The following is a 57,671-nucleotide window of genomic DNA, read 5'->3' as shown; positions in this document are numbered from 1 at the left end:
TGCGCCACTACCAGAAAATACACAAGGAGTTCGTTTGGGCTAACCGCCTGAGCTACGGGCATTCTTTCGGTCCGGCGCCTAAGCGGTATCTGTTGGGTGGGGTGAACAACTGGATTGGAGCTTCTGAAGACAGCATCATTTTCGACCTGAACCAACCGCCTTCAGATTTCTTCTACCTTGACTTTGCCACGCCCATGCGCGGGTTCAACTATAACGCCCGGAGCGGTAGCCGGTACGTGCTGTGGAATTCAGAACTGCGCCTGCCGCTGTTCCAGTACTTGTCAGAAGGTCCTATCAACTCGGGCTTCTTCCGGAATCTGCAGTTTATTGGTTTCTTTGATGCCGGTACTGCCTATAACAGCGGGAATCCGTTCAGTGAAGACAATTCAGTGAACACGCAGCCCGTGCCAAAACCGCCGTTTGAGGTAATTGTGCGCAACTTCCGGAACCCGTTCATGTACGGCTATGGCTTTGGGGCCCGCACCACTCTGTTAGGTGTTTACGGTAGGTTTGACATGGCCTGGGGCGAGAAAGACCTGCGGCGCGAAGGACCTAAGTTCTACTTCTCCATGGGGTATGACTTTTAATCGTCTTCTTGAATGGCGTAGCGTTTAGAGCCTCTTTTTCTGAAATTAACCCTAAACCAGCGCGGGCTCCTTTCACAGAAGGAGCCCGCGCTGGTTTTTTTATAGTAAGAGGAAAGACAGTTCGCATAAACCATTTAAAGAAACCCTCCCATTCTCTCACAAGATGCGTTTAGCGGCCGTTTTTCTGAAAACTGGCATAAAACAGCAGCGCCTCCTTAGGTTAAGGAGGCGCTGCTGTTTTATAGATCAGGGACCTTATTGTAAAAGGAAAGCGATGAACTTATGCCTGTACGGTCGCCTGTAAAAGGGCTTCAAACATAAGACGGCCGTCTGTGTTGTTCAACTCTGGGTCAACGGCGCGCTCTGGGTGAGGCATCATGCCAAACACGTTTTTGTTTTTGTTAGTAATGCCCGCAATGTTGAGCACACTGCCGTTGCAGTTGCAGATCTCATTCACTTCGCCGTTGGCATCGCAGTAGCGGAACATGATCTGGCCGTTGTCTTCCAGTTGCTTCAGGGTGTCCTGGTCAGCGTAGAAGCGTCCCTCGCCGTGCGCAATCGGAATTTTGTAGGCTTTGCCGGGCTCTAGCAGGGTGGTAGGCAAAATATCTGTGTTCTCTGGCGTGATGTACACGTTCTGGCAAATGAACTGCTGGCTGGTGTTGCGCAGCAAGGCTCCGGGTAGAAGGCCAGCCTCGGTCAAGATCTGGAAACCGTTGCAGATGCCCCACACATATCCGCCGGCGTTGGCAAACTTCACCACTTCCTGCATAATGGGCGAGAACCGGGCAATAGCGCCCGAGCGCAGATAATCTCCGTAAGAGAAACCTCCTGGCAGCACTATGAAATCACAGTTCTGCAAATCATGGTCTTTGTGCCATAGGCGTACAACTTCCTGCTGCGTGGTTAGTTGCAGAGCATCAATGACATCTTGGTCACAGTTGGACCCCGGGAAAACGACAACTCCAAATTTCATATCCCAAAGATATAGAAAATACCTAACCTACACAGTTTTCTCAGGCACAGAAACTCGTAGAAAGGCAGAATTGACGCAGAGTGGAGCTTTTTTCCTAAATTTACTTTTTATCACTTTACGTGCCATTGTATGTTACTATCCATGACAGGGTTTGGGTCTGCCAGCCTGGAGACCGATGCTTACACCGTTAACATTGAGCTGAAATCGCTTAACTCCAAATCCATGGACTTGAGCGTGCGGGTGCCGCGCAGCCTTTCAGACAAGGAGTTGGAAATCCGGAACACGGTGAGCAAGAGCTTGGTGAGGGGCAAAATAAACCTGTCTATTGAGGTAAGTAAAAATAAATCTGGGGCTACCCGCAGCCGCATCAATACAGAGTTGCTTTCCCAATACTACCAGGAACTGGAAACCGCCGCCAAAGCCTTGGGAGCGCAGTCGCCAGATCTGTTCAGGCTGGCCCTGCACATGCCAGACGTGCTGCAGACAGAGGCCGCCGAAGAAGTCAAGTCTGAAGACGTGGCCTGGGAGCAGGTGCAGCCGTTGCTGCTGGAAGCCATCCAGAACTTCAACACCTTTCGGGCCGACGAAGGCAAAGCCCTCACCACCGAGATTGTTTCGTATATAGACCGCATCAGAATCCTGCTGGCCGAGGTGGACAAACATGACCCTACGCGGGTAGAGCAGATCAGGCAGCGCATTCAGGGGCACCTGGCCGAGATCAGTTCCTCGGAGTCTTTCAACCAGAACCGCTTTGAGCAGGAAATGATCTATTACATTGAGAAACTGGATATTGCCGAAGAAAAAGTGCGTTTGGTCAACCACCTGCATTATTTCACAGAGACCGTCTATTTACCTGAACCAACTGGTAAGAAATTGGCGTTCATCTCGCAGGAAATAGGTCGTGAGATCAACACCATAGGTTCCAAAGCCAATGATGCCACCATCCAGCGGTTGGTGGTGGAAATGAAGGAAGAGCTGGAGAAAATCAAAGAGCAGCTGAACAACATCTTGTAGCAGATGCTGGTTTGGGCCTAATTCCTGAAAAACACCCCCTAAACGTGCAGAAACATGGCTCAAACCATACGTGTTGTTCTTTTTCTTTTTATCCTGAGCCTAAATGTAGCCGTGGCGCAAACTCGGGTTTGTGCTACCATGCAGCACGTGGAGCAGCTGGGGAAAACAAAGCCCAACCTGAGGGCGCAGTTGCAGCAACAGGCCCGCGTAGGAGGTTTTAAAAAACAGAATGAAAGAAGAGCGCTGGGCGGTGTGATCACCATACCCGTGGTGGTGCATGTGGTCTATGGAAATGCGGCCCAGAATATCTCGTTGGCCCAGATCCAGTCGCAGATAGCTGTCCTGAACAAAGACTTCCGGCGGCTGAACGCCGATGCCAACAGAACCCCAGACCTGTTCAAAGACGTAGCCGCCGACGCTGAAATTGAGTTCAAGCTGGCCCAGCGCACTCCAGACGGGGAGCCCACCACCGGCATTACCCGCACCAAAACCAGCGTGGCAGATTTCAAGGTAGATGATGCCATGAAGTACAGCGCCTATGGCGGGAAAGATGCCTGGGATACAGAACAGTACCTGAACATCTGGGTAGTGCGGCTTTCAGAGGAGGTAAACGAAGATGCGGTATTGGGTTACGCCCAATTCCCCAACATAGGATCGCCAGAAACCGACGGTGTGGTCATTGACTATCGGTATTTCGGGACTACCGGCACCGCGGTGGCACCTTTCAACTTGGGCCGCACCACAACCCATGAGGTAGGGCACTGGCTCAATCTCTTCCATATTTGGGGCGATGAGGAGTGCGGAGATGATCAAGTAGCCGATACTCCTACCCAGAAAGAAGAAAACACCGGCTGCCCCAGCTTCCCCAAAGCCAGTTGCAACAACACCAGTGATATGTTCATGAACTACATGGACTACACCAATGATGCCTGCATGAACCTGTTCACCATAGGACAGAAAGATGTGATGCAACAGGCGCTTACCCAATACCGCCCCGGTATATTATCTTCATTGGGGGCTACGGCGCCGGTGGTGCCAGATCTGGAGGCGGCTCTGGTAGAGGTGGTTTCGCCACGGGCGGTACTCTGTGAAACGTCGCTTTCGCCGCAGGTAGTGGTGCGCAACAGAGGCAGCCAAACCCTTACCTCTTTGCAGATAAGGTACCAGCTAGACAATGCGCCGGCCCAGACGTATGCCTGGACCGGTTCTATTGACTCCTTCCAGAACGGCACTATTTCCATTCCGGCCCTTCCGGTAGCATTGGGCCAACATACCATCCGCTTTTCCATTATCTCCAGAAACAACAGTACCACAGACGCCAACGCCGCCAATGATGTGATTTCGGCCGCTTTTCAGGTACAAATAAATGCCCTGCCGCTGCAAGAGGGATTTGAAGGAACTGTGTTCCCGCCAAGTGGCTGGACAATCAACAACCCAGGACAAGATTTAACCTGGGCCCGCACCACCATGGCGGCTAAAATCGGAAAAGCCTCGGCGTTTATGCGCAACAGTGAATACCCAGTTAATGGGCAGGTAGATGAATTGGTGCTGCCGCCTCTGGACTTAAGCTCCCGTACTTCGCCAAAACTTACGTTCCAGTTGGCGTATGCGCTCATCTCAGAGCAAGGATTCTCAGACACGCTGGAAGTTTGGGTTTCTACCAACTGTGGGGAGACGTACCAGCGCCTTTACCAAAAGTATGACAAGGCTTTGACCACGGCTACACCTTACTTTACCGAAGATGAGTTTGTGCCCACCGCTGCCCAATGGCGCTTGGAAACCATTGATTTGTCTGCCTATGCCTCGGCTAAAACAGCGCTCATCAAATTCCGGCACGTCACTGACTTTGAGAACAACCTCTACTTAGACGATGTGAAGGTAGACGGTACACCTTTGGGGGCCGCAGAGGAACTGGCGCAGCAAGCGGTAAAAGTAACACCAAATCCAACTACCGGAGTGGTGGTGATCACTTCGCGGGAGGCGGCTGTTTCCAGTATTCAGGTTTGTACGGCTCTGGGGCAGATCTTACAGGAGGAAATAGTTACCAGGCAAGCCAAAGGGCAGCCTCTAGAGCTTACCCTCCAGGGCAGAGCCAGCGGACTGTACATCATTAAACTGAATACAGACAAAGGAGTGGTTGTCCGGCGGGTGCTGCTGGTGCGGTAAAGGCTATATAATGTTTTAAGATGAATTGCGTTTAGGGGCTCTTTTTCGGGAAAGAGGCTCTAAACGCAATTTTGTTTTACCGGCTACAGCGTCATCACAAACGCCTGAATAAGCGCCATGACTTCTTTGAACTTGGTGAGCGGTAAGGTATCGGGCTTATCCTGCGGGTGATGGTACTCTGTGGTGGTACCGCCCAATGTGTAGAAGAAAAAAGACGGAACACCCTGCTCAGAGAAGAAGTAATGATCTGAATTGGCGGCTTTGCCCCGGCTTTTAAGCTGAGGAAGAAATTTGTGCTGCTGATTCAACTGCTGCAGGATGGAGAACTGTTTGGGGAACACACTTCCGTTTACCACCATCAGTCCTTCCTCGCCGGTGCTCATCAGGTCCAGGTTCAGCAGGAATTTGATGTTCGCCAGCGGGAAAAGCGGATGCTCTGTATAATAACGGGATCCTACCAAACCGGCTTCTTCCCCGGCAAAGGCCATAAAAACGATGGAGTAGTCAGGCGTATTCTGGGGTTGGGCATACCAACGGGCTAGTTCCAGAAGCATGGCGGTGCCGCTGGCGTTGTCATGGGCTCCCGGGAAATAAAGATCTTTGCCCTGGTGCCCCAGGTGGTCATAATGCGCGGTAACCACTACAAAAGAATCAGGTTTTACTTTGCCTGGAAGGTAGCCAATGAGGTTCTGGCTTCGGTACCCGGGCTCCAGACGGGCGTCTACGGCAAATTTTATCTTTTTGGCTTTGGCAGGCCAGGCTTTCTCCAGTATTTCCAGCACCGGGAACGGCAACTGCTCCCTGCCTATAGTGCCCATCAGCTTTGGCCCCGGGTTCCGCACCAGTACGGCAGCCACGCTCCTGAGCTGCGGCTGAAAAGGCTCAGGCAGGGCCAGTAATTCCCTGAAGTGGCGTTGGTGCACTACCAGCACTTTATTCCGGAGGTTATTGGTCAGGAACTGTTGGGCTACGTCTATGTCTTTGAGAATAAGGGTATCAATGTCATAGACTTTGCCTTCGCCGGCCCCGGCTCCGGTACTGCCATGCGCCATAAAATCAACGCCCGGCACCAATGCTTTCCCGTCTATCTCCAGCTGAAGGCGGTTGTCTAGGATGTTGACCGGGAGAGTGAAGTTCTGCCGGTAATTGGGGGTAAAGGAGCGCAGACCAATGGCCGCGTACTGGCTTTGCAGGTAATTGGCGGCCAGGCTATCGCCTTTGAAGGCGTAACCTCTGCCATGCAGCGCGGGAGCAGCTAAGTCTGTAATAGTTTGCCTGACCCGGGCCATGTCCTGTGCCTGGGCGGTGAGGTTGCATAAAAGAAGGAGGAAGGAGAAGAGAGGAAGCCGTTTTTGCATGTGTGCGTTTAGAGCCTGTTTTTCTGAAATTAGCCTAAAACCGGCGGAAAAACAAAACCCAAACAACCAGGCCCAAGAGACAGCCAATGGTGTTGCTGAGGGCATCTACGGGGTCTGCGGCCCTGCCCAGCCCCATAGCGCCTTGCAGCACCTCCACTAGCACACCATACAGCACTACCGCCAGAAAAGAACCGGCTACCAGACCCTTGGTCAGTTGAACGGCAGGATCACGCTTAAAACTAAGGAGAAGGAGAAACAGCTGGCCCCCGAAGAGCACGGCGTGGACCAATGAATCAAAGGTGAGGAAGTCCCATTGGGGAGCGGGAGGAAGGGCTTGGGCAGGCAGTAATGTTCCCAGCAGGATAAATACTGCCCACCCCAGCGCCAGTGCATAATAGGAAAAGCGCACTAAAGATATGTTATGCGCCTACCAGTTCGCGGTAAGCATCGGCTGAAAGAAGTTCAGCTACTTCAGCTTGGTTAGAGATAGACATTCTGATCATCCAGCCATCGCCGTAAGGGTCAGAGTTCACCAGCTCAGGGCTGCCGTCCAACTTCTCGTTCACCTCCAGTACCTGGCCAGACAATGGGCTAAACAGGTCAGAAACAGTTTTCACGGCTTCTACGGTACCAAATACTTCTTCTTTAGCTACGTCTTTGTCTAAGGTGTCAATGTCTACATACACAATGTCACCTAATTCACGCTGTGCGAAATCAGTGATGCCTACATACGCTACATCGCCTTCAATCCGGATCCACTCGTGGTCTTTGGTGTATTTCAGCTCCTCAGGGAAGTTCATAAGTGTTTATTTAAGTTTGGTTCAAAATTACATTCTTTTTGGTTCGCACCGCAAGCCTTAGTCAGATAAACTGAACCGCAGCTGAATGCCGCCCTCGGTGACTGTGTTCCGGAACGCGTTGGCCACTTTAGGCTCATTGATGTTCTGCGTGAAGTAGAACTGTAGGTTCAGGCGCTGGCTCACCACGTAGTCAATGGTAGGCCGTATCTGCACCTGTAGCGCCCCGGCGGTGGAAAGGTTGTTCTGGTACTCGTTTCCGTCTGCGTCTACGGCAATGGTCCGCTGAATGGTTTCATTGTCTCTGATGGTGAAGTCCAGACGCATGGTCAATTCGTTTTCCAGGGTGCGCTTGCCGCCTATCTTGAACGGAAGCTTGAAGTTGGTGGCGCTGTAGCCAATGCCCACCACCACGTCTTTGATGCCGTTCTCCGTTACCTGCGCGTTGGTCATGTTCAGCAAAAGGTTCCGCTGGGTTTTGTACTCCACCCGGCCGGTGATCTGGCCTTTGGTCCGGAAATTAATGCCAATCAGCGGTGACATGCTTTCTGTGATAGATACCTGGCCAATGATGTAATACGGGATTACCTCACCTTGCTCATTGGCTCTGTCTGGGAAGCCGGAGGGGGCAAAGCTATAGTCCAGCGCGGTACTGAAGTTAGCCACCGTATAAGTAGACTGGTAAGCGTGGTTCAGGGTAAACGAACTGAAATACTGCTGAAAGAACGGCAGCGTAGACAAACCGTTGTACACCACGTTCCAGTTAGGCAGCGGAATGGCGTCAAACGGTTTGGTAGGCTTGGCTTTGAATCTATTCACGTCTTTGCCCTGGTAGGCATGCAGGAACGAAGGAATCAAGACATCCTGAGAATTCAAGCCGTAGAGGCCCGGTCCCGGATTAGCGGCGTTCAGGCGGCTGGCAATGGCTGCCCGGTTCCGGATGAAGTTCTCAAATGCTTCTGAGGCATTGCCAGATCCAGATTCAAACAGCGTCCCGATAGAGATGAACGAAACCCGGTATGACCCGGTCGTGAATGGATTCTGGCGTTGCACCACCAATGCGGAGTCGCGGCGGTAGTACACCTCATCTATCTCAGACTTGTTCATGACCCCGTCTAAGGTAATGATGAAGTTTCTGAACGGTTCAATGGTGGCGCGGGCCGTGAGGTTCACAGATTTCAATGAACTCAGCGGCGTGTTCAGGTACTGGCTGCTGTCTGTGTACCAGCCTTCGCGGTTGGCCCGGTTGAATAGTTCATCCAGCTCATACTGCTTGCCCAGCACAAAGTCCAGCCCCGGCGCTCCAAAGCCATCGGCTAACCCAAAGTTTCTAGCCGTTGGCAGGAAGCCTGGCAGTAACGTTCCTTCGGTGCGGGCATAGGTAAAATTCACAGACCGCGCTGACATCAAGGCCCGCAGGATACCTTTCATGACCTTGTTCTCCCGCTGTTGCGTGGTGTCTGCCGCCGCAGTTTGCCCTGGCCGCACCGATTGCTGCCGTATGCCCGGGTTAGGAGACGCTTCATTGGCGGCCTTCAGGAACTTGACCTTGTTGTAGAGACGTACCAAATCCAACTTACCGCTAACGCTGGTTTCTGTGCTGTTCTCAATGGTATTCCCCAACTGCAAGGTGTCATTTCTGCTAAGCGCCGTAGAAGCCGAAGTCCAGGTGAAGCCAGCTTGGTAGCGGGCGTCGCCGGAGACCCAGTCCGTCAGTGGGAACTTGTCTAGCGGCAGGCGGTAGGTGAGCGCAATCAGCTGGTTAAAGTTGGTGTTGCGGCCAAACCGTTTCAGGTTATGCCAGATCTCCTCATTCTTCCAGCGCAGGGTATCTATCTCCTCATTAATGCGGCCGTCTGGTTCATCTACCACTGCCCGGTTGGTGGCGGTGTAGTCAAGCGTCAAGCTCTTAGTAAGATCCCACTTCACATCATAAATCCGGTTAAAGAAGAACGCTTTCTGGAACGTGGGCATGAACCCGGCCGTGTCTGGTAAACTATACGGCGAGGTACGGCCCTGCAGGAATGTTTCATTGTACCGGCGGTCTAAGTCAGCTCTAATAGAGATCCGGCTAGGCATCAGGGTGAAGTTGAACTCCCGCAGCCACCGCAGGTACGGCGACTGGAATGCTTTCGCTTCTGCAAACGGAGTATAACTCTTAGGGGCGTTGTTGAAGTTATAGGCAATAGATCCGTTGTAAGTTTTGGAAAAATTCCGGTCTGTAGAGATATCTGTGTGCAGCACCTCTGTGTAAGCATAGGAGAAGGAAAGGTTCTCTATGTCATACAGACGGCTTTTAGCCTCTGGGTCTGTCTTCTCTTTCCTGACGTTGAGCAAGTTGATGCTCTTGGTCGTAGTCTGACTGACAACTTCCTTGCGGTAATTTTCCCGCTCATTGCCCTCGTCAAACTTCTGCAGCGATAGGTCTAACTCTGTATCACGGTCCAGCGGGTCAAAGCGAGGTTCGCTAATGGTGGTTCCATACTGCACCGAAACCGGTACCACTAAGCCTAATTTGGAAGGCAACAGTTTCTCGGCGGCCACGTTGGCGGTGATGTCAAACTGACCAGTAGTTTCACGGGCTCGTTGGGCTGCCCGTTGCTGAATACCACCAAAGCCTACGGTGGTGTAAGAACCGGTGGCGGTAATGTTGGCGAAGTCAGCTAATTTCACGTTGGCTCTGGCGGTGGCGGCCCAACCGGCGGTACGGTCAAAGTCAGACACCCGCAGTTCATTCACCCATAGACAAACTGACTGTGAGGACTTGTCTTGGGAAGCCGGATTCTCCAGACCAATCATGAGGCTTTGCACATCACTGAAGTCTGGGTTACCTACCACTCTAAATACCTTGCCGTCTTCCCTGGTTTCTGCAAATACCTGGTTCATAGGGAAGCCTGCCTGGTTTCTTCTGGATTTCAGCTTGATAAATTCCTCAAAGGCGATGTCAATAAAGTTCTGCTCATTCCAGATCTGGTAAGGGTCCCGACTTCCCTGCGGGGTTATCTTGAGCGGGATAGAATACTCATAGTAGTTCTGCGTGAAGTCTGTACCAATTCTAACGAAGGCATTTACTTCATTGTCTTGGGTGCCGGTTGGGCTCTGGGCGTGCACATACATTTTCAGGCGCTTGTAGATGAGCATGTCTTGTGACACGTTCTTGTACACGGCCTTGCTGAAAGAGTCCCTCAGGTTCTCCACACACAGCTGCAAAGACTGCTCGTTCTGCCGGCGGTTGTTCGCCGATGAATAATCGCGCTGTCTTTCTACTCCGGGTGGCACCACGTAAGGAATGGTACCCGCGTCTACCTCTCCGTTTTCCTCTATGCTAACCGTAGAAACGTTGAACGCTGAGGCATCAGAATCACAATCTCCCACGCAAGGTGCGCCGTTGGCTAGAATGGCATTGTAGGTACGCCACTGGTTAGACACAAACTGCATCTGCACCATACGGACTACTACTGGCTGGGCAAACTGAGTCATATACATCCGCATGAACCGGATGGATTTAAAGCCCTGCATGTTGTTCACGTTGCCCGTTGGCTTGCGGACCGGTATCCTGAACTGAAACCAACGCACACGGTTTCCGCCGGCGTCTACAGAATCAACCCGGTCTACAATGTAGTTATCGCCTACGTTCAGGCGGTTAGGGCGCAGGTCAATGCTGTACTCATAGTACTGTTCCAGATCACTGATGACATTGTCTTTGTTCAGGTCTTCTTTGTCTGGAAAGGCATTGGAGGAAAGATTGCTGTTGACCGGTGAATTGCCCTCCATGCCGTTGAAGTCTTTGTAACGACCCAATACACCTACATTGTTAGCATCATAGGTGCCGTCTAAGTGGTGACGGAAGTTATCGGCAGAGGGGTCTTCTACGGTGCTGTAGACACCTTGAAAGAAAGCACGTTCATCGCTGTCATTCAAGCCATCAAGACCAATGTCCTGAAAAGGGCGGGAGCCGGGTTCATTATCGAAGGCATCGGTAAGGAACTGGTTCCTGGTCACCCTACCCCAGGCGGTTGGCTCGGTAGCCTGAGGATTCCCGTCTGTAGGCAGACCGTTCTCAAAAGCGTAGCGCTGGTCTTTAAGGAGGTCCTCTGAGATATTCCCCAGGTTGAAAACCAATTTACCGTTTTCATCAAGACTGTTCTGGGCATCATCTAACCCTGTGATAATGCTCCGGCCCCGGTCTCCCTTAATGAAAGGGTCCAGCATCCAGAACTCCAGGTACTCAATGTTGGCGTTGTCAAAGTTGTTGTCAAACGAGATCTCGCGGCTAATACCGGCCCAGTTGCTGCGGGCGTCTTGGTTTAGGAAGCGTCCGTCACTGCTTACATTAGGGTTATAGTTGTACTGGCCGCGCTCTCTGGGGTAATACGCCAGGTCAAAGGTATACTCAAAGGAGTTGTTCGTTTCTGGGTCACGGTTAGGGAAAATTTCCCGCCGCTGGACCCCGCGCACGTAATGGTTTTCCAGTTCTTCTCTGGTGATGTTGTTCGGACGGAGGTTGTTGGCGGTGTAGTAAATCTGGTCAATGGTATACCAGGCTAGTTTTGCTCTGTTATAGGCATACGCCAAACCGGTTGCTCCATTGATCAAAGGAGCAGGAGTGGCAGATAATCGCCAGGCATTGCTATTGAAACCACCCAGAGAGTAAGGGGTTTTGGCATTCTCAAAGTCATCTATGTAAGAAACGCCATCTTCCCCTTCAAACTTGGTTTTCTGCGGCACCAGTTGGGCTACCTCAGCACCCAGTGTAATGGAAGAAGGCGCTTTGGTTTCTAAAAAAGGAAGTTTATCAGTGAGGCGGGTAAGGAGCCGGGAATCACGGCGGTAGTTGATGTCAAACCCGTAAATGGTGTTGTTGCTGGGCTCGTCTCCAATGTTCACGCGCTGGATGAACGGTCTTTCGCCCTGGTGCAAAACGGTAGCCCCCAAGATAAGGTCATTGTCTACCCGGTAATCAAAACGGGCTCCTAACAATGTTCTGGGTTGGACACTTAGAATGTCGGCTTTCTCATACGTTACCCGCAGGTTGCTGGCACTGTTCAGGTAGCTAGGGTTCAGAATTTTTACCCGCCCTAAATCATAGAATACCTGATAATCCTGCCCTTCCACCAAACGCGTTCCTCCAGAATAGACGGCCACAGAACCCTCGGCGATCCTGATGCCGGGTAAGGTGATCTCGTCTGTGCTGGAAGCCTGGTAACGGCCCTGGATGAAGAATTTGTTTTTCTGGGAGAACTGCTGCGCATCTGTCAGGATAGAGTCATACAGCTCCTGAAACACGTAACGGTTGATGTATTGGTCTTCTGTGCCCGGGGTAAACCGGGAGCGGAGGTAGGAGCCAAACGGTTCTACCTGAGGGAAGAAGATACGCCCGGTTTCCGGGTCAATGGTGATGCCGGTTAAAAAGTCAAAGTTGCCGTCTTTGGGTGGGTCATTGTTGGTGTTCACGTTATCCAGATTGAAAACCTGAATCAACGGAATTCCCTTTAACCTAGACTCATCCTGGAAACTGGTTAAATCGCCGCCGGTAGCATCGTCTTTGTACACTACGTTCAGTTGGAAGTTCTGCCGCTCCAGCTGATTGGCGTTGAGGGAGTAGACGTTTTTCATCATCAGGTCCCAGGTAGGCAGGTTCAAGCCAGGATTAGTGGCACGTAACAGCTTCAGGAAGATGACCTGGTCTTCGGGTACGTTCTGGTAGTCTTCCTGCAGTTCCCCTACTTTATAAGTACGGCCGTTTAAGGTGTATTCAAACGCAACCCCCAGCACCTGCTCTGGTAACAGAGCGGCGTTAAGGGAGATATAACCCAACTGTGGGTTGAATTTATATTCGGTTTGGTCCAGGCGGCGGGCCCGTACGTGTTCAAAGTCAACGGTTTTGCGCAGGCCAAATCCTTCCAGAAAGTTATCTACCTGGGTATTCCCTCTGTTGGTAAGGCTCCCATACAAGTTATTCTGGTTATTCCCGGCTCCGGAACCAGCGGGTAAATTATTGCTGAATCTGCTCTGGAAAGGATTTGGTTCCCCTAAGTCCATGAGCGCGACTACGTTTCTCAGGTTTTGGGTGGCGCGGTTGTCATTGGTGATGTACACCTCCAACCGGCGGATGACAATGCCTGAATTTACGAGCGGCAGGTTGCGCAAGGCTTGGTCATACCGGTTGCGGAAGAACTGGGCCAGGAAGAAGTGGCGGTCACGGTCGTATTCATCGGCCCGAATCTCAAAGCGACGGTTCTGCGCCCCGTTCTGAATGTCTACGGCGTCAATGCTTCCTCTTTGGTTGGCGGCAATGGCCGTCACAGAAAGTTTGCCCAACTGCAGCTGGGCTTTTAACCCGAACAGGTTCTGACCACCCGAGATCAATGAATTGTTGAGCGGAAGACTTACATTACCAGCCTCAATCTTTTGGATGATCTCCTCTGGGTAACCAGTATACTCCAGCTTGAGGTTGTTCTCAAAGTCAAAGTTGGCTTTGGTGTCCCAATTGGCGGTAATGCGCATTTTCTCCCCAATACGTCCGTCAATATTGAGGGCGATGCTCTGGTCAAACTCAAAATCCCCGATGCTCTGCTGGCGCAGCGGAATAGACGGGTTCTCATTCTTATTGAAAAGCGCTCCAAATTTAAGCGTAGCCAACCCGTTTGGTCTGATATCAACGGTGTTTCCGCCAAATAGACGGTCAAAGGTGCGGCCTCCAATGTCAATGGTAGGTACCAGGCGACGACTGGGGGCGGCGGGATTCTGTTCATCTAGTGCGGTAGACTTGGTGCGCCAGTAATCCCTGATGGCTTTTTGCTGCTGATAGCGGGAGTACTCCTCAAAAGTCATGGTGCTGGGATCACGGTAGTTATAACCGCCAATCTGCTCCGTGATTTCAAAGCGCTTTAAACTGTCATCTGGCTCTACCTGTAACTGTACGTTAGAGGGCAGAGGCAGCAACAGCGGAGATAAAGTAGATCTGTTAGAGAAAGGATCTCCTCTTCGGTCCTCAAAAATGAGCTTCGGACGTCTGGAGGGAATATAGCCTTGGTTTTTAATTGTGTCCTGGGGCTCTTCTTCTTCAGGCAACTCCATACGAAAGGCACTTCTGCCCGCCATGGAAAAACTACTAGGCTCGGCCTGAGTTAGCCAAGCCATCAACGACACCAACCCTACTGCGGCTGCAAGAATGTGAGGCTTTCTTTTATAAAACACAAAAAATGGAGAAGTTGCTTAAGATGACTTCAAAGCTAATTTGATCATTTCTTCCACGGTGAGGCCTGCGCCTTCCCGCTTGATAATAGTATCTAAGGTTTTCTCGGCTACATTCTTCGCAAAGCCTAATGTTACCAAAGCAGATAACGCCTCCTCTCTGGAGGTATTGTGCGCTCCAAAAGAGACACTTACGGTATCGGCTCCAAAACCTTTTCTGAACTTGTCACGCAGCTCCAGGATGATGCGCTGTGCCGTTTTGGCTCCAATGCCCTTCACCTGCTGAATGGTGCGTACGTCTTCGCGCACAATGGCTTGCTGAACTTCCTGCACCGTAAGCGAGGAAAGTATCATGAGGCCGGTGTTAGGCCCTACACCCGAAATAGATATAAGGTGCAGGAAAGCGCTTTTCTCCGCTAGGGTCGCAAATCCATAGAGAGTGTGGGCGTCTTCTTTGATGTGCTGGTGCGTGTAAAGACGGCAGCGTTCTCCTTCAGGTAATTGGGTAAATGTATTCAGCGAGATGCGAAGTTCATAGCCTACTCCTCCCACGTCAATGATCACAAACGTGGGATCTTTCTGGGCCAGGCGGCCATCTAAATAAGCAATCATGTAGCCAGCGGAGTAAAGGGTAAAATCAGATCTTAGTTTTATTTCCGTTTAGGGGCTGTTTTTTGAAAAACAGCCCCTAAACGGAATATAAGAATTGTAAGGATGTTATTGCATTACAGACGTGAAAATACAGCAGTACGTACTTATACTGGTTAGAGTTTAGTCTTGGTTTGGGCATCTACCACGGCAATAGCCACCATGTTGATGATTTCACGCACAGAAGAACCTAACTGTAAAATATGCACTGGTTTGCGCATTCCCATCAAGATAGGGCCAATTGCCTCAGCGCCACCCATTTCCTGTAGAAGCTTATAGGCAATGTTACCTGCCGCCAAGCCTGGGAAGACAAGTGTATTAGCGCCCTCATTTGCCAGTTCACTGAACGGATAATGTTCCCGTAATAAATCTGTGTTCAAGGCTGTGTTGGCTTGCATTTCACCGTCAATGAGCAGGTCTGGGTAGCGGAGTTTGGCTAGGCGGGTGGCTTCACGGGTTTTGGTGGGAACCTGCCCAGAGCTAGACCCAAAGTTGGAGTACGAAAGCACCGCTACACGGGGCTCCCGGTCAAAGAACCGCACATAACGGGCCGTTAACCCAATGATGTCTACCAGTTCCTCGGCGGTAGGCTGCAGGTTTACGGTGGTGTCTGCGAAAAAGTACGGCTCTTTCTTGTTTTGCATGATGTACATACCAGCCACTTTGTTCACGCCTTCTTCTACGCCAATGACTTGCAGCGCCGGTTTAATAGTAGTAGAATAGTCGCGGGTAAGACCAGAGATAAGCGCATCGGCTTCGCCGGTTTCCACCATCATGCAGCCAAAGTAGTTGCGGTACCTAACCAGTTTGCGGCAGTCGTACAGAGACAGTCCTTTGCGCTTACGTTTCTCGTAGAGCAGGTGCGCGAATTTCTCGCACTTGGCATCTTCCTCTCTGGGGTCAATGATCACGCAGCCTTCCAGCTCCATGTTGAACTCGGCAATCAATTCATGGATGCGGGCCCGCTCTCCTAAAAGGATAGGGTAGGCCAGTTTTTGCTCCAGCACGGTTTGCGCCGCTTTCAGGATCTTGTAGTTATCCGCCTCCGCGAAAACCACCGTTTTGGGGTTCTGACGGGCTTGGGTAATCACGCGGTTCATCAGTTTCTGGTCTATACCAATACGGGCCTGCAGCTCATGGTGGTAACGCTCCCAGTTCTGGATGGGCTGACGCGCCACGCCAGATTCCATCGCCGCCTTGGCTACCGCCGGGCTTACCGTGGTGATAAGGCGAGGGTCCAGAGGTTTAGGAATGAGATAGGTGCGGCCGAAGGCGATGGTATTATCGCCGTAGGCTTTGTGTACAATGTCTGGCACCCCTTCTTTGGCCAGTTCTGCCAGCGAGTACACGGCAGCCAGTTTCATCTCTTCATTAATTTCCGTGGCCCGTACGTCCAATGCGCCCCTAAAAATGTAAGGGAAGCCCAAAACGTTGTTCACCTGGTTAGGATGGTCAGACCGGCCAGTGGCCATGATCAAATCCTCACGGGTAGCCATAGCGGTTTCATAGGCAATCTCGGGGTCTGGGTTGGCCAACGCGAAGATGATAGGATCAGGCGCCATCAGTTTCACCAGTTCTGGGGCCAGTACGTTACCGGCACTCAAGCCAATGAAGACATCGGCACCTTCCATGGCTTCGGCCAGGGTAGTGATCTTACGGGTGGTCACAAACTGGGCGCGGTAGATATCCAGGTCATTCCGCTCTGGGTTGATGATGCCGTCTTTGTCAAACATGACAATGTTGTCAATGTTCACGCCCAGGGCCAGGTATAGTTTTGCGCAGGCAATGGCGGCAGCCCCGGCTCCGTTCACCACCATCTGGATTTTAGAGATGTCTTTGCCCACTATCTCAAGGGCATTTAATAAGGCGGCGCTGGAAATGATGGCCGTGCCGTGCTGGTCATCATGCATAAGCGGAATGTTCATCTGCTCACGCAATGCATTCTCAATCTTGAAGCTTTCCGGCGCTTTAATGTCTTCCAGATTGATGCCGCCAAATGTAGGCTCCAACGATTTTACAATCTTGATGAACTCCTCCGGGTCTGTGGAGTCTATCTCAATGTCAAACACATCAATGCCCGCGAACTTCTTGAAAAGAACGCCTTTGCCTTCCATAACGGGTTTAGAGGCTTCTGGCCCAATGTTGCCCAAGCCCAGTACGGCGGTTCCGTTGGAGATTACCCCCACCAGATTTCCTTTGGCCGTGTATTTATAAACGTCTTCTTTGTTGGCGGCAATTTCTTTACAAGGCTCTGCTACGCCCGGTGAGTAGGCCAGTGCTAAGTCCATCTGGGTGCTCACCATTTTAGTAGGCACTACTTCTATCTTGCCGGGTTGTCCTTGGCTATGATAATTCAGTGCGTCTTCCTTGTTGATCTTAATCATGTCCTTCTGTTCTCGTGTGTTGGTCTAAATTTTAGTCCTGCTATAGCAAAGCTTGTTGAGCAGGAAATAATTTCAAATTGTTAAGTTTTTTCCACTTCGCCAAGGCGAATATGAAGTGCGTTTAGCGGCCGTTTTTCCTAAATTACCTGAAAAGCAAATAGCATCTCAGGCCAGAGCCGGAGATGCTATCCCTCTTTATTTCCCATAATCAGCCTACAATCAGCTTCATGCCGGGTTTTAACTCGTCGTCTTTCAGCTTGTTCGCTTTTTTAAGCTGCTCCACACTCACGTTGTTGTACCGTTTGGAGATATTCCAGAGCGTATCACCGGGCTGCACGTGATGAATGGTCTGCGGTTTCTCAACTTTGTTTTTTTGCACCACTGCTTTCTTCGCGGTCACTGTGGCAGTGGCGGCATTTTCTGCAGGCGTGTTCTCTGCGTTAGGACCCGCATGTTTAGAAACGGTGGTTTCTTCTGCAGAGGCCAGCAGTTGAGGCTCCGGAGACAGTTTCTGGGTGGCCTCTTTGAGCTCCCTGGTTTCTGGCTTGAAGACTACCAACTTCTGGTTCGCCAGCAAGTTGTTCCCGGAAAGTTTATTCCAAGCTTTTAACTGCTCTACCGTTACGTTCTGCTTTTTGGCAATGGTAGACAGATTATCGCCGCGGCGTACCACGTACATCCTTTTTGAAGTGCTGTCCGGTGTTACGGCTTCCGCTTTGGCTAGCATGGAGGCAGGTACCTCAGGCAGTGGCTGTCTTGTGCGTACAGGAGTTCTATAGCGGGCCGAATCCAGGATAGCCAGCCTGTTTTCCTCCAGCAGCGGTCTTGCATTGGCCGGAATGCGCAGCGCGACGTTTGCCGCGTTGGCCGGAATATGCTTCAGCTTGAGCGCTGGGTTCAGGTTCACAAGCTGGTCTTCGGGCAGGTTCAGCTGCAGGGCCAGTAATTTCAAGTCTACTGACTGGTTGATCAGCAAAGTGTCTGTCTCTATAGGCAACTGCAGATTCAACGGTTTAATGTTGTGGTCTGCCGCGTGGTTCATGGCATAAATCAAGGCCGTGAAGGAAGGCACGTAGGCGCGGGTTTCCTTAGGCAGATAAGGGTAAATGCCCCAGAAGGTTTTTTTGCCGCCGGAGCGCGCAATCGCTTTCCTTACGTTACCCGGACCGCAGTTGTAAGCCGCCAAGGCCATTTCCCAGCTCCCGAACATGCGGTACAGCTGTTTCAGGAATTTGCACGCGGCCTCCGTAGATTTCTCGGGGTCCATGCGCTCATCCAGGTAATGGTTCTGTACCAAACGGAAATCTCGGCCGGTAAAGTCCATGAACTGCCACAGACCAACGGCTTTGGCAGACGAAACCGCCTTTGGCAATAACGCAGACTCCACCACGGCTAAATACTTGAGCTCATCTGGCATGTTGTGCTTGGCCAGGTACTTCTCGAACATAGGGAAGTACAGTGGTTGGCGCTCCAGTACCCGGCGGGTGTATTTCCGGTTCCTAATGGTGAAATAGTCTATCAAACCTCTTACCTGCTTGTTGAACTCCAAAGGAATCTCCTGTTCCAGGCAGCTGAGGCGGTCCTGGATGAGCTCATCGGTTTCTACCGGTATGAACTCTACGGTGTCAGGGAGTACCTTGGTAGTGTCTTTTACTTGCACGGCCGGAAAATCCAGCGCGGTGGTTTGGCGGGCCTGCACGGCAGAACCTAAACCAAGTGAAAGTACAAGGCTAGTAAGAAGGGTAGATGTACGCATTAGGCGGTTATTTGTGGTTGATGGTTCATCAGTTGTTTGGAGAAGGCAAACAATTGCTCCTCGGCAAACGCTTTAGTCATCACTTGCACCCCAATGGGCAGCCCCGAAGAGTCTTGCCCAACTGGTAACGAAATAGCCGGTATGCCTGCCAGGTTTGCCTGAACGGTGTAAATGTCCTCCAGGTACATGGCCAGCGGGTCTTTGGTATTTTCGCCTATCTTAAAGGCGGTGGTAGGCGTGGTAGGTAAAACCAGGAAATCGTATTGGCTTAACAGCTCATCGGTTTTCTCTTTGATGAGGCGGCGTACCTGTTGGGCTTTGGTGTAGTAAGCATCGTAATAGTCGGCGCTTAGCACGAAGGTCCCCAGCATGATGCGGCGCTGCACTTCCTTCCCAAATCCCTCTGAGCGGGTCTTTTTGTACATAGAGGCCAGGTCGGTGGCGTTTTCGCTCCGGAAACCGTACTTCACGCCATCGTAGCGGCCCAGGTTGGAGCTGGCCTCTGCGGTAGTCAGGATGTAGTAGGTAGGCACAATGTAGTCCAGGAAAGGGAACTCTACGGCTTCCACGGTGTGGCCATCGGCCTGTAGGCCATCCAGTACGCCCTGCACGGCGGCTTTCACCTCAGTGTTCAGGCCGGGGCTCTCAAAGGAATCCCGGATGAACCCAATGCGGGCCGGACGGTCAAAGGTGAGGTTCTGGCTGTAGGCAGGAACGGGGCGCTGGCTCACGGTGGCATCAAACTCATCTGCGCCGGCCATTACTTCCAGTAGCAGGGCGGCGTCTTCCACGCTTTGCGTGATCACGCCAATCTGGTCAAAGGAAGAAGCGTAGGCAATTAGCCCGTAGCGCGAGATGCGGGAGTAGGTAGGTTTCATGCCCACTACGCCGCAGTAAGCCGCGGGCTGGCGCACAGAACCACCGGTGTCTGAGCCAATGGAGGCCAGGCAAAGGTCTGCCTGCACAGCCACGGCCGAACCGCCGGAGGAGCCACCCGGCACGCGGGTAGTGTCTATCTCATTGAGGGAAGGGCCAAAGGCCGAGTTCTCGTTGGAGCCGCCCATGGCAAACTCATCACAGTTCTGGCGGCCAATGATCACCGCGTCTTCGGCCAGGAGGCGCTGAACCGCGGTGGCCGTGTAAAGGGATTTGAAACCGTTCAGGATCTGGCTGGAAGCCTGCAGCGCGTGGCCCTCATAGGCCAGCACGTCTTTGATGCCAATCACCATTCCGGCCAATTTACCGGCGGTGCCGGCTTTGAGTTTGGCATCCACTTCTTCGGCTTGCCGTAGGGCTTCTTCCTCAAACACTTCCAGAAACGCGTTTAGGTGGCGTTTGGCGGCAATGTTCTGCAGATAATGCTCTACCAGCTGGCGGCAGGAGAGCGAGCCCCGGCCTATCTCCTCGCGGATAGCGTCAAGGGATGTATAACGCATGTATTAAACGTTGGGGTTGTTGGTTGTAGGGTTGTTTGGGTTCACAGCGGGCTCATTCTGGTAAGGAGCGTTGCCTGGTTGGTTGTAGCCAGGTTGCTGGTTGTACCCACCGTTCGCATTGGGGTTAGGGTTGTAGTACCCGCCGCCGTTGTTCTGGTAGTTTCTGTTTTGGTTGTTGGAATACCGGTCATCATTGGAGGCATTCTCAATGTCGTTCTTGATCTCTTTGGTAGCGTCTTTGAACTCGCGGATACCTTTGCCCAGGCCGCGGGCCAGGTCTGGAATACGCTTGGCTCCGAACAGCAACAGCACGATCACCAATAATGCAATAATTTCGCCGGTCCCTAAGTTGCCGATGAATAATAAGCTGGATAACAACATAGCAGTACTAATAAGGTGTTAAGGATGTAAAATTAGGGTATAATTTCCAATTACCTGACACATTGGGTCAAGTTTAAAACGGTGAGGCGGATGCTCTATTTTAAAGCGTGGCAGAATGTTTAGGTTCCGTTTAGAGGCCGTTTTCGGAAAAAGACCCCCTAAACCGCCAGAACCTACGTTTTTGCAGCGGCTTGCGGTTTTTTGCGTAGGTTTACTTTCGCGTTTAATTTTTTACCTGTGCTCCGGAAGATTCTTTCTTTTCTTACGTCATTGTCTACGCTGTGGCTGCTGCTGGGGGTGGCGTGCCAGTACCTACCGCCGCACGTTTTCTGGCCCGCCGGTTTTGTGGCCATGTCGCTGCCCGGGGCCTTGGTACTCAATGGGTTCCTGCTGGTGCTGTGGCTGTGGCAGCGCCCGCTGTGGGCGCTTTGGCCCGCCTTGCTGATCTTCCTTTTCTGGGGGCAGCATACCCGCTATTTCACCCTCAATACCCCAGACGCCCAACCGGAACCCCAGGACCAGCGCATCAGCGTGCTGAGTTACAACGTGCGGGTGTTCAACGCCTATGCCCATCTGCACGCCAAAGACCCCGGCCTGCCCGAGCGGGAACTGGAGTGGGTGGCCAACCATCCCGCCGATATTCTCTGCTTGCAGGAGTTCTACCACCACCCCACCAAAGCCAAATACAACAGCCGCAAGCGCATTGGCAAAGCCCAGGGCCGCGAAGTGTTCGTAGACAAGTTCCTGGTGAATAAGTCTGGGGCCGAGTTTGGCCTGGCTATTTTCTCCCGCTACCCCATTGTAAACAAAGGCCACGTCACGTTTGACATCCCCACCAAGAACCAGGTCATTTTTGTGGATGTGAAATTGCCCAGCAAAGACACCCTGCGCGTTTACAACATGCACCTGGAGTCTATGGCCATTGAGCAGAAAGACGTGGAGGAAGCCGTGCAGAGCGAGGAAGGCCTCAAAACCAAAGGCCGAAACATTGCCCGCCGCTTGAAAGGCGGCTTTATTGCCCGCAGCCACCAACTGGCGCGCCTCTTGGAGCACATGGAGGCCAGCAGCCACCCCGTTTTACTCTGCGGTGACCTGAACGACCTGCCCAGTTCCTACACCTACCAGCAGCTGCGCCGCCGGTTCAGGAACGGGTTTGAGGAAGGCGGCAACGGTTTCGGGTTCACCTATAATGGTAAATTACCTATTAGGATAGACAACCAGTTCTTCAGCGGCCGCCTGCAACTGCTCCGGTTCGATGTGCTGGAACAGATCCGCTTCACCGACCATTTCCCCCTGGAAGCCACCTACGTCCTCACCAACCCATAAACCTTTGTGTTGTGTTTAGGGGCTTTTTTTGGAAAAAGAGGCGCTAAACGCACGCTACTGGAAACAAGTCCTGAGTCTAGAGTCCTGAGTTCAGTTTTGGCTTAGTTTGGGAAAAAGAGGCCCTAAACGGAAGAACCCACCCCAGCCCCTCCCGGGAGGGGAGTCATCTGCACGAGAAAGGAAATCGCCTGGGAGGTCAGTTCATGCCGCAAGTTTTCTGCCGCCGCTACGCCTATTCCTGCGCCACTTTCCTCCAGTGCCGCCTCATGCGCAAAGAACCAAAAATCCCCTCTTGGGAAGGGTAGGGATGGGTTTACACCTGCTGAGCTTCCGTCACCAACCTCCAACAGCTCTTACTACCCGCACCTGTTCCAGTCTTTCGTTTGAGCGCCTAGAGTTCGACCGTCCCTGAGCGACAGCGAGGCGGGCGGGGAGAAATCACAGCGCGAGGGCGGAAGACGGGGCCCCGCGGCCGTGAGCGCATAGCGGAAACTATGGAATAATACCGCTCATGAAGCCATAGAAAAGCCGTCAAGCCAATGGCAACAGCGTACTGCGTGCACAAGCATCCAAGTTAGATCCTTCGGCAGTCTCAACATGACTGATAAAAAGAAATCGCGTTTAGCGCCTCTTTTTCCAGAATCTGCGCCAAACCAGGAGAGCGGTATCCTACAAAGGCCTCTCCAAAACAACCCGAACCTTATACCAGTACCACAAGTACCATTTAGTTTTATAATTTTGCCGCATGAACCACCCATTATCGCTATATAATACCCTCACCCGCACCAAAGAAAAGTTTGAGCCGCTGCAAAGCCCGTTCGTGGGGCTTTACGTCTGCGGACCAACCGTTTACGGCGATGCGCATCTGGGGCACGCCCGCCCGTACATCACCTTTGACGTCATGCGCCGCTACCTGCACCACCTGGGCTACAGAGTGCGCTACGTGCGCAACATCACAGACGTAGGCCACCTGCAGAACGACGCCGACCACGGCGAGGACAAAATCCAGAAACTGGCCAAAGCCGCCCAGCTGGAGCCCATGGAAGTGGTGGAGAAATACACCAACAGCTTCCACCGTGACATGGAGCGGCTCAACGTGCTGCCGCCAGACATCGAGCCCCGCGCCTCGGGCCATATCATTGAGCAGATTGAGATGATCCAGGAGATTCTGGCCAACGGGCTGGCGTATGAAGCCAATGGATCGGTGTACTTTGACGTGCCCGCCTATAACAAAGACCACCGCTACGGCAAGTTGTCTGGGAGGGTCATTGAAGACCTGCTGGCCAACACCCGTGAGTTGGAAGGGCAGGAAGAGAAACGCTCGCCGCTGGACTTCGCGCTGTGGAAGAAAGCCTCGGCCACGCACATCATGCGGTGGCCTTCGCCTTGGAGTGACGGTTTCCCGGGCTGGCACCTGGAGTGCTCGGCCATGAGCCGCAAATACCTGGGCCAGCAGTTTGACATCCACGGCGGCGGACTGGACCTCATGTTCCCGCACCACGAGTGCGAGATTGCCCAGAGCCAGGCCAGCCACAACCACTCAGACGCGGCACGTTTCTGGGTGCACAACAACCTCATCACCATCAACGGCAAGAAGATGGGCAAATCGTTGGGCAACTTCATCACGCTGGGCGAGTTCTTTACCGGTTCCCATGAAGTGCTGCAGCAGGCCTACAGCCCCATGACGGTGCGTTTCTTCATCTTGCAGGCCCACTACCGCAGCACCTTAGACTTCAGCAATGAAGGCTTGCAGGCCGCGCGCAAAGGTTACCTGAAGGTGATGAACGGGCTCAAAATCCTGAACCAACTGCAATACCCGGCCGGGGCCGAAGCGGTAGACGCCAAAGCCGAGGACGAGATCAGAAAATTAACGGCAGATTTGTTCGTTCCTCTCAATGACGACCTGAACACCGCCAAAGCCATTGCCGCCCTGTTCAACCTGCTCAAGAAAGTGAATAGCATGCACACCGGAGGCTTCAAGCTGGAAACCATCTCGCCGGAAACCTTTGAGCAGATGCGCGCCGCTTACCGCACCCTGGTCACTGACATTCTGGGCCTCAAAGAAGAGCAAACCGCTTCTGCCCAGACGCTGCTGGAGGTGGTGCTAGGGTTCTACAAAGAAGCCAAAGAAAATAAAGACTATGCCAAGGTAGACGCCATCAGGGCGCAGCTCAAAGGCCAGGGCATTGTCATTAAAGACATGAAAACCGGTATAGACTGGGCTTATGAAGAATAACATGAAAGCACTGGCCCTGGGTCTGCTGCTCACCACAGGCTTCTACGCCTGCGACAAAAAAGGCAACACAGAAACGGCTACCGCCGAACAGCCCGCCGCAACCGCCGCCGTAAATGTACCGGCGTTCAACGCAGACTCGGCATACCAGTTTGTAGCCAGGCAGGTGGCTTTCGGGCCACGCGTGCCCAATACCCCGGCGCACCGCGCCTGCGGCGATTACCTGGTGGCCAAATTGAAAGGGTATGGCGCCAACGTACTGGAGCAGCCGTTCACGGCCCAGGCCTATACCGGCACCACCCTGAACCTACGCAACATCATGGCGCAGTTTAACCCCAAGGCTACCAACCGGATTCTGCTGGCCGCTCACTGGGACACCCGCCACATGGCCGACAAAGACTCCGTGAACGCCGACAAACCCGCCGACGGAGCCAATGACGGCGCCAGCGGCGTGGCCGTTCTGCTGGAAATTGCACGTCAGTTGCAGGCCAACCCGCTACAGGGCAATGTGGGCGTAGATTTACTGCTGTTTGACGGCGAGGATTACGGACAGGATGCGCCTGAAAGCTGGGGCCTGGGTTCGCAGTACTGGAGTAAGAACCTGCTGCCCAGCGGTTACCAGGCGCAGTACGGTATTCTGCTGGACATGGTAGGAGCCAAGGGCGCTCGTTTCGCGCGGGAGGAGACTAGCCGTGTGTACGCCGGCGATGTGGTGGAGAAAATCTGGAAAACCGCCAACCAGATTGGCTACTCAGACTACTTCCCGTTCCAGGACAGCCCCGGCATCACCGATGACCACACCTTCGTGATCCAGAACGCCAACATCAGAATGGCCGATATCATTGCCTATGATCCTTCCAGCCCAGACGGTTTCTTCGGGCCGTACCACCACCGCCATTCAGACAACATGGACATCATTGACCGCAACACCCTGAAAGCCGTGGGCCAGACCGTGCTGCACGTGGTCATGACGGAAAAATAGCGCCATTTAGACAACGCGTTTAGGAGCCGTTATTCGGGAATTAACCGGAAAACGGCTCTTGCTTTTTGCAGCGGGCAATATGCGTTTAGGGGCTGTTTTTGGAAAATCGGCCTCTAAACGCAGTTACACATAGTGTAAGGTTACTTCGGCTTCGGTTACCTGTAATGTAGCTTCGCGGCCTACCGTTAAGGCCAGGTTCCGGGGTACGTGGCCTACCGGGAAATCAAAGCAGATGGGGTACCCGTAGCCGCCGCAGTGTTCCAGAATTATCTGCGGCACGTCCTTCCCGAACGGAACGGCGGTGTCATTCATGTCTGAGAACTGCCCCACCACCAGACCGGCCAGTTTCTCCAGTCGGCCCTGCCGACGCAGGTGCACCAGCACGCGGTCTATGTTGTAGTAGTACTCGCCCACATCTTCTATGAAGAGCAGTTTACCAGTAAAGTCCAGGTCTGAGGCGGTGCCGGTGATATTGTTCAGCAGGATGAGGTTGCCGCCCGCCAGCTGCCCGGTGGCGGTGCCCAGGTGGTTCAGCGGATGGGCTGGAACGGAATAGAAAAGCGGCTCCCTGAAAAGAATCTGGCGCAGGGTTTCATCGGCCTCCGCGGTGTCTGGTTTGCCCATGAGCAGCGGCATGGTGCCGTGCACACTTTCCAGGCCCAGAGACAGGAGATGGCAAAGCAGCGCCGTGACATCACTGAACCCGATGATCCACTTGGGGTTAGCCACTAACTGCGTAAAATCTAGCTGGTCTAAGATGCGGGTGGTGCCGTAACCGCCGCGGGCCGAGAAAATGGCTTTGATCTGGGGGTTGTCCAGCATCTGCTGAAAATCGGCCCTCCGGACGGCATCAGAACCCCCAAAATAACCGTCCTCCGCGCCCACGCTCTGGCCCACCACCACGCGCAGACCCCACGCCCCCAGCAGCGCAACACCGTCCTGAATATCTTCCAGACTTACTTTTCGGGCTAAACAAACAATGCCAACGGCATCTCCTTTCTGCAGGGCGGGTAGGTTCACGGGTAAAAGGGTTGGTAAAGGGTGCCAAAATAGGCAATTTTTCTGAGCCTCGCGGTGGCTGTACTTACCTTGGAACGGCAACAAGGCGTTTAGGAGCTCTTTTTCAAAAAACAGCCCCTAAACGCTAATCCGTGCGTGCAGATCGTCTATCTTTAAATTCCTAATTCCCAATTCTTAATTCCTAATTCTAAAGTGGCCCGCATCAAGATAGACCTTCCCGCCAGTTTCTCCTTCCAGACCCAACTGCCTATTAGAATCACTGACCTGAACTACGGCGGCCATCTGGGCAATGACGCACTGCTGAGTTTGCTGCACGAGGCCCGGGTACAGTTCCTGAAAGAACACGGGTACACGGAGATGGATTTCGGCGGGGCCGGATTGATCATGGCAGACGTGGGCATTGTCTACAAAGGCGAGGGCTTCTACGGCGATGTGCTCACCGTGCAGGTACAGCCCACCGAGTTCCATAAGTACGGGTTTGATCTGGTGTACCGCCTGGCCAACCAAGACGGCAAGGAAATAGCCCACGCCAAAACCGGCATGCTCTGCTTTGACTACAGCACCCGCAAACTCCAGACAATTCCGCCGGAGGCACTGGCCCGTCTGGAAACTAAAGCGTAAGATATTTTGTACCTTTGTGGTATGAGTACCACTTTGATCCCAGATATAGAGATTCTGAACCGGCAGGACATCCGGAAACTGTCTTTGGACCAACTGAAGGCCTGGATGACGGAAAACGGCGAAAAACCGTTTCGTGCCAAGCAGGTCTACGAGTGGATCTGGAAACTGACGGCTTCCTCGTTCACGGAGATGAACAACATCAGTCTGCCGCTGCGCGAGAAACTGGAGCGTCACTTCACCATCAACAGCGTAGAGGTGAACACCAGCCAGCTCAGCGAAGACTATACCATTAAATCTACCTTTAGACTGTACGACGGCAACATTGTGGAGGGCGTGCTCATTCCGCACCCCAAGCGCATGACCGCCTGCGTGAGTAGCCAGGTAGGTTGCTCGCTCACGTGCTCTTTCTGCGCCACCGGCAAAATGGACCGCATCCGTAACCTCAACGCAGATGAGATCTATGACCAGGTGGTGCGTATCAAAGAACAGTCTGAGCAGAACTACAACCGCGCCCTCACCAACATTGTGTACATGGGCATGGGCGAGCCGCTCCTGAACTACGCCAACGTGATGAAGAGCATTGAGCGCATCACAGCACCAGACGGTCTCAACATGGCGGCCCGCCGCATCACGGTAAGCACCGCCGGTATTGCCAAGATGATCAAGAAAATGGCCGATGACGGCATCAAAGCCAATCTGGCCCTGAGCTTGCATGCCGCCAATGACACCAAGCGCAACGAGATCATGCCCATCAACGAGACCAACTCGCTGGAGGCTCTGAAGGAAGCCTTGGTGTACTACCACCAGAAAACTGGCCGTAAAGTGACCTACGAGTACATCTTGCTCAGCCACTTCAACGACAACCTGGAAGACGCCAAAGAACTGCTGCAGTTCTCCAAACTGATCCCGTGCAAGGTGAACATCATTGAATACAACCCCATTGAAGGCGGGTTGTTCCAGAAGTCGCAGGACGATAGGCTGGAGCCGTTCATGCGTTACCTGGCAGACAGAGGCGTGCAGGTGAACGTTCGGCGCAGCCGCGGCAAAGACATTGACGCCGCCTGCGGACAGTTAGCCATCAAAGACAAGAAAGCCGAAGCATAAGTTTAATACGTGAGAAGTTAAGACATGTATCTCGCTCGCCTCTGGCGAGTGTGAGCTACCTTCGGCCTCTGGCCGTGTATTATGTTTTAATTCTCACGCGGCGGGACGCCGCCCATAAGCCACACTCGCCAGAGGCGAGCGAGTGCCAAACAGCCTTAAAACAGAAAAGCCACCCGCAAAGGTGGCTTTTCTGTTTTAAGGCTGTTTTCTGAAAAACGGCCCCTAAACGCAAAGTTGTGCTTAAAGGCCAGGTTTCTGGGAACGGATGGCATCTCGTATCTCAGTGAGCAATACTTCCTCCTTGGTGGGAGCGGGCGGGGTGGAAGGGGCTTCGGCTTTCTTGCGCTTCAGTCTGTTCATGAGCTTCACCAGCAGGAAGATGGCGAAGGCGATGATGATGAAATCCAGGACGTTCTGGAGAAAAGCGCCGTAGTTGAGCGTGACATCGGCCACTTTGCCCTCGGCGTCCATCACGTCTCGGCGCAGCACTATCTTCAGGTCTTTAAAGTCCATGCCGCCTACCAGAATGCCCAACGGCGGCATGATGAGGTCATTGACCGCTGAGGTGACAATTTTCCCGAAGGAAGCGCCAATTACTACCCCCACCGCCAAATCTATGACATTGCCCCGCATGGCAAACTCCTTGAATTCCTTTAGAATAGACATCTTGTTTCTGGTTGGTGTACAATGAAAAACTCCTGAGCCAGTGGCCCAGGAGCTTTAAAGAAAATGGGCAACTGGTAAACGTTGCGGCACCTTACCGGGTTCTGGTCACCAGCGTACCGGCAATTTTATCATGCAGGGCCTGCTTCCGCGACGTGAAGGCTACCATCAGATACCCAATTCCCATGATCAGGGAAGAGAGGATGGAGGCAAAGGCACGGCCTAACGCCCGCAGGAAAGAGAGCCGCTGCCCCTGCTCATCGGTTACTTTCAAGTCCAGGGCACGTTTGCCCAACGTTGCCTGCCAGGAAGAGCTTTCCATACCAGCCTTGTACAGAAAGTTAAGCAGCATGGAAGCGAAGAAATACGTGCCCATATTGGCGAAGAAGATAAACGGGTTTTCGGCAATGGCCTCTTGGTTGTAAACGGTGCTGCCAATGAAGATGAACTGGAGCACCAGATTAGGGATCATGAGCACGATGGCATCAATGATATAGGCCGCTACTCTGAGCCAGAAACCGGCATAGACCACTTGGTGGGAAGATTCATAGAGGTCTGAAAAGAAAGAATCTGTGGCGGAATGGTTTTCCATGAGCTGTTACGTTGAGGGTTAGTTAGTTGTGCCATTAATGTAGAACTATTTCCACACAAAGACAGCATTTTTAGCCCAATATATTTCTATTCTTTCCGCTTTCTGGTTTCCTTCAGGAACCGCTGCACCCCTTTTCTGATCTGTTTGGCCATGTCCTGCTGGAAATGCGGGTTGATGAGGCGCTGCTCGTCCTCTGGGTTAGAGGAAAAGGCCGTCTCCACCAGGGCGTTAGGAAACTCCGTAGGGGCGTTCAGGGCGAAATTGAAGCCGCCAATGTTCCCAAACTCTTTGAGTCCCAGTTTGAGCACTTCCTCATACAGCGCCTGTGACAGCGGCCTAAACGCCACGTGGCGGTAATAAGTGCTGGTGCCCTGCACCTCAGGACGGCCAGCGGAGTTTACGTGTACGCTCACCAACAGGTCTGGCTGGGCTTCTCGCAGGATGCGGACGCGCTCCAGATTGTCAACAGTCACATCGGTCTCACGGGTCATGACCACGGTGGCTTTGGTCTTTTCCAGTTCCTTTTTGAGCTGCTGCGCAATCTTTAAGGTGATTTCTTTCTCCGGGATGCCAGTCTTGCCTTTGGTGCCCACGTTGGTGCCGCCGTGGCCCGCATCAACGGCAATGGTGAGGTGCTTCAGTTTCAGCTTCTCGGGCTGGCGTTTTACCCGTATCACCAGAGATGTACCCTGGTAGCCCACGCTGTAGCCCCAGGGCTGCGGATGTTTCAGGTCAATGAGGATGCGGTACACGTCTGAGGCTATCTGCTGGTACTGCACATTCTTCACTTCGCGCAGGGTGCGGTGCAGGGTCATCCAGTTGGTATTGGACACGGCACCATACACATCTACCACAATGCGGGTGGGGTTCACGTCCATGTACGAGGTGTAGGGCAGGCGCTGCCCCACGGCTACCCGCACCACATCATATTTCCCTTTGGGGCCTTCGCCGGTGGCGCTCCAGGAACTGGTGAGACTTTCGCCGGTAAAGGTGGTAGGGCCTTCCCTCCTGACCTGCTGCTCCGGAATGTAGGCATTGAGGTGATTGGAGAGTTTAATGCGGTAGTCTTTGCCTACTTTGCCGTTGATCTGCACCCGTACCAGAGAATCCACGAAACCTATTTTAGCGCCTCCCAAGCGGTCTTCGCCCAGGCCATAGTTCATGTAGGGCATTTTGCCTTGGGTTAGGCCGTAGATAGGCTGCGCCGGATTAAGAACCGTGACAGTGGTAGCTGTGTACACGGTGGTCTTGGTGCCAGCGGAGTCCTCCAACAGTACCGGCACGGGCCGGTTGGTCATGGTGTCTGTAGGCTGAAGGATGTAGGTGCCCACGTACAGGCCGGCCACGCCCTTGTTCTGGGCAGCCGGAAGTTCCTGCAACGGCAGCTTGTTCCAGAGGCTCACTTTTAGGCCGGGAACAGACTTCACGCGCAGGTGGAGCCGGTCGCCGGGCTGGAGCCACAGTTCTGCGTTAGGTTCTGTGCGGACGTATTCCACTTTGATGGAATCTAACTTGGAGGAGGTAGCCGTGACTACCGGGGCTGGAGCGGTTTTTTTGGGTTGTACCTTTTGGGCCGAGGAGAGATGCCCGGTCAGGCAGAGCAGGAGGAGGGGTACTACAGATTTCATAAACGGGTTTGGATGAGCGGGCCAATATAAGGCTTCTCCTATATCTGTGCCACCTTTCTGCCAAGTGATTCCTGTTTAGGGGCTCTTTTTAGAAAAAGAGCCCCTAAACGGGAGCTAAGACTTGTGGGAAAAATGATAAATCCCTTTTTCAAAATCATTGGTTCTTCTTATCTTACCTAAGTAAAAGCTACGATAATGCAAGATACTTTTCCGTACCCGCCCATGCCGCAGGGAGTAGATGAACGCGTGATTGCCCCTTCGCCGGCCTTCAAACGCGAAGTGGTGAAAGTTGCCGGCGCCATTGCCTTTTTTATGGTGGTATATGTGGCGCTTATGGCGGCGGCCATGGCACTGGCGGTGCTGTGCGGCTTTGGGGGCTACGCACTGGTCACTTTGAAACCGTCTTTTATCACGTTCATGCTGGGGCTGGGGTTAGCCGGGTTAGGGGTGATGGTGATCTACTTCCTGCTCAAGTTTATCTTCAAGCGCAGCAAAACCGACCGCTCCGGGATGATAGAGGTGCAGGAGGCAGACCAGCCCGAGCTGTTCGCCTTCATCCGGAAAATTACCCAGGAAACCCAGACCCCGTTCCCGAAGAGGATATACCTGTCGCCAGACGTGAATGCCTCTGTGTTCTATGACTCCAGTTTCTGGAGCATGCTGTTGCCCGTGAAGAAGAACTTGGTCATTGGCCTGGGGTTGGTGAATTGTGTGAACGTGACAGAGTTCAAGGCCATTCTGGCGCATGAGTTCGGGCATTTCTCGCAGCGCAGCATGAAGCTGGGGTCATACGTGTACCACGTGAACCAGGCCATCCATAACATGCTGTATGACAACCAGGGCTACGGAAAGGCGCTGGAGAAATGGGCCAACATTAGTGGTTATTTCGCGCTTTTCGCGGGACTTACCGCCAGAATTGTGCAGGCCATTCAGTGGGTTCTGAAGAAAGCGTACGTGGTGGTGAACAAACCGTACATGAGCCTCTCCCGGCAGATGGAATTCCACGCAGATTCGGTGTCGGCGTACGTCACCGGTTCTGTGCCCTTGGTCACCAGCCTCCGGCGCATAGAGGCCGCCGGTCTCTGCTACTCCCGCCTGTTCAACCACTACAATGCCTGGTTCAGTGAGAACCTGAAAGCCGATAACATGTACCCGCAGCACCGGGAACTCATGCACCGCTTCTCCAGCGACTTCAATATTCCCATGGCGCATGGATTGCTGCAAGTGAACGCCGAGACATTTGCCATGTTTAACCAAAGCCGTCTGGTGATCAAAGACCAATGGGCTTCCCATCCCAGCACCGATGACCGCGAAGCGCACCTATTGTCGCTCAACATTCCTACCGTACTGGTGCATGATTCGGCTTGGGTTCTGTTCAGGAATGGAGAGCAAGTACAGCAGCACATGACCCAAAAAGTATATGAGAATGCCGAGTTTGCCGAAGCTCCGCAGGACCTTACGCTTGCCCAGTTCTCTGAGAAACTCACCGCAGAGATTTCGGGCCGAAGTTTTGATAAAGCCTACAAGGGCTACTATGACAATAGAGTGATCACGGCCTTTGATCTGCAGGAAGCTTCTTCTGAGGCTGCTCTTCTGCCCTCCCGCCCTTTTGAAGAACTGTTCGCTGATGTGAACTGTAAGCTGCCCGAGAAAGTAAGCCGCATGGAGGATGACCTTCAAACGGTGCAACAGATTGTGCAGGGCGCCCATGACATCAAGTCTTTTGACTTTGACGGTGAGAAATACAGCGTAAAAGAAGCGGCCACCGTGCAGCAGCAACTGGAAAAGGAGCTACAGGAAGCGCAGGAACAGCTGGCATTCCATGATAAGGAGTATTTTAAGCTGTTTTACCAGAAAGCGCGGGAGCAAGGGGCAGAATACGCGCTGGTGCAGGCGTATCAAGCGCTGTTTGACGCCACCGCCGCCGCTGAAGCAGCCACGAGCCTTTACCACCAGATTTTTGACACGCTCAACTTCATCTTCAACAATGACATGACGTTGGAAGGGGCACAAACCGTCATGAAGGAGCTGGAAACCCGTGAAGAACCCATCAGGCTGCGCCTGCAGCAGCTGTTGCAGGAAGAAACCTATACCAGTTGTTTAACCGCCGGGGAGAAATCCAAGCTGGAGAAAATAGCCCATCAAAGGCGGGTGTACCTGACAGAATATGGGTTTGACAATACCTCTGTTGGTGAATTGACAGAAGCCTTGCACCTCTTCGTGCAGACTGTCTGGGAACGGTGCTTCCAATTGAAGAAACAGATGCTGGACCTGCAAGTAACATTGCTCCAGTCACAGAAGGAAGTACTGCTCACGGAGGCAGAGGCATAAGAAGAAATTTGCCAAACAGCTGCGGGCAGTTCTGTCAATATCTAAGTGCGTTTAGGGGCTCTTTTTCCAAAAAGAGCCCCTAAACGCACTTACTTTTTCTCCATATCCCGTAGCAGCCGTAAGGTCATGTAGCCCAACCCTAGAGCCAGTGCCGCAATGGCGGCCCAAATAAGGAGGGTGGAGCTGCGCCTTTGGGGTTTCTTCTCAGTTTTAAGGGCTTGCAGGACTTTTACCTGCACCAGCGGGAGATGCTGCGGAATGCTGTCCTGGAAGAATTGCAGGTCATACTCCGGAGCGGCCAATTTCTCATCGCCGAAGCGCAGGGTGTAGGTCTGGTTGGGCTCCAGCGCCGCTATTAAGTACCGGTTGAGTTGCAGCACCCGCACAGAATCAATGGTTAAAGGTTGATTGTCACGGTTCTCTATCTGCACTTCCAGTTCTTCTACTTGGTAACGGGGCAGGTCCAGCACGGCCGGAGCGTTGGAGTGAAGCAGCAGCGGCACGGAGATTTCCTCTAAATGCGCCCGGCGTTTCCTTCTTCGGCGCTCGTAGACTTTCCGCTTGCCCAATACCACTTTGCCCGGCCGGTGGTACAGTTGCGGAGCCGAGATAAAAAAGACCAGTTGCTCAGGGTACACCGGCTGCCCAAACCGAAGGCGCAGGAATGTGGTCTTAGCACTGTCTGTTCTGGAGAAGGCTTGCACCGGGATGCGGGTGTATTTGCCGGCTTGGGAGTACGTGTCATAATAACCGGCCTGCAAAATGTTGAGAGGCGCGCTGGAAGAATCATTGAGCTGCAGACGGAGGTACCGGTAGTTGCTTAGCGGGAAGTCCAGCAGTTTCACCTCGGCGGTTTTCTGGGTATTCCGGATAGCGTAGAGCAAATCTTGTTCCTTGAGAGCGTACCAATTCTGCTGGTCATCGCTGCCGCTCAGGGAAACTTGTTTGCGCACCTCGGCATTGCCAATGAGCAGGCTGATGTTGTTCATGGTGCGCTTCTGAGGGTTGTGCACCAGTAGTTCAGAGAGGCCACCGGGAGTACGGGTATAGCGCAGAATCTGGTACGGCTTGAACAGGGTGCGGTACTGCACGGGTGCCTCTGAGCGCAACAGGTAGGGAACCGGCTGTCCTTTCTGGTTTATGAGCCGGAGATCTTCCTGGTGCGGTTGCGCCCGGCCCACCACCTGCGGTGGAAGCAGCACCTGGTAATACCCTTCCTGCGTCACCGGGGCCAATGGAGCCTGCCACGCAAAGTCCTGCGCTGTAACAGAAAGGCAGTAGAAAAGAAATCCTGTAAGAAGGAACAGTAACTTAATCTTCATGGGGCAGCGGCGTTTGGGGCGGAGGGGGAACGTCTCCCTCCAGAATCAGGTTTTTGAGCTTTTGGTACATAAACGAAATCACCAGCAGCAGCACGCCCAGGAAGATGAAGGCTGCAATTTTACCGCCTTCAGACATATCCCACACATCAAAGAGGAAGAGCTTGAGCAATGTAAGGAAGAACAGGCTGAGCGAGATAATCCGGAGGGTTTTAAGTTTGTGGGACATGCCTAGCAGCATCAGCCCAAAGGAAGTCACCCCCCAGAGAATGGGATACCCTATTTTCCGGATATGGCGCACCGTGCCGTAGAGTTCCTCTGCTCTAGGGTGGGAGGTAAGCAGCCACAGATGTTCCAGTTCAAAGCTGAACAGGAATACCCCCGCAACGCTGGCAACCCACAAACTGATTTTCCCTAACCGACTCCTAACCCCAAACTCCTTCCGGATGCCGTTCACCACTACCGCCACCAGCGCAAACAAGCTTCCTAAGGGCAGGTAGTGGAAAAGGAAGGCGCCCAGCGTGTGGGTGCGTTGGAACAGATACCCGTTCCGGATGTAGGCGGTGGCCGGTTGGAGGTTAGTCAGGTAGGCGAATAGAGCCACTACCGCCAGCGCCATGGCCACATGGCGGTACATTGGGGCAGCCAGTTTGTTGCTCCACCACAGTAGCCCCAGCAGATACAGGTAATGGTAGAAGCCTACCGCCAGAATTTGCACCTCCACGCTCAAGGTGGTATGTTCCAGTTGGTGTTGCAGTTCCAGCAGCAATACCAGATACAAAATGAGCCCTAGGGCAATGCCTACCAAGGTTCTATACATCCTAAAGAAGCGGTTCAACATAGTTGGTTCCGGCTGTTCCTTGCCCAACAGGTACCAGGTGCCGCCCAGCGCCGCCACCGCCACCAGCCCCGTCACAAACAGTTTGTTCAGGAGCAGCGGAAGCCCCTCGCGGGAGATGGCGTAGTCCATCCAGTCTATGAGTAAATTGCCCAGCATCAGGAGGAGCACTAACACCGAGGCGTACCGGATCAGCTGAATACCGGACCGCTGAGAAAGCCACAGCAACAGCACACCTTCCAAGGCCCAGAACAAGGTAATGTAATTCCCCTCCAGCTGAATAGGCGCCGATAAACTGAGGAACGTGAGCACCAGCCCAATGAGCAGGTACACCAAATTGCGGTCTACGCGCTGGCTGCGGTACAAGGCGTACGCAAAAGCGAAGTTGAAAACGCCCAGCAGAATGGTGAACAAGCCGCGGTAGCTTCCCCCGGCCAGTTGTGTCATCACGTACATGCCCACGCCGTAGTACAGAAAGGTGTTGCTCATGAGCATCATGATCTCCCACCCGCTGAAACGCTGGCGCTCCTTCACGTTGTAAAGAATGTTGAGCAGGAAGAACACCAGGTAAAACAAAGTAGCAAAAACCAGCGCTCCCACGTGCGGGGCGTTGGGCACGTCTACTACCCTAGTGCCAAACCAACCGCTGTACAAGATAATGGTGAAGACGTAGGCAATAAGGTTGAGTAGGTTCCACTTCTTAAAGTACGCCAGCACCAGAATGCCCACGTTCAGCAGCAGAATAAACACAAACAGCACCACGTAATTGCCTTCGCCCGTGCTCACCATGAACGGGCTCCCGAAACCGCCAATAAGGGCCAGTACCGCCAACTCCATGCGGTCATAGGCAATGGACAGGAAAATAGTGAAACCCGTGATGGCTACCATGAGGAGAAAAGCCACCGTCTGACTAAAAATCTGGTATTCATGGAACGCAATGGCGATGGTGAAATACAGCACCGCCATGCCGCCGCCAACCAATACCGAGCTGAAGGCCTTGTACTCACGGCGGAGCCGATGCGCCACCCCTAACAAGGCTCCACCGGCCAGCAAGCCAATGGCCACACGCCCCACCTCATTGATCCAGTCCTGGTCAATGGCGTATTTCACGAAGAACCCAATGCCCAGCACCAGAATGGCAATCCCAAGCTTGTTGATAAGGTTCTCCCCAATGAATTTTTCCCAGTCCAGTTTCCTGAGGAAAGAGGTAGGGTTGGCGCGTTCAACTACCGGAGGAACAGGTGGCGCTGGCGCAGAAGTAAAAGCCGCCTGCGGTACAGGTTCAGGAATGGGCACGGGGGCAGGACGCTCTCTGGGCGGCAGAACGGGAGCGGGCGTGGGTGCCACTGGCGCAGGTGCTGCTTCCCGGGGAGGGGCTGGTGTGTGCACCGAAATAGCAGGAGCGGTATTCACCCGCGAGGCCATGGCTCCCGCGTCCTGGGGTGGGCCAGCCGATGGACGGGACATCTGTTCCCGCAGCCGGGCCAGTTCTTCCCGTACCCCTTGTAGCTCTTGGCGGTGCGCCTTTTCAGCAGCAGAAAGCCGGTTCCCGAACCATAGTACCAAAAACACCAGCAGCAAAAGCAGAAATACCTCCATGGCAGCCTTTTAGAGTATAGGCTCTATATTACAATTTTATCCGGTAAAACAGATAAACTACTGGTAAGGCTACCCTTTTGTTAGGACGTTTTGCGTTTAGCGGCTCTTTTTCTGAAATCAGGCTAAAAACGTTCGTCAATGAGGTCTTTGTTCACGAAAGCGCCCGCAGCGGTGCCCTGGGCCACGGCCGCTGAAACCCCTCTTAACTTTGAAATGGCATCGCCGGCGGCGTATATGCCCGGCACGGTGGTTCGCTGGAAAGCATCTACCTGCAAATGTCCGCTTGCGGCTAAGGCGCAGCCCAATGCTTGCGGGAGAGGGCAATGCTGCTCAAAGGGGAGCCGCGCAAATACTGTGGTCAATTTGCGGGTAGAGCCGTCCTGGAACGTGACCTGCTGCAGTTGGCCTTGGTCATGGACGAATTCCGCCACTTCTTTTTCCTCTACTGCCACCTGGTAGTGCTGTAATTGCCGTTCCTGTTCCGGGGTGAGGGTGTGCGGGCCTTTGGTGAGCAGCGTGAGTTTCTTGGACCAGTTTTGCAGCAGCTTCACCAGTTCAAAGGCCATTTCGCCGTTGGCCAGAATCCCAAATTCCTTACCGCTTACCTCATAGCCGTGGCAGTACGGGCAATGCAGCACAGAAATACCCCAGCACTCAGAGAAGCCTTTGATGGGAGGCATGAGGTCCCGGATACCGGTGGCGAAAATCAGCTTGCTGGCTTTCAGAATACTGCCGGAGGCGGTGGTGACCGTGAAATCACGGTTCTGTCCGGTTACCTGAAGCGCGGCATCGTTCCGGAACGAGACGTTAGAGTAAGCTTGGACTTGTGCCCTGGCTTTCTGGGCAATGGCGGCCGGAGTTTCCCCGTCCTGGGTGAGGAAGTTATGCGAGTGCGGGGTCTGGCGGTTGCACGGTTGCCCCATATCCAAGACAAGTACCTGGCGCAAAGCCCTGCCCAGGCACATGGCCGCCGAAAGCCCGGCGTAGCTTCCGCCAATGATGATCACGTCAAATGTGGTTCTCTCTTGCATGGTAGTGTTTCTTTTATCATCAGCCAGACTTTTTTGTGCCTGGCTGCTGGCAAATGTAGCGGAAATTTCTGTTATTGCAACAATGTTGCATTAAGTGCCATGAAAAGACGAAACACACCTTCCCAGCAAGCCATACTGGCTATGTTGAACGCCACCAACTCGGCGCTGAGCCAGGACCAGATAGAGCAGAAACTGAAAGGCGAAGTAGACCGGGTGACCATTTACCGGGTCCTGAACCGCTTCTGCGAAGACGGTATGGCGCACCGCATTGTCTCTGATGAGGGCAAGTTCTATTTTGCGCTGTGCCGGACCTGTGAGCACCACCACCATACCCATGACCATTTCCACTTCCGGTGCCTGGGCTGCCAGCGGGTAGAATGTTTGCCGGAGCAGGTGAGCCTCTCATTGCCCAATGGCTACCAGGTGGCGCAGGTCAATTGCTGGGTGTCTGGGTACTGCGCAGGATGTAACGCGTAAGCGGCGTTTAGGGGCTATTTTCAGAAAAAGAGCCCTTAAACGCCATTGCCGTGCGGGCACAAAAAAAGGGCCTTACCTGTTAAAGCAAGACCCTTTTGGCAGATTTGAGAATTGGACGGATTAGCCGTTGGCTTCCGCGAAGCGGCGGTTCACTTCATCCCAGTTGATCACGTTGAAGAACGCAGAGATGTACTCTGGTCTGCGGTTCTGGTATTTGAGGTAGTAGGCGTGCTCCCACACGTCAAGGCCCAGGATTGGAACGCCGCCGCAAGTGTCAACGCCTTCCATTAAAGGGTTGTCTTGGTTTTGGGTAGAGCAGATTTGTACGGCTCCGCCTTCTACGGCGCACAGCCAGGCCCAGCCAGACCCGAAGCGGGTGGTAGCTGCCTTCGCGAACTCCTCTTTGAACGCCTCATAAGAACCGAACGCCTTGTCAATGGCCTCTGCCACCGGGCCGGTTGGGTTACCGCCGCCGTTGGGGCTCAGGATGGTCCAGAACAGGTTGTGGTTGTAGTACCCGCCGCCGTTGTTTCTGATGGCCGGGGTCTTGGCCGCGTCACGCAGGATTTCCTCAATAGACTGGCCTTCCTTCTCAGTGCCGGCAATGGCGTTGTTCAGGTTGGTGAGGTACGCCTGGTGGTGCTTGGTATGGTGGATCTCCATAGTCTGGCGGTCAATGTGCGGCTCTAGCGCATCGTACGCATACGGAAGTTGCGGAAGTTCAAATGCCATAGTTTTATGTGGTTATGGTGAATGATACAATTGGTGTTCCTACAGATATACTAGAGGGAACGCGCCAAAGTTAAGATTAAATTCTTTTCGCCCTGAAAAACTCGGTCATCAATTGTCCGCACTCGTGGGCCAGGATGCCGGCCACCAGTTCGGTCTTGGGGTGCAGTAGGTTCACGCCCGTTCGGCGGTAGCCGCGTTTCTCGTCATTGGTGGCGTACACAATCCTTTTCAGCTGGCTCCAATAGCTGGCGCCGGCGCACATGACGCAGGGTTCCACGGTGACGTACAGGGTGCAGTCGTGCAGGTATTTGTTGCCCAGGTGGTTGGCGGCGGCGGTGAAGGCCAGCATTTCGGCGTGCGCCGTTACGTCATTCAGCTTCTCGGTCTGGTTGTAGGCGCGGGCGATGATTTTGTTCTGGCACACCACCACGGCGCCAATGGGAATCTCGCCTTCCTCCAGGGCGTAAAGCGCTTGCTTGTAAGCCTCGCGCATGAAATGTTCGTCTGAGTGTACGCTGAGCACGGGTAGAACGGGTTAAATGGAAACGGGTGGCTTTTTTTACTGCCACCCGTTCTGCTATGTTTCAAAATTGCGTTTAGCGGCTCTTTTTCCAAAAACGGCCCCTAAACGGGATTCCATTATTTCACGGTGGCGGTGGCCATTACGGCGCGGGCCGTCTCCTGCCACTCTTTCTGCAATTGCACCGGGGCATTGAAGCTGAAGATGAGCATCTGGTCTTTCAGGAAGGTGTACTGGATGAGCGTGTATTTGCGCACGGGTGCCAGGTTGCCGGTGCGGCGCTCATCGCGCACGGTGGAGACAAACTCATACACCAGGAAGTCGCGGCCGTTGATGGTCTGCTTTTCCTCGCGCAGGAACTGCACCTCTGTGAACATGCGCTGGATAGACGCTTTGTAGAACGGCAGCAGCACGTTGATGTCATTGGCGGGGAACGTGCTGGGGCGCTGGTTCACGCTGATGTCCACATTGCCGTCTGGGCTGGTGAAGACGCCCAGGGGCTTGCGGGCCGCCGGGTACTCACGGGCAATACCGTCATCGGGCATCACCTCAAACGTCTGCGGAATGGAGAGTGTCACGTTTTTGGCCACGGTCACCTTCTTGAGCTTGGGGGCGAAGGCCAGCAGAAGCGCCAGGGGAAGCAAAAACGCGAGCAGGTATTTTCTGTTCATGGTGGTTGTAAAAGACATATTTTAGATCATCTCCCAAATGCAAATACTGCGCCAGTAAGTTCCGGGAGGCTGCAAAGGTAGGCCAGAAACGGGTTTATTCAAGAGCGGCCTACAATGGAAAAAGCCCGGCTAAGATAGCTGGGCTTTTATCAGGTGAAGAAAACTTACTTAATTAAAAATGCCAGGAAAGAAGGAGGGAACAACTTTCGCTAGCAGAGTGAAATTTCACTACTTGTTGCATTGGTTGCTAAATTTTAGAAAATATTACAAGAAACCCTAAATAATTCTTGAATTTTTAATCGCAACCGTTTTTGAGGTAGTGGATTTGTAAAATATTCAGAACGGATGTTCGTTAGATTAGCGTGCTTCTGCAAAGTATAGTGCAAACCGCTTTTTAGTTTGAATGTTAGGCAGAGTTGCCTAATTTTGTTCCAAATTTCTTTATTCTATGGAAACAACTGCCCCAGCGCAATATCTTCCGGCAGATTATCTGCCTATTGTGATTCAGTTTGCGGCGGCCTTGGGTTTTGTGGTGTTCTCTATGGTGGTGACCCACCTGATTGGCCCCAAACGTAAAAGCCAGGTGAAAAACGCCTCTTGGGAGTGTGGTATTGAGTCTAAAGGCGATGCCCGTACCCCTATCTCCATTAAGTATTTCCTGATTGCCATTCTGTTCGTGCTCTTTGACGTGGAGGTGATCTTCCTGTACCCTTGGGCGGTGAACTTCCGGGCCTTGGGCATAGATGGCTTTATCTGGATGCTGCTCTTCATGGGGCTGCTCCTGACCGGTTTCTACTACGTGATCCGGAAAGGCGTTCTAAAGTGGGAATAGAATAGACTTCGCCGCCGCCGCGGCAAACTTTTAAGAGCTGTCCTGTGTTCAGGAAGAGGGCGTTTAGCGCCTATTTTTCTGAAAACTAAGCGAAAACAACATGAGCGATAACAAAAGCGATATTCAATTGGTGGATGCCCCTGAGGGGATGGAAGGAGCCGGTTTCTTTGCCACTTCCTTTGAGAAAGTAGTAGGTCTGGCCCGTAAGCACTCCCTGTGGCCGCTGCCGTTCGCTACTTCCTGCTGCGGTATTGAGTACATGGCCACCATGGGTGCGCACTATGATATCTCCCGCTTCGGGTCTGAGCGCCCCAGCTTCTCGCCCCGCCAGGCCGACCTTCTCATGGTAATGGGTACCATTGCCAAAAAGATGGGCCCCGTGGTGAAGCAGGTGTACGAGCAGATGGCTGAGCCGCGCTGGGTAATGGCCGTAGGGGCCTGCGCTACCAGCGGCGGTATCTTTGACTCTTACAGCGTGCTGCAAGGCATTGACCGCGTGGTGCCCGTAGACGTGTACGTGCCTGGCTGCCCGCCGCGCCCAGAGCAGATTCTACAAGGCCTCATGCGTATCCAGGATTTAGCCGAGAACGAATCACTGCGCCGCCGCAACTCACCGGAGTATCAGGAACTATTAGCTTCTTACAACATTAAATAAGGCATGGCCGACATCACAAACGAACAGCTGATCCAGCGACTTCAGGAGAAGTTCGGTGATCAGGTGTTTGATATCCAGGAGCCTTACGGGCTTGTTACCGTTACCACCACCCGGGAAAACATTATTCCCATACTGCAGGCGCTCTATGACGATGAGGTGCTGCAGATGCAGTTCTTGACCACCCTATGCGGTATTCATTACCCAGACAACAAGGGCCAGGAGCTAGGCGTGGTGTACCACCTGCACAGCTTGGTGAACAATATCAGGCTGCGCATTAAAATCTTCTTCCCCGAAGACGATGCCGTGGTGCCAACGGCTACCAACCTGTACCTAACCGCCAACTGGATGGAGCGCGAAACCTGGGATTTCTACGGAATCCGCTTTGAAGGGCACCCCAATCTTATCCGCATTCTCAATGTGGAGGAGATGGAGGCGTTCCCCATGCGCAAGGAGTTCCCGCTGGAAGACCAGACCCGCGAAGACAAGATCAATACCTTCTTCGGAAGATAAACCAGCGAAACGTCAACGGCTTTGCTATATAGGCAAGGCCGCCGACGTTTCTGCTCTCTTTTTAGCGCCAAGATGGAGTTAGCCAAACAAACCACTGAGATAAATACCACGGATACCTTTATTCAGGAGTTAACCACCCTGAACTTAGGTCCCACGCACCCCGCCACGCACGGTATCTTCCAGAACATCCTGCAAATGGATGGCGAGAAGATTGTATCGGGCGTGCCCACCATTGGGTATATCCACCGCGCCTTCGAGAAAATCGCGGAGCGCCGCAACTTCTACCAAATTACCCCGCTCACCGACCGCATGAACTACTGTTCCTCGCCCATCAACAACATGGGCTGGTGGATGACGGTGGAGAAACTGCTGGGTGTGACGGTTCCTAAGCGTGCCGAATACATCAGAGTCATTGTGATGGAACTGGCCCGCATTGCGGATCACCTGATCTGTAACTCCATTCTGGGCGTGGATACCGGGGCCTTCTCCGGCTTCCTGTACGTGTTCCAGGAACGCGAGAAAATCTACGACATTTACGAAGAAATCTGCGGGGCCCGCTTAACCACCAACATGGGCAGGGTAGGCGGCATGGAGCGCGATCTGTCTCCGGTGGCCATCCAGAAAATCAAAGACTTCCTGCGTGATTTCCCGGCCGTGATGCGGGAGTTTGAGGTGATGTTCAACCGCAACCGCATCTTCGTGGACCGCGTGGAAGGCGTGGGTCCCATCAGTGCGGAGCGTGCCTTGAACTACGGTTTCACCGGCCCTAACTTGAGAGCCGCTGGGGTAGACTATGACGTACGCGTCATGAACCCTTACTCTTCTTATCAGGATTTCGACTTTGAGATTCCGGTAGGCACCAAAGGCGATACCTATGACCGCTTCATGGTACGCAACGAGGAAATCTGGCAAAGCTTACGCATCATTCAGCAGGCCATTGACAACCTGCCCGAAGGTCCGTTCCACGCCGATGCTCCTGAGTTCTACCTGCCGCCAAAGCAGGAGGTGTACCGCAACATGGAAGCGCTCATCTACCATTTCAAGATTGTGATGGGTGAGATTGACGCTCCGGTTGGTGAGGTGTATCACTCCGTGGAAGGCGGTAACGGAGAGTTGGGCTTCTACCTGGTGTCTGACGGAGGCCGTACGCCGTACCGTCTGCACTTCAGAAGACCTTGCTTCATTTATTACCAGGCTTATCCGGAGATGGTGGTGGGTTCACAGTTGTCTGATGCCATTGTGACGCTGTCTTCCATGAACGTGATTGCCGGTGAGCTGGACGCCTAAGCAGCTCCTATAAATAGAATCGATTTTTCCCAAGCCTGTTGCAAAACAGCTTTTATACTTGCCATTGACCAAATGGATCAAACAGTAGAAAAAAAAGAAGTACAGTTCTCGGAAGGGGCCATGGCCGAAATCCGGCGCTACATTTCGCATTACCCAGAAGGGCGGCAGAAATCTGCCATCCTGCCTATCCTGCACATCGCGCAAGCGGAGTTTGGTGGGTGGGTGAGCCCCGAGGTGATGGACAAAGTGGCCGAAATCCTGAATATCCTGCCTATTGAGGTGTATGAGGTAGCAACGTTCTACACCATGTTCAACCTGAAGCCGGTAGGCAAGCACGTGCTGGAAGTTTGCCGCACGGGCCCTTGCATGCTGCGCGGGTCAGACCAACTGATAGAGCACCTGGAGAACCGTCTGGGCTGCAAAGTAGGCGAGACCTCCGCCGACGGCAACTTCACCCTCAAAACGGTAGAATGCCTGGCTTCCTGCGGAACCGGGCCCATGTTGCAGGTACGTGAGAAATTCTACGAGAACCTAGACCCCGCCAGCGCCGACCAAATGCTGGAAGAGCTGAAAGCCTCAACTGTAAGGAAACCATGGGAAGAAAATTATTAACTGAACATATCAACGTTGAAGGCATCCAAACCTTTGACGTGTACCGCAAGCACGGCGGGTACGCCTCTGTAGAGAAAGCGCTCAAGACCATGACCCCCGAGGAAGTGGTGGAAGAAGTGAAGGCTTCAGGCTTAAGAGGCCGGGGTGGGGCCGGTTTCCCTACCGGTATGAAATGGAGCTTTTTGGCCAAGCCAGAAGGCAAACCCCGCTACTTAGTCTGCAACGCCGATGAATCTGAGCCGGGTACTTTCAAGGACCGGTACCTGATGGAGCACCTGCCGCACCTCTTAATTGAGGGCATGATTACCTCCAGCTACGCCTTGGGCTGCCGCACTTCTTATATCTACATTAGAGGAGAATTGTTGTACGTGCTGCGTATTCTGGAGAAAGCCATTGCCGAAGCCTATGCCAACGGTTTCCTGGGAGAAAATATCCTGGGCAGCGGTTACTCTCTAGATCTGCACGTGCACCCAGGCGGGGGCGCGTACATCTGCGGCGAGGAAACAGCGCTATTAGAGTCTTTGGAAGGCAAGCGCGGAAATCCAAGAAACAAGCCTCCGTTCCCGGCGGTGTGGGGCCTTTACGGTAGCCCAACCGTGGTAAATAACGTGGAATCCATTGCTACCGTGCCGTGGATTGTGACCAACACGGCCGCTGAGTACGCTAAAATTGGCGTGGGACGCAGCACCGGCACCAAACTGATCTCTGCCGGCGGTAACATCAACAAACCGGGTGTGTACGAGATTGAGTTGGGCGTTCCGGTAGAGGAATTCATCTACTCAGATGAGTACTGCGGCGGTATCTGGAAAGGCCGTGACATGAAGGCGGTGATTGCCGGAGGTTCTTCCGTTCCGATTCTTCCGAAGGAGTTGATCCTGAAAACCGCTGCCGGTGAAGATAGATTAATGAGCTATGAGTCCCTGTCTGACGGTGGATTCGCCACGGGTACCATGCTGGGTTCCGGCGGATTCTTTGTGATGGATGACCAGACCTGTATTGTACGCCACACCTGGACGTTGGCCCGTTTCTACCACCACGAGTCCTGCGGACAGTGCAGCCCGTGCCGTGAAGGAACCGGCTGGATGGAGAAAGTCCTGCACCGCATTGAGTACGGCCACGGCCACATGCATGACATTGACTTGCTCGTGAGCGTTGCCAAGCAGATAGAAGGAAACACCATCTGTCCGTTAGGTGATGCCGCCGCTTGGCCGGTTGCCGCTGCCATCCGTCACTTTAGAGATGAGTTTGAGTGGCACGTGAAGCATCCGCAGGCTGCTACTGCGCCAGGAGCGGTGTTCAACAAAGCCGAATCTGTATTAGCATAAGCGTGCTGTTTAGCGCCTGTTTTTCAGAAAACAGGCGCTAAACAGTATCTAAAGTAAGCATTCCTGATAAGTTCCCTTTGAAGGGGGTAGGGGGATGACAAAGACGTTTGAAGAAGCGAAAGCACACGCTAAAAGCGAAAGGGAATTGATGCTCGGGAATGCAGTTATCTGCAGAAGTAATCATCCCCCTACCCCCTTCAAAGGGGGACGAAATGCGTGTAGCTGGTTTTACTAGAAGTAAATAAAGTGCCGTTTAGGGGCTGTTTTTTGAAAAAGAGGCTCTAAACAGAAATACAAGTAATAGTCCTTTGCTGGAGGATGAACAACTATCCATCAGCAAGCAACAATAAACAAAACATGGTAAAGATTACTTTTGATGGCATAGAGGTGGAGGTAGAGGAAGGAACTACCATCCTTAACGCAGCCCGTAAGATTGGCGGCGAGGTGGTGCCCCCGGCCATGTGCTACTATACCCCTTTGAAAGGAAGCGGCGGTAAATGCCGCGCCTGTCTGGTAAAGGTGGCGGCCGGTTCTGCCAAAGATACTCGTCCCATGCCTAAACTGGTGGCTTCCTGCATTACCCCGGTGCAAGACGGTATGGTGGTGGAGAACACTACCAACCCAGACGTACTGGCCGCCCGCAAAGGCGTGGTGGAAATGCTGTTGATCAACCACCCGCTGGATTGCCCTATCTGCGACCAGGCCGGGGAGTGTGATCTGCAGAACTTCGCTTACGAGCACGGTACCTCCGGCACCCGCTACGAAGAAGAGCGCCGCACCTTTGATAAAATTGATATAGGGCCGTTGATTCAGTTGCACATGACGCGCTGTATCCTGTGCTACCGCTGCGTGTACACCGCCGATCAGATTGCTGAGAAACGCGTGCACGGCGTGTTGGGTCGTGGAGACGCCGCCGAGATCGGGACTTACATTGAAAACGTGATTGACAACGAGTTCTCCGGAAACGTGATAGATGTGTGCCCGGTAGGTGCTTTGACAGACAAGACGTTCCGCTTTAAAAACCGCGTGTGGTTTACCAAACCGGTAGACGCCCACCGCGACTGCCCTAAATGTTCCGGTAAAACGGTGCTGTGGATGCGCGGCAACGACGTGCTGCGCGTAACTGCCCGCAAAGACCAGTACAACGAGGTGCAGGAGTTCATCTGCAACGAGTGCCGTTTCGACCACAAAGACCCGAATGATTGGACTATTGAAGGACCCCGTAAAATTGACCGTGGTTCGGTAATTTCCACCAACCACTATGAGTTGCCCGTGTTGAATGTGCCGGTGGTGCCTAATTTACCAGGCTCAACTGAGGAAGATTTGAAAGACACTCCTTTTAACCTAGGAAGACAAGTATAATGGAGCTATCCTTATTATTGATCAAAGCACTCATCATCCTGGCCGTTTTCGGCGTGACGTTGCTGATTGCCACTTATTCTACCTACGCCGAGCGTAAAGTTGCTGCTTTCATCCAGGACCGCGTTGGTCCTAACCGCGCAGGCCCGTTTGGGTTGGCGCAACCCTTGGCCGATGCCGTGAAGTTGTTCTTCAAAGAAGAATTCGTGCCGGCTAATGCAAACAAGTTCCTCTTCATTGCCGGTCCTTCGCTGGCCATGTTAACGGCCTGTATGTCCAGCGCGGTGATTCCGTTTGGCGGTACTTTAATCATTGGCGGTGAAGCTATTCACTTGCAGGCCATTGAGGTGAACATCGGGATTCTGTACGTGTTCGGGATTGTGGCTCTGGGTGTGTACGGCATCATGATTGGGGGCTGGGCTTCCAACAACAAGTTCTCCCTGTTGGGTGCCATTAGAGCGGCCTCGCAGAACATCAGCTATGAGCTGGCCATGGGTATGTCTATCATTGCCCTTTTGCTGGTAACCGGCACTTTGTCAATGCGTGACATCGCGGCACAGCAGGGCGAGGAGCTGTTCGGGATCTCCGGGATGAACTGGAACATCTTCTACCAGCCGCTCGGCTTCCTGATCTTCATTGTCTGCGCCTTCGCGGAGACCAACCGTGTGCCTTTTGACTTACCTGAGTGCGAGACCGAACTTATTGGCGGTTACCACACTGAGTATAGCTCCATGGGCATGGGCTTGTACCTGTTTGCGGAGTACGTGAACATCTTTGTGGCCTCGGCCGTGATGTCTACCCTGTACTTTGGCGGTTATAACTTCCCGTTCATGGATCAGCTAGGTTTGCCGCACAATGTGGTGACCATTTTGGGTACCGTGGTGCTGTTTGGTAAGATCTTCTTTTTCATCTTCTTCTTCATGTGGGTACGCTGGACGCTGCCGCGTTTCCGCTATGACCAGTTGATGAACCTGGGCTGGAAAATCCTGATTCCTTTGTCCATTGCCAATGTGATCTTGACCGGCGGTGCCATTCTGTTAAAGCAGGAGTTTTTCCAGTAAGCGTTAGCTACCAGAGGTAGAGGTTCTTTTTAGCGAAAGGAGAGTCTTTACAGACCTTTAAAGATTTAAATGATATGCAGTCATTAAGTAATAGAGCAAAGAAGCTGGAGAAGAAGCCCATGAACCTGTCGGAGAGAATGTATCTCCCGGCTATTTTCCAAGGCTTGTCTATCACCATGCGTCACTTCTTCAAGAAGAAAGCAACCATTAAGTATCCAGAGGAAACCCGGCCTATGAGTGCGGTGTGGCGCGGCTTGCACGTGCTCAAGCGTGATGAGAAGGGGAGAGAGCGTTGTACCGCCTGCGGTCTTTGCGCCGTGGCTTGTCCCGCCGAGGCGATTACCATGGTAGCCGGCGAACGCAAAAGAGGCGAGGAGAACCTGTACCGCGAGGAGAAATACGCAGTAAGCTACGAAATCAATATGTTGCGCTGCATCTTCTGCGGCCTTTGCGAGGAAGCTTGCCCTAAAGCGGCCATCTTCCTACAGAACGATAAACTGGCCCCGGCCCGCTACGAGCGCGATGAGTTTATCTACGGCAAAGACCGTCTGGTAGAGCCAATGCCCATTGAACTTACATCATCTGCCGCCGCGCGTTAATCACAGACAAAACTATGACGGGTAATTTCTTTTACTTCCTCACTTTCCTGACCCTCTTTGCCGCTATTGGGGTAGTGGCCTCTAAAAACCCGGTGTACAGCGTGTTGTTCATGATCATGACCTTCTTCGCGCTAACCGGGCATTACATTCTGCTCAACGCCCAGTTTCTGGCGGCGGTGAACTTCATTGTCTACATGGGAGCCATCATGGTGTTGTTCCTCTTCGTGATCATGTTCCTGAACATGCGCGAAGACACAGAAAAGCATAAACCCATGCTCAGTAAGTTTGCCGCAGTTATTGCCGGTGGTATTCTATTTGTGGTAATGATTGCCGCTTTGAAAGATGTAGATACCCAATTGGCCAATACCGCCGTGTTTGACTCGCAGATAGGTATGGTAGAAAACCTGGGGAAAGTGCTTTTCAGAGATTACCTGTTACCGTTTGAGCTTGCCTCCGTGCTGTTCCTGGCCGCTATGGCCGGAGCGGTGATGTTAGGTAAGCGCGAGCCCGGCGAACAAAATAGATTTTAAGCTCCTGCAAAGGGGCTGGAAAGGACAGCTTCACTGTTGTCCTTTTTTATTGCCGGTTCCAGAAGGCACGCCTTGTCTACATCCGTTTAGGGGCTCTTTTTTAGAAAACGGCCTCTAAACGCAAAGGCAGTAAAGCTATAAGGAGCCGGGGCACTGGGGAAGAAGGTGCCGTTAGCTATGGTTTTACCAAAAAATGGGAATAACTTTGGGTGCTGTTGCCAGGTGCCTGAGACGCTTATTTCACCAATATATTTATCATGAATGATATTCCTGAGGTCATTAGGACCATCCCGCTGAACTATTACCTGTTTTTCAGCACAGCCCTTTTCTGTATCGGGATTATTGGGGTGCTTACCCGCCGTAACGCCATCATTATTTTCATGTGCATTGAGTTGATGCTCAACTCCGTCAATCTGCTGCTTACGGCTTTTTCCTCGTATCGTTCAGATCCTAACGGGCAAATCTTTGTGTTCTTCATCATGGCGGTGGCTGCCGCCGAGGTAGCCGTGGGCTTGGCCATTATTGTGATGATTTACCGCAATGTGCGCTCCACTGACATCAATATCCTGAACAAACTGAAGTGGTAAGGCGGTTTGCCGCTCTACTAGATTCTATAAAGAATACCGTTCCATTTACGCTTTAACAAATGCAAGAATTTATTTTGCCGGCAAACAACGCTGAGATGACCTGGGTGTGTTTGCTGATTCCGCTCCTGCCGCTGATCGGGTTTCTGATTAACGGACTGGGTAATCGGAAATTGCCGAAAGGGCTGGCGGGACTGGTGGGTTGTGCCACCGTGCTGGGTTCGTTCCTGTTGTCGTTGTACCTGTTCTTCGGGTTTGAAGGCTACGGCAACCGCCCGTACACTACTGACATCTTCAACTGGATCTCGGTAGGTTCCCTCAAGATTCCGTTCTCGTTCCAGATTGACCAGCTGTCGCTCATCATGCTGCTGTTGGTAACCGGGGTAGGATCTGTGATTCATATCTACTCCGCCGGCTACATGAGCCATGACGAGAACTTCGGTAAATTCTTCGCATTCCTGAACCTGTTCGTGTTCTCCATGCTCCTGCTGGTGATGGGCTCCAACTACGTGATGATGTTTGTGGGCTGGGAAGGCGTAGGGCTTTGCTCTTACCTGCTCATTGGGTTCTGGAACAAAGTGACCCCGTACAACAACGCTGCCAAGAAGGCCTTTATCATCAACCGCATTGGGGACTTAGGTTTCCTGCTGGGAATATTCTTAATATTTATCACCTACGGTAGCGTGAGCTACGGTGAGGTCTTCAACCAAGCCACTCAACTGAGCGAGGTGAATGATGGGGTAGTAATTGCCATTACGCTCCTGCTGTTTGTGGGAGCCATGGGTAAATCTGCCCAGTTGCCGCTATATACCTGGTTACCAGATGCCATGGCCGGTCCAACTCCGGTTTCTGCCCTCATTCACGCGGCTACCATGGTAACGGCCGGTATTTATATGGTGATCCGTTCCAACGTGTTGTACACCTTGGCTCCAGATACGCTGGAAGTTGTAGCTATTGTTGGCCTGGCCACCGCCTTGTTTGCCGCTACCATTGGTCTTTTCCAGAACGACATCAAAAAAGTATTGGCTTATTCTACCGTGAGCCAGTTAGGGTATATGTTCCTGGCGCTGGGCGTGATGGCCTATTCGTCTTCGCTGTTCCACGTTCTCACGCACGCTTTCTTTAAAGCGCTTCTTTTCTTGGGGGCTGGTAGCGTGATTCACGCCATGAGCGGCGAGCAGGATTTGCGCAAAATGGGTGGTCTGAAGAAAGCATTGCCTGTTACCTTCCTGACCTTCCTGATCGGGACACTGGCTATCTCCGGAATTCCGCCGTTTGCCGGTTTCTTCTCTAAAGACGAGTTGCTGGCGCACGTGTTCATGCACAGCAAAGTGATGTGGGCCTTCGGTCTGCTGACTTCTTTCATGACGGCGTTCTACATGTTCCGTCTGCTGTACCTGGCTTTCTACGGAAACTTCAGAGGCACAGAGGAGCAGCGCCACCATCTGCACGAGTCTCCGGCCGTCATGACCATTCCTTTAATTATCCTGGCCATACTTTCTACCATTGGCGGGTTCATGGGATTACCAGCAGTCTTCAGCGAGAACCATATGCTGGGCAACTTCCTTTCGCCGGTATATGAGTTGGCCAGAAGAGCCGTGCCAAGTGCCTTTGAAGCCCACCACCTGTCACATGAGACAGAGTATATCCTCATGGCGGTTTCAGTGGCGGTGGCAGTAGTGGCCATCATATTGGCTTACGTGATTTACGGTAAGAAAAGAACTGTTCCCGCCGAGGAAGGGGCTGCCTTGTCACCGTTGCACAAACTGGTGTACAACAAATATTACGTGGACGAACTCTACAACGCCCTGTTTGTAAAACCTGTGATGGGCTTGTCTACCGGCTTGTATCGCTTTGTAGAGAAAGGCATCATTGACCCAATTGTGAATGGGTTTGGGAAGGTGACTTTAGGCGGAGGACGCACCCTGCGCTTTGTGCAGAGCGGTGCTACCGGGTCTTACCTGCTCCTGATGGTGCTGGGCATCGCGTTAATCTTATTGCTGAACTTTATTATCTGATACCACCAACCACATGTTAACCGCTTTATTAATCTTATGGCCGGCACTGGCCGCACTGCTGGTACTGTTGGTAAAAGGACAGGGAGCCAAGAAAGTCGCGTTTGGCGCGGCCTTGGTGGAACTGGTGCTGGGAGTATGGGCCTGGATCAACTTTGCCCCCAACGCCAGTACCCAATTCCTGCTCAATGAGCCCTGGATTGCCGATGCCGGCATCATGTTCAAAGTAGGCATGGATGGCATCAGCTTACTCATGGTGCTTTTGACCGTGTTCCTGGTGCCCTTGATCATCCTGTCTACGTTTAAGCACAACTACGAGAAACCTTCTTCTTTCTACGCGCTCATTCTGTTCATGCAAACCGGTCTAGTGGGTGTGTTCACGGCGCTAGATGCCTTTGTATTCTACTTCTTCTGGGAAGTAGCCCTCATCCCGATTTACTTTATTGCCGGGATGTGGGGCGGAGAGAACCGGGTACGTGTTACGTTCAAGTTCTTTATCTATACGGTTTTCGGGTCTCTGTTCATGCTGGCCGCATTTGTGTATCTGTACTTCCAGACCCCGGGCGCGCATAGCTCTGAAGAAGTAGCTTTCTATCAATTAATATTGGATGCCGGTACCCAAAGCTGGTTGTTCTGGTTCCTGTTCATTGCCTTTGCGATCAAGATGCCGGTATTCCCCTTCCATACCTGGCAACCTGACACATATTCTGAAGCCCCGGCCGCCGGTACCATGCTCTTGTCTGGTATCATGCTGAAAATGGGTATATACGGAGTGCTACGCTGGTTACTGCCGGTGGTGCCGTTAGGCGTAAGCCAATGGTCTACGGTGGTAATGGTGCTAGCCATCATCGGGATTATCTATGGTGCTATCATTGCCATCCGTCAGCAGGACATGAAGCGTTTGGTGGCATTCTCCTCTGTTTCACACGTGGGGTTGATTGCCGCCGGTTTGTTCACTTTGAACGAGCACGGTTTGCAAGGCGCTATGGTGCAGATGCTGAGCCACGGGGTGAACGTAGTGGGCATGTTCTTCATCATTGACATTATCCAGAGCCGCATTGGTACCCGTGAGATTGCCGCCATGGGCGGAATTACACAGAACACGCCATTCCTATCGGTTTGCTTTCTGGTGCTGTTGCTGGGAACGGTGGCGCTGCCGCTGACCAACGGGTTTGTGGGCGAGTTCCTGCTTCTGATGGGCGTGTACCAGTACAACAACTGGATGGGCGCTATTGCCGGTCTCACCATCATTCTGGGAGCTGTGTACATGTTACGCATGTTCCAGCGCGTGATGTTTGGCGAGCAAAACGACATTACCCGCGGTTTCACCGATCTTACCTTCACAGAGAAAGCGGTGTTGGTGCCGTTGGTCGTGATGGTCTTCTGGATTGGCTTGCACCCTAACACGTTCCTGAGTCTTTCTGAACCATCCGTTTTGAAACTGCTGGACGTGATCAAACGCTAACCTGACGCTATTTTCATACACAGGAAATTACCTGCTCATGACATCCATAATTCTACTCTCCATATTCGGTATCCTGAACCTATTCGTAGGGTTCATGAAATCCAAAAGAGTGCTCATGCCCGTGGTATTGCTGTTCTTGGCAGTGGCACTGGGGGCTACCTTGTTAGACTGGAACCAGCCCAAAAGCTATTTCAGCAACATGCTTTCCACCGACAACTTCTCCGTTGGCTTTACGGCGGTGATGGTGTTGTCCACCTTATTTATTCTGCCTTTCTCCCGCCGGTATGTGATCAATGAGAATGCCAACCTGGCGGAGTACTACTCACTGTTGCTGTTCGCGCTGGTGGGCGGGATCATGATGGTAACATATGAGAACCTGCTGGTCTTGTTCCTGGGCATTGAAATCATGTCTATCAGCATGTACATCATGGCGGGCTCTGACAAACGCAACATCCTGTCTAACGAAGCTTCTATGAAGTACTTCCTCATGGGCTCGTTTTTTACAGGTATTATCTTGTTTGGGGTGGCCTTGTTGTACGGCGCAACCGGTGCTTTCTACCTGACTGATATTGCCGATGCGGCTATCAGAATGGAGCCGGGTACTGCACCTTTGCTGCTGATGGGGTTACTGCTGGTGCTGGTAGGTATTACCTTCAAGATTGGGGCCGCGCCTTTCCACTTCTGGACGCCAGACGTGTATGAAGGTACGCCTACGGTCTTTACCAGCTACATGTCTACCGTAGTGAAAACGGCGGGTATTGCTGCCTTCTACAAGCTCATGTCGGCGGCCTTTGGGGGCGTGTATGATCAGTGGTTCCCAACGGTGGTAGCCATCACCGTACTTACCCTAATCATAGGCAACATTGGGGCGGTGACGCAAACCAGCATGAAACGGATGCTGGCTTATTCAAGCATCTCGCACGCGGGTTACCTCATGATTGCGCTTACCTCTTTCAATGATCGTTCAGAGAACGCCATCCTGTTTTACTCCCTGGCCTACGGCGTAGCGACCATTGCTGCATTTGGGGTTTTAAAATATGTAGCCGATGAACGTGGTTCTGATGAATACACTTCTTTCAATGGTTTAGGGAAGACCAACCCGCTGCTGGCCTTTGCCATGACGGTGGCCATGCTGTCTTTGGCGGGTATTCCGTTAACCGGAGGATTCTTCGGGAAACTGTTCCTGTTCTCAGCGGCGCTGGAGAAAGACCTGCTGTGGCTGATTGTAGTTGCGGTGCTTATGTCTGCTGTTGGTATCTACTACTACTTCAGAGTGATCATTGCTATGTACATGAAAGAACCAGCCGGAGACCGTATCTCTGTTGATCCACTGGCAACCTTTACGTTGATCTCCCTGGTGGTGCTCACGGTGCTGATGGGTGTAATGCCTGGTCTGTTCAGCAACTTGCTGTAAACGTATACTACATCCTATAAAACAGAAGAGGCACCCAAGGGTGCCTCTTCTGTTTTGCGTTTAGGGGCTATTTTTCCAAAATCAGGCTTAAACCAGATGGGCAGCTAGAGTCATGGGTGAGCGGAGGCTCTCTGCTGGTCAGTATATAATTCTGCGTTTAGGGGCTGTTTTTTGAAAAACGGCCCCTAAACGCATTACAGACTCATGAGCTCCTTGAAGATTTGCGTTTGCCTTCGGCTTACTTCCACTTCCTCGCCGCCTCTGAGCTGGATCTTGATGCTGCCGCTGAACCAAGGGTTGATCTGCGCTATGTGGTTCACGTTGATGATCTGCTGGCGGTTGGCCCGGAAGAACACCTTCGGGTCCAGGCGGGTCTCCAGGTAGTTCAGGGACTTCAGGATGCAGGGGCGCTCCTGGTCAAAGTACAGGAACGCGTAGTTGCCGTTAGATTCTATCATGCGCACCTGTCTCAAAGCCACAAACCAGCAACGTTCTCCGTCTTTCACAAACACGCGGTCTTCCTCGCTTAACAGGCTAGGAGCCGAGGCAGGTTTGGTAGTCTCCTGTTTGGCCAGGGCTTTCTCCACGGCTTGGCGCAGGCGACTTTCCTCAATAGGCTTCATGAGGTAATCCAGCGCATTCCGCTCAAAGGCCTTTAAAGCATACTGGTCATAGGCGGTGGTGAAGATGACTTGCGGTGTGTAGTCTAGCGCTGCCAGCAACTCAAAACCGTTTTTCTGGGGCAGGTGAATGTCCAGGAACAGCAAGTCAGGACGGTGCTCTTCTATCAGCGGTATGCCCTCTTCGGCGTTTTCGGCTTCGCCGATGAGTTCCAAGTCCGGAAATTTGGTTAAGAGGTGCTTCAGCTCCAGGCGGGCCAGTCGGGAGTCTTCAATGATGCAGATTCTCATATTCTCTGTAAGGCAGCGTGAGGGTGGCGGTCACAAGGTGTTCTGAGGTTTGGGCTAAGGCAAAGGCTCCTTTCTGTTCCAGGGAGTGGCTCACCCGCTCCAGCAGCCGTTCTATGCCAATACCTTTAGAGGAAGAAGCAGTGGCCAAGGTACCGGTATTCTCTACCTGTACCTGCAAATGCCCGTTCTGCCGGTGCAGGGAAAGATGGATTCTGCCTCCCTCCAATTTGGTCCCAATGCCGTGCTTGATGGCGTTTTCTACCAGGAGCTGTATACCCAACGGCGGAATGGCGGCTTTTTTTGCTTCTGTGTCTACCTGGGCAGAGAATTGCAGCTTGTCCTCAAAATGGATCTTTTCCAGGGCCACGTAGTTGTCTAGAAACTCCAGCTCTTCGGCTACGCTCACCAGATTATTGCGGTTGTAGCCAATCACGTAGCGCATCATCGCGGAAAGCCTGGTGATCATCTCCCGGGCCTTGTTCTGGTCAACCAGCACCAAAGACCGTATATTGTTGAGGCTGTTGAACAGAAAGTGCGGGTTTAGCTGCGACCGAATGGCCTGCAATTCTGCCTCGCGCAAAGACAGCTGGAGTTTGTAGGCCTCTACTTCTTTCTGCTTCCACCGCTGCACGGCCTGAAACGCAAAGTAAAGGGTAGACCAGAAACTCAAAATCACCAGGCCGTTGGCCGAATACATGACTAGGTACCCAAAGCTGTATTCCTGCCAGGTGAACAGGCCAATGCTCAGCATAAACACGCTCACCAGCACTTGGCAGACCATAGACGCCGCCGCATTATACGCTAGCACCAGCAGCACCAATTTCCCGATGGGCAAATCTATCCAACGGTACCGGTGGCTGAAATGCCGTTGCAGATGCGTGAGCACCAGAAAAATACCCGTGCCCACAAACTGTACGCTGTACATGCCTTGCTGCTTTTTAAACCACAGGAAGCTCATCAGGAGCCCAATAAACAGGTAAAAGGTCCAGCCAATTGCTTGGCAGACCCAATACCATTTATGATGACGGGTGGCAGTCATGGAGTTGATTAGGCTGGCGATTATTTCTTCAGGAAAGCGTCCATCTGGGCCAGCATCCAGGCAGGCTCATCATACATGATGAAGTGCCTGGCGGTATCGGCTACTTTGACTTCGGCGGTAGGCAATTTAGCGAATTGCGCTTTATACATATTAGTGGTGATGTCTTTGGTGATCCCAAAATCTTTGTACCCGTACCAGGCACCCAGCACTAAGACAGGGGCTTTAATGGCGGCTATGTCTTGGCGCAAATCAGAGAAGTACATCTCATACATGGCCTGGCTGGTGGTATTGTAATCAGATTTTCTGCCCCATTCAATGATTTTCTTGATGTGCGCAGAATCATTGGCCATGGTCACGCCAAAGCTGGCTTCCTGCTGTTTCTGGGCATCCGGGTTCATCTGTTTCATGGAGTTTCTTATCTGGTCGGCCATGGGCTTAATGCTCTCCGCGGTGGCGGCCGGGTTCTGGACGGCACCTATGTACGGCAAGCCATCTACCACTACCGTCTTCCCAAATAGCTCTGGTGCTTTTACATTCAAGGCCAACGTGAGGTAGCCTCCCAGGCTGTGGCCCACCAGCACCGGTTTCTTGAGCTTGTTCTCCTGCACGTAGGCAATGATTTCATCCCGCACGCTGTTCAGGAAATGCTCTGTTTTCACCGCGGGCTGGCCCGCAAAACCGGGTAGCGTGAGTACGTAGCAGGTGTAGTTTTTCTGGTAATGCTTCACGGTTTCATCCCAAACCTCGCCGGCCGAGTTCAAGCCCGGAATGAAGATCATGGCAGGGCCTTTGCCGGTTTTCACTACATTGAAAGAAGGTGCTTTGGCCTGTGCGCTCCACACGAGGCATACCAGCAGAAGAAGGAGGGAAGTAACTTTTGTTTTCATGGCGGTAGAATGATTAAAGGTTTGTGCGATTGATTGACCCAAAGGTGCAGCCTAAAGCCTCGCCAGCGAAGCAAAATATGATGAGCGGTAATTGCAAAGGGTGAACGGTGAAGGGGTTATTTGCTGGTGGTGGCTGTTGGAAAGGGGAAGTCGGACTGTTCCGTTTTCGGGCTGTTTTGGGAAAAGTAGGCCAAAAACG

47 protein-coding genes (1 of these 47 running past the window's edge) are annotated in these 57,671 nt (G+C 52.8%); 24 read left to right on the top strand and 23 right to left on the bottom strand.

Annotation, left to right across the window (positions count from 1 at the left end; all coding sequences use genetic code 11):
• Positions 1 to 587: the 3' end of a hypothetical protein gene (locus EFA69_RS02395; RefSeq protein ID WP_148041232.1), read on the top strand. It extends 2,605 nt beyond the left edge of the window; only the last 587 of its 3,192 coding nucleotides appear in the window; the start codon falls outside the window, past its left edge; the stop codon is at positions 585 to 587.
• Positions 588 to 867: 280 nt separating this feature from the next.
• Here the strand turns inward: EFA69_RS02395 and purQ are convergent, their stop codons facing one another.
• Positions 868 to 1,563, bottom strand: a complete 696-nt coding sequence (purQ, locus tag EFA69_RS02390) for a phosphoribosylformylglycinamidine synthase subunit PurQ (RefSeq protein ID WP_123131467.1) — start codon at positions 1,561 to 1,563, stop codon at positions 868 to 870.
• A gap of 129 nt (positions 1,564 to 1,692) precedes the next feature.
• Between purQ and EFA69_RS02385 the strand changes: the two genes are divergently transcribed.
• The gene (locus EFA69_RS02385) at positions 1,693 to 2,577 is read left to right on the top strand and encodes a YicC/YloC family endoribonuclease (protein WP_123131466.1); all 885 of its coding nucleotides are present in this window, start codon (positions 1,693 to 1,695) and stop codon (positions 2,575 to 2,577) included.
• Positions 2,578 to 2,631: 54 nt separating this feature from the next.
• On the top strand, positions 2,632 to 4,743 hold the full coding sequence (locus EFA69_RS20645; protein ID WP_148041231.1) for a M43 family zinc metalloprotease: 2,112 nt from the start codon (positions 2,632 to 2,634) through the stop codon (positions 4,741 to 4,743).
• An 83-nt stretch (positions 4,744 to 4,826) separates the two neighbouring features.
• On the opposite strand, the gene EFA69_RS02375 is transcribed toward EFA69_RS20645, so the two are convergent.
• The 9 genes from EFA69_RS02375 to EFA69_RS20640 all read right to left on the bottom strand — a co-directional run bounded on the left by EFA69_RS02375 (position 4,827) and on the right by EFA69_RS20640 (position 20,700).
• Complete coding sequence (locus tag EFA69_RS02375; RefSeq protein ID WP_183906660.1) at positions 4,827 to 6,101, bottom strand: M28 family metallopeptidase; 1,275 nt, start codon at positions 6,099 to 6,101, stop codon at positions 4,827 to 4,829.
• A gap of 34 nt (positions 6,102 to 6,135) precedes the next feature.
• Positions 6,136 to 6,510 (bottom strand): VanZ family protein, encoded by a 375-nt coding sequence (locus EFA69_RS02370; RefSeq protein ID WP_183906659.1) that lies wholly within the window; start codon positions 6,508 to 6,510, stop codon positions 6,136 to 6,138.
• A gap of 10 nt (positions 6,511 to 6,520) precedes the next feature.
• Entirely contained in the window at positions 6,521 to 6,901 is a 381-nt protein-coding gene (gene gcvH / locus EFA69_RS02365) for a glycine cleavage system protein GcvH (RefSeq protein ID WP_123131462.1), read from the bottom strand.
• 57 nt (positions 6,902 to 6,958) lie between these two features.
• Positions 6,959 to 13,978: a T9SS outer membrane translocon Sov/SprA gene (gene sov, locus EFA69_RS02360; protein WP_245964471.1), complete on the bottom strand. Its 7,020-nt coding sequence runs from the start codon at positions 13,976 to 13,978 to the stop codon at positions 6,959 to 6,961.
• Between the two features lie 138 nt (positions 13,979 to 14,116).
• A complete protein-coding gene (gene ruvA / locus EFA69_RS02355) occupies positions 14,117 to 14,707 on the bottom strand; it encodes a Holliday junction branch migration protein RuvA (protein ID WP_123131460.1) in 591 nt (196 codons plus the stop codon).
• Positions 14,708 to 14,859: 152 nt separating this feature from the next.
• The gene (locus EFA69_RS02350; RefSeq protein WP_183906658.1) at positions 14,860 to 17,127 is read right to left on the bottom strand and encodes an NADP-dependent malic enzyme; all 2,268 of its coding nucleotides are present in this window, start codon (positions 17,125 to 17,127) and stop codon (positions 14,860 to 14,862) included.
• A gap of 208 nt (positions 17,128 to 17,335) precedes the next feature.
• Complete coding sequence (locus EFA69_RS02345) at positions 17,336 to 18,883, bottom strand: lytic transglycosylase domain-containing protein (RefSeq protein WP_123131459.1); 1,548 nt, start codon at positions 18,881 to 18,883, stop codon at positions 17,336 to 17,338.
• Positions 18,883 to 20,319 carry an Asp-tRNA(Asn)/Glu-tRNA(Gln) amidotransferase subunit GatA gene (gene gatA, locus EFA69_RS02340; protein WP_123131458.1) on the bottom strand — a complete coding sequence of 479 codons (1,437 nt, stop codon included), beginning with the start codon at positions 20,317 to 20,319 and terminating at the stop codon, positions 18,883 to 18,885. Before gatA ends, EFA69_RS02345 begins: the two co-directional genes overlap by 1 nt.
• Positions 20,320 to 20,322: 3 nt before the next feature.
• A complete protein-coding gene (locus EFA69_RS20640) occupies positions 20,323 to 20,700 on the bottom strand; it encodes a Sec-independent protein translocase subunit TatA/TatB (protein ID WP_123131457.1) in 378 nt (125 codons plus the stop codon).
• Between the two features lie 237 nt (positions 20,701 to 20,937).
• Between EFA69_RS20640 and EFA69_RS02330 the strand changes: the two genes are divergently transcribed.
• From EFA69_RS02330 to EFA69_RS02315, 3 genes are all read left to right on the top strand, one after another.
• Entirely contained in the window at positions 20,938 to 22,026 is a 1,089-nt protein-coding gene (locus EFA69_RS02330; protein WP_148041230.1) for an endonuclease/exonuclease/phosphatase family protein, read from the top strand.
• A 745-nt stretch (positions 22,027 to 22,771) separates the two neighbouring features.
• On the top strand, positions 22,772 to 24,262 hold the full coding sequence (gene cysS / locus EFA69_RS02320) for a cysteine--tRNA ligase (protein ID WP_123131454.1): 1,491 nt from the start codon (positions 22,772 to 22,774) through the stop codon (positions 24,260 to 24,262).
• A complete protein-coding gene (locus tag EFA69_RS02315) occupies positions 24,252 to 25,241 on the top strand; it encodes a M28 family peptidase (protein WP_123131453.1) in 990 nt (329 codons plus the stop codon). Before cysS ends, EFA69_RS02315 begins: the two co-directional genes overlap by 11 nt.
• A 123-nt stretch (positions 25,242 to 25,364) precedes the next feature.
• Here EFA69_RS02315 and EFA69_RS02310 read toward each other — a convergent pair whose 3' ends face one another.
• Positions 25,365 to 26,261: a S66 peptidase family protein gene (locus EFA69_RS02310; protein ID WP_123131503.1), complete on the bottom strand. Its 897-nt coding sequence runs from the start codon at positions 26,259 to 26,261 to the stop codon at positions 25,365 to 25,367.
• A 192-nt stretch (positions 26,262 to 26,453) separates the two neighbouring features.
• Between EFA69_RS02310 and EFA69_RS02305 the strand changes: the two genes are divergently transcribed.
• Together EFA69_RS02305 and rlmN are read left to right on the top strand one after the other, a co-directional pair.
• Positions 26,454 to 26,882, top strand: coding sequence for an acyl-CoA thioesterase (locus EFA69_RS02305; RefSeq protein ID WP_123131452.1), 429 nt, complete (start codon positions 26,454 to 26,456; stop codon positions 26,880 to 26,882).
• A 21-nt stretch (positions 26,883 to 26,903) separates the two neighbouring features.
• Entirely contained in the window at positions 26,904 to 27,986 is a 1,083-nt protein-coding gene (gene rlmN, locus EFA69_RS02300; RefSeq protein WP_123131451.1) for a 23S rRNA (adenine(2503)-C(2))-methyltransferase RlmN, read from the top strand.
• 240 nt (positions 27,987 to 28,226) lie between these two features.
• Here rlmN and mscL read toward each other — a convergent pair whose 3' ends face one another.
• The 3 genes from mscL to EFA69_RS02285 form a co-directional block, all read right to left on the bottom strand.
• Entirely contained in the window at positions 28,227 to 28,652 is a 426-nt protein-coding gene (gene mscL, locus EFA69_RS02295) for a large-conductance mechanosensitive channel protein MscL (protein WP_123131450.1), read from the bottom strand.
• A 91-nt stretch (positions 28,653 to 28,743) separates the two neighbouring features.
• Positions 28,744 to 29,241 (bottom strand): RDD family protein, encoded by a 498-nt coding sequence (locus tag EFA69_RS02290; protein ID WP_123131449.1) that lies wholly within the window; start codon positions 29,239 to 29,241, stop codon positions 28,744 to 28,746.
• A gap of 86 nt (positions 29,242 to 29,327) precedes the next feature.
• Positions 29,328 to 30,869, bottom strand: a complete 1,542-nt coding sequence (locus tag EFA69_RS02285; RefSeq protein ID WP_123131448.1) for an N-acetylmuramoyl-L-alanine amidase — start codon at positions 30,867 to 30,869, stop codon at positions 29,328 to 29,330.
• A 195-nt stretch (positions 30,870 to 31,064) separates the two neighbouring features.
• Here EFA69_RS02285 and EFA69_RS02280 point away from each other — a divergent pair, with 195 nt between their 5' ends.
• Positions 31,065 to 33,200: a M48 family metalloprotease gene (locus tag EFA69_RS02280; protein ID WP_123131447.1), complete on the top strand. Its 2,136-nt coding sequence runs from the start codon at positions 31,065 to 31,067 to the stop codon at positions 33,198 to 33,200.
• An 89-nt stretch (positions 33,201 to 33,289) separates the two neighbouring features.
• Here EFA69_RS02280 and EFA69_RS02275 read toward each other — a convergent pair whose 3' ends face one another.
• The 3 genes from EFA69_RS02275 to EFA69_RS02265 all read right to left on the bottom strand — a co-directional run bounded on the left by EFA69_RS02275 (position 33,290) and on the right by EFA69_RS02265 (position 37,987).
• A complete protein-coding gene (locus EFA69_RS02275) occupies positions 33,290 to 34,522 on the bottom strand; it encodes a hypothetical protein (protein ID WP_123131446.1) in 1,233 nt (410 codons plus the stop codon).
• A complete protein-coding gene (locus EFA69_RS02270) occupies positions 34,512 to 36,956 on the bottom strand; it encodes a DUF2339 domain-containing protein (RefSeq protein WP_123131445.1) in 2,445 nt (814 codons plus the stop codon). Before EFA69_RS02270 ends, EFA69_RS02275 begins: the two co-directional genes overlap by 11 nt.
• Positions 36,957 to 37,078: 122 nt before the next feature.
• Positions 37,079 to 37,987 (bottom strand): NAD(P)/FAD-dependent oxidoreductase, encoded by a 909-nt coding sequence (locus tag EFA69_RS02265; protein ID WP_123131444.1) that lies wholly within the window; start codon positions 37,985 to 37,987, stop codon positions 37,079 to 37,081.
• A 99-nt stretch (positions 37,988 to 38,086) separates the two neighbouring features.
• On the opposite strand from EFA69_RS02265, the gene EFA69_RS02260 reads away from it, so the two are divergent.
• Positions 38,087 to 38,464 carry a Fur family transcriptional regulator gene (locus EFA69_RS02260; RefSeq protein ID WP_123131443.1) on the top strand — a complete coding sequence of 126 codons (378 nt, stop codon included), beginning with the start codon at positions 38,087 to 38,089 and terminating at the stop codon, positions 38,462 to 38,464.
• A 120-nt stretch (positions 38,465 to 38,584) separates the two neighbouring features.
• Here the strand turns inward: EFA69_RS02260 and EFA69_RS02255 are convergent, their stop codons facing one another.
• From EFA69_RS02255 to EFA69_RS02245, 3 genes are all read right to left on the bottom strand, one after another.
• The gene (locus EFA69_RS02255) at positions 38,585 to 39,196 is read right to left on the bottom strand and encodes a superoxide dismutase (RefSeq protein WP_123131442.1); all 612 of its coding nucleotides are present in this window, start codon (positions 39,194 to 39,196) and stop codon (positions 38,585 to 38,587) included.
• Between the two features lie 76 nt (positions 39,197 to 39,272).
• Positions 39,273 to 39,719: a nucleoside deaminase gene (locus EFA69_RS02250; protein WP_245964470.1), complete on the bottom strand. Its 447-nt coding sequence runs from the start codon at positions 39,717 to 39,719 to the stop codon at positions 39,273 to 39,275.
• Positions 39,720 to 39,835: 116 nt separating this feature from the next.
• A complete protein-coding gene (locus EFA69_RS02245) occupies positions 39,836 to 40,405 on the bottom strand; it encodes a hypothetical protein (protein WP_123131441.1) in 570 nt (189 codons plus the stop codon).
• 430 nt (positions 40,406 to 40,835) lie between these two features.
• Between EFA69_RS02245 and EFA69_RS02240 the strand changes: the two genes are divergently transcribed.
• The 14 genes from EFA69_RS02240 to EFA69_RS02175 all read left to right on the top strand — a co-directional run bounded on the left by EFA69_RS02240 (position 40,836) and on the right by EFA69_RS02175 (position 54,635).
• Positions 40,836 to 41,219 (top strand): NADH-quinone oxidoreductase subunit A, encoded by a 384-nt coding sequence (locus EFA69_RS02240; RefSeq protein ID WP_123131440.1) that lies wholly within the window; start codon positions 40,836 to 40,838, stop codon positions 41,217 to 41,219.
• A 100-nt stretch (positions 41,220 to 41,319) separates the two neighbouring features.
• Positions 41,320 to 41,874, top strand: a complete 555-nt coding sequence (locus EFA69_RS02235; protein ID WP_123131439.1) for an NADH-quinone oxidoreductase subunit B — start codon at positions 41,320 to 41,322, stop codon at positions 41,872 to 41,874.
• A gap of 3 nt (positions 41,875 to 41,877) precedes the next feature.
• Complete coding sequence (locus EFA69_RS02230) at positions 41,878 to 42,384, top strand: NADH-quinone oxidoreductase subunit C (RefSeq protein ID WP_123131438.1); 507 nt, start codon at positions 41,878 to 41,880, stop codon at positions 42,382 to 42,384.
• A 72-nt stretch (positions 42,385 to 42,456) separates the two neighbouring features.
• Complete coding sequence (gene nuoD / locus EFA69_RS02225) at positions 42,457 to 43,671, top strand: NADH dehydrogenase (quinone) subunit D (protein ID WP_123131437.1); 1,215 nt, start codon at positions 42,457 to 42,459, stop codon at positions 43,669 to 43,671.
• Positions 43,672 to 43,743: 72 nt separating this feature from the next.
• Complete coding sequence (locus tag EFA69_RS02220; protein WP_123131436.1) at positions 43,744 to 44,283, top strand: NADH-quinone oxidoreductase subunit NuoE family protein; 540 nt, start codon at positions 43,744 to 43,746, stop codon at positions 44,281 to 44,283.
• Positions 44,265 to 45,608: an NADH-quinone oxidoreductase subunit NuoF gene (gene nuoF / locus EFA69_RS02215; protein WP_123131435.1), complete on the top strand. Its 1,344-nt coding sequence runs from the start codon at positions 44,265 to 44,267 to the stop codon at positions 45,606 to 45,608. The genes EFA69_RS02220 and nuoF overlap by 19 nt, the downstream gene beginning before the upstream one ends.
• Before the next feature lie 357 nt (positions 45,609 to 45,965).
• Positions 45,966 to 46,970: a 2Fe-2S iron-sulfur cluster-binding protein gene (locus EFA69_RS02210; RefSeq protein WP_123131434.1), complete on the top strand. Its 1,005-nt coding sequence runs from the start codon at positions 45,966 to 45,968 to the stop codon at positions 46,968 to 46,970.
• Positions 46,970 to 48,028, top strand: a complete 1,059-nt coding sequence (gene nuoH / locus EFA69_RS02205; RefSeq protein ID WP_123131433.1) for an NADH-quinone oxidoreductase subunit NuoH — start codon at positions 46,970 to 46,972, stop codon at positions 48,026 to 48,028. The genes EFA69_RS02210 and nuoH overlap by 1 nt, the downstream gene beginning before the upstream one ends.
• Before the next feature lie 74 nt (positions 48,029 to 48,102).
• The gene (locus tag EFA69_RS02200; RefSeq protein WP_123131432.1) at positions 48,103 to 48,627 is read left to right on the top strand and encodes a NuoI/complex I 23 kDa subunit family protein; all 525 of its coding nucleotides are present in this window, start codon (positions 48,103 to 48,105) and stop codon (positions 48,625 to 48,627) included.
• A 14-nt stretch (positions 48,628 to 48,641) separates the two neighbouring features.
• Positions 48,642 to 49,157 (top strand): NADH-quinone oxidoreductase subunit J family protein, encoded by a 516-nt coding sequence (locus EFA69_RS02195; RefSeq protein ID WP_123131431.1) that lies wholly within the window; start codon positions 48,642 to 48,644, stop codon positions 49,155 to 49,157.
• 257 nt (positions 49,158 to 49,414) lie between these two features.
• Positions 49,415 to 49,744, top strand: a complete 330-nt coding sequence (nuoK, locus tag EFA69_RS02190) for an NADH-quinone oxidoreductase subunit NuoK (protein WP_123131430.1) — start codon at positions 49,415 to 49,417, stop codon at positions 49,742 to 49,744.
• Between the two features lie 59 nt (positions 49,745 to 49,803).
• On the top strand, positions 49,804 to 51,759 hold the full coding sequence (gene nuoL / locus EFA69_RS02185) for an NADH-quinone oxidoreductase subunit L (RefSeq protein ID WP_123131429.1): 1,956 nt from the start codon (positions 49,804 to 49,806) through the stop codon (positions 51,757 to 51,759).
• A 13-nt stretch (positions 51,760 to 51,772) separates the two neighbouring features.
• Entirely contained in the window at positions 51,773 to 53,221 is a 1,449-nt protein-coding gene (locus EFA69_RS02180) for a complex I subunit 4 family protein (RefSeq protein ID WP_123131428.1), read from the top strand.
• Between the two features lie 37 nt (positions 53,222 to 53,258).
• A complete protein-coding gene (locus tag EFA69_RS02175; RefSeq protein WP_123131427.1) occupies positions 53,259 to 54,635 on the top strand; it encodes an NADH-quinone oxidoreductase subunit N in 1,377 nt (458 codons plus the stop codon).
• A 194-nt stretch (positions 54,636 to 54,829) separates the two neighbouring features.
• Here EFA69_RS02175 and EFA69_RS02170 read toward each other — a convergent pair whose 3' ends face one another.
• From EFA69_RS02170 to EFA69_RS02160, 3 genes are read right to left on the bottom strand one after another with little or no spacing between them, the layout of a single operon-like run.
• On the bottom strand, positions 54,830 to 55,546 hold the full coding sequence (locus EFA69_RS02170; protein WP_123131426.1) for a LytR/AlgR family response regulator transcription factor: 717 nt from the start codon (positions 55,544 to 55,546) through the stop codon (positions 54,830 to 54,832).
• On the bottom strand, positions 55,527 to 56,585 hold the full coding sequence (locus EFA69_RS02165; RefSeq protein ID WP_123131425.1) for a sensor histidine kinase: 1,059 nt from the start codon (positions 56,583 to 56,585) through the stop codon (positions 55,527 to 55,529). The genes EFA69_RS02170 and EFA69_RS02165 overlap by 20 nt, the downstream gene beginning before the upstream one ends.
• Positions 56,586 to 56,605: 20 nt before the next feature.
• Positions 56,606 to 57,472: an alpha/beta fold hydrolase gene (locus EFA69_RS02160; RefSeq protein WP_123131424.1), complete on the bottom strand. Its 867-nt coding sequence runs from the start codon at positions 57,470 to 57,472 to the stop codon at positions 56,606 to 56,608.
• Between the last annotated feature and the right edge of the window lie 199 nt (positions 57,473 to 57,671).

This window comes from Rufibacter immobilis, from assembly GCF_003721565.1.
Taxonomy (GTDB): domain Bacteria; phylum Bacteroidota; class Bacteroidia; order Cytophagales; family Hymenobacteraceae; genus Nibribacter; species Nibribacter immobilis.
The sequence above is the reverse complement of the archived record's forward strand: the minus strand, read 5'-3'. Positions and strand labels throughout refer to the sequence as shown.

Bases quoted from the DNA above. Each gene is read 5' to 3' on its own strand.
- purQ (WP_123131467.1), bottom strand. From the start codon at position 1,563: ATGAAATTTGGAGTTGTCGTTTTCCCGGGGTCCAACTGTGACCAAGAT.
- EFA69_RS02385 (WP_123131466.1), top strand. From the start codon at position 1,693: ATGTTACTATCCATGACAGGGTTTGGGTCTGCCAGCCTGGAGACCGAT.
- EFA69_RS20645 (WP_148041231.1), top strand. From the start codon at position 2,632: ATGGCTCAAACCATACGTGTTGTTCTTTTTCTTTTTATCCTGAGCCTA.
- EFA69_RS02375 (WP_183906660.1), bottom strand. From the start codon at position 6,101: ATGCAAAAACGGCTTCCTCTCTTCTCCTTCCTCCTTCTTTTATGCAAC.
- gcvH (WP_123131462.1), bottom strand. From the start codon at position 6,901: ATGAACTTCCCTGAGGAGCTGAAATACACCAAAGACCACGAGTGGATC.
- sov (WP_245964471.1), bottom strand. From the start codon at position 13,978: ATGGAGTTGCCTGAAGAAGAAGAGCCCCAGGACACAATTAAAAACCAA.
- ruvA (WP_123131460.1), bottom strand. From the start codon at position 14,707: ATGATTGCTTATTTAGATGGCCGCCTGGCCCAGAAAGATCCCACGTTT.
- EFA69_RS02350 (WP_183906658.1), bottom strand. From the start codon at position 17,127: ATGATTAAGATCAACAAGGAAGACGCACTGAATTATCATAGCCAAGGA.
- EFA69_RS02345 (WP_123131459.1), bottom strand. From the start codon at position 18,883: ATGCGTACATCTACCCTTCTTACTAGCCTTGTACTTTCACTTGGTTTA.
- gatA (WP_123131458.1), bottom strand. From the start codon at position 20,319: ATGCGTTATACATCCCTTGACGCTATCCGCGAGGAGATAGGCCGGGGC.
- EFA69_RS20640 (WP_123131457.1), bottom strand. From the start codon at position 20,700: ATGTTGTTATCCAGCTTATTATTCATCGGCAACTTAGGGACCGGCGAA.
- cysS (WP_123131454.1), top strand. From the start codon at position 22,772: ATGAACCACCCATTATCGCTATATAATACCCTCACCCGCACCAAAGAA.
- EFA69_RS02315 (WP_123131453.1), top strand. From the start codon at position 24,252: ATGAAGAATAACATGAAAGCACTGGCCCTGGGTCTGCTGCTCACCACA.
- rlmN (WP_123131451.1), top strand. From the start codon at position 26,904: ATGAGTACCACTTTGATCCCAGATATAGAGATTCTGAACCGGCAGGAC.
- mscL (WP_123131450.1), bottom strand. From the start codon at position 28,652: ATGTCTATTCTAAAGGAATTCAAGGAGTTTGCCATGCGGGGCAATGTC.
- EFA69_RS02290 (WP_123131449.1), bottom strand. From the start codon at position 29,241: ATGGAAAACCATTCCGCCACAGATTCTTTCTTTTCAGACCTCTATGAA.
- EFA69_RS02285 (WP_123131448.1), bottom strand. From the start codon at position 30,869: ATGAAATCTGTAGTACCCCTCCTCCTGCTCTGCCTGACCGGGCATCTC.
- EFA69_RS02280 (WP_123131447.1), top strand. From the start codon at position 31,065: ATGCAAGATACTTTTCCGTACCCGCCCATGCCGCAGGGAGTAGATGAA.
- EFA69_RS02275 (WP_123131446.1), bottom strand. From the start codon at position 34,522: ATGAAGATTAAGTTACTGTTCCTTCTTACAGGATTTCTTTTCTACTGC.
- EFA69_RS02270 (WP_123131445.1), bottom strand. From the start codon at position 36,956: ATGGAGGTATTTCTGCTTTTGCTGCTGGTGTTTTTGGTACTATGGTTC.
- EFA69_RS02265 (WP_123131444.1), bottom strand. From the start codon at position 37,987: ATGCAAGAGAGAACCACATTTGACGTGATCATCATTGGCGGAAGCTAC.
- EFA69_RS02260 (WP_123131443.1), top strand. From the start codon at position 38,087: ATGAAAAGACGAAACACACCTTCCCAGCAAGCCATACTGGCTATGTTG.
- EFA69_RS02255 (WP_123131442.1), bottom strand. From the start codon at position 39,196: ATGGCATTTGAACTTCCGCAACTTCCGTATGCGTACGATGCGCTAGAG.
- EFA69_RS02245 (WP_123131441.1), bottom strand. From the start codon at position 40,405: ATGTCTTTTACAACCACCATGAACAGAAAATACCTGCTCGCGTTTTTG.
- EFA69_RS02240 (WP_123131440.1), top strand. From the start codon at position 40,836: ATGGAAACAACTGCCCCAGCGCAATATCTTCCGGCAGATTATCTGCCT.
- EFA69_RS02235 (WP_123131439.1), top strand. From the start codon at position 41,320: ATGAGCGATAACAAAAGCGATATTCAATTGGTGGATGCCCCTGAGGGG.
- EFA69_RS02230 (WP_123131438.1), top strand. From the start codon at position 41,878: ATGGCCGACATCACAAACGAACAGCTGATCCAGCGACTTCAGGAGAAG.
- nuoD (WP_123131437.1), top strand. From the start codon at position 42,457: ATGGAGTTAGCCAAACAAACCACTGAGATAAATACCACGGATACCTTT.
- EFA69_RS02220 (WP_123131436.1), top strand. From the start codon at position 43,744: ATGGATCAAACAGTAGAAAAAAAAGAAGTACAGTTCTCGGAAGGGGCC.
- nuoF (WP_123131435.1), top strand. From the start codon at position 44,265: ATGGGAAGAAAATTATTAACTGAACATATCAACGTTGAAGGCATCCAA.
- EFA69_RS02210 (WP_123131434.1), top strand. From the start codon at position 45,966: ATGGTAAAGATTACTTTTGATGGCATAGAGGTGGAGGTAGAGGAAGGA.
- nuoH (WP_123131433.1), top strand. From the start codon at position 46,970: ATGGAGCTATCCTTATTATTGATCAAAGCACTCATCATCCTGGCCGTT.
- EFA69_RS02200 (WP_123131432.1), top strand. From the start codon at position 48,103: ATGCAGTCATTAAGTAATAGAGCAAAGAAGCTGGAGAAGAAGCCCATG.
- EFA69_RS02195 (WP_123131431.1), top strand. From the start codon at position 48,642: ATGACGGGTAATTTCTTTTACTTCCTCACTTTCCTGACCCTCTTTGCC.
- nuoK (WP_123131430.1), top strand. From the start codon at position 49,415: ATGAATGATATTCCTGAGGTCATTAGGACCATCCCGCTGAACTATTAC.
- nuoL (WP_123131429.1), top strand. From the start codon at position 49,804: ATGCAAGAATTTATTTTGCCGGCAAACAACGCTGAGATGACCTGGGTG.
- EFA69_RS02180 (WP_123131428.1), top strand. From the start codon at position 51,773: ATGTTAACCGCTTTATTAATCTTATGGCCGGCACTGGCCGCACTGCTG.
- EFA69_RS02175 (WP_123131427.1), top strand. From the start codon at position 53,259: ATGACATCCATAATTCTACTCTCCATATTCGGTATCCTGAACCTATTC.
- EFA69_RS02170 (WP_123131426.1), bottom strand. From the start codon at position 55,546: ATGAGAATCTGCATCATTGAAGACTCCCGACTGGCCCGCCTGGAGCTG.
- EFA69_RS02165 (WP_123131425.1), bottom strand. From the start codon at position 56,585: ATGACTGCCACCCGTCATCATAAATGGTATTGGGTCTGCCAAGCAATT.
- EFA69_RS02160 (WP_123131424.1), bottom strand. From the start codon at position 57,472: ATGAAAACAAAAGTTACTTCCCTCCTTCTTCTGCTGGTATGCCTCGTG.